Annotated in this window: 45 protein-coding genes, 1 tRNA gene and 1 riboswitch (1 of these 47 running past the window's edge); of the genes, 26 read left to right on the plus strand and 20 right to left on the minus strand. The window is 59.5% G+C overall.

What is annotated here, in order from left to right; genetic code table 11:
- The first annotated feature begins 45 nt into the window (after positions 1 to 45).
- Positions 46 to 122 (plus strand) — tRNA-Met (locus F3J08_RS09390).
- Between the two features lie 103 nt (positions 123 to 225).
- Here F3J08_RS09390 and F3J08_RS09395 read toward each other — a convergent pair.
- Positions 226 to 1,041: a glycosyltransferase family 32 protein gene (locus F3J08_RS09395; RefSeq protein WP_166929555.1), complete on the minus strand. Its 816-nt coding sequence runs from the start codon at positions 1,039 to 1,041 to the stop codon at positions 226 to 228.
- A 188-nt stretch (positions 1,042 to 1,229) separates the two neighbouring features.
- On the minus strand, positions 1,230 to 1,925 hold the full coding sequence (locus F3J08_RS09400) for a YetF domain-containing protein (RefSeq protein WP_166929557.1): 696 nt from the start codon (positions 1,923 to 1,925) through the stop codon (positions 1,230 to 1,232).
- Between the two features lie 256 nt (positions 1,926 to 2,181).
- Between F3J08_RS09400 and F3J08_RS09405 the strand changes: the two genes are divergently transcribed.
- The 7 genes from F3J08_RS09405 (at position 2,182) to F3J08_RS09435 (ending at position 10,593) form a co-directional block, all read left to right on the plus strand.
- Entirely contained in the window at positions 2,182 to 3,024 is an 843-nt protein-coding gene (locus F3J08_RS09405; RefSeq protein WP_166929559.1) for an ImuA family protein, read from the plus strand.
- Positions 2,915 to 4,474 carry a DNA polymerase Y family protein gene (locus F3J08_RS09410; RefSeq protein ID WP_166929560.1) on the plus strand — a complete coding sequence of 520 codons (1,560 nt, stop codon included), beginning with the start codon at positions 2,915 to 2,917 and terminating at the stop codon, positions 4,472 to 4,474. The genes F3J08_RS09405 and F3J08_RS09410 overlap by 110 nt, the downstream gene beginning before the upstream one ends.
- Entirely contained in the window at positions 4,474 to 4,737 is a 264-nt protein-coding gene (locus F3J08_RS09415; RefSeq protein ID WP_166929562.1) for a hypothetical protein, read from the plus strand. Before F3J08_RS09410 ends, F3J08_RS09415 begins: the two co-directional genes overlap by 1 nt.
- The gene (locus F3J08_RS09420; protein WP_166929563.1) at positions 4,734 to 7,889 is read left to right on the plus strand and encodes an error-prone DNA polymerase; all 3,156 of its coding nucleotides are present in this window, start codon (positions 4,734 to 4,736) and stop codon (positions 7,887 to 7,889) included. Before F3J08_RS09415 ends, F3J08_RS09420 begins: the two co-directional genes overlap by 4 nt.
- Before the next feature lie 93 nt (positions 7,890 to 7,982).
- Positions 7,983 to 8,324, plus strand: coding sequence for a TfoX/Sxy family protein (locus F3J08_RS09425; protein WP_166929564.1), 342 nt, complete (start codon positions 7,983 to 7,985; stop codon positions 8,322 to 8,324).
- A gap of 259 nt (positions 8,325 to 8,583) precedes the next feature.
- Complete coding sequence (locus F3J08_RS09430) at positions 8,584 to 9,474, plus strand: peptidylprolyl isomerase (RefSeq protein WP_166929783.1); 891 nt, start codon at positions 8,584 to 8,586, stop codon at positions 9,472 to 9,474.
- A gap of 432 nt (positions 9,475 to 9,906) precedes the next feature.
- Positions 9,907 to 10,593: a hypothetical protein gene (locus F3J08_RS09435; RefSeq protein ID WP_122038967.1), complete on the plus strand. Its 687-nt coding sequence runs from the start codon at positions 9,907 to 9,909 to the stop codon at positions 10,591 to 10,593.
- 121 nt (positions 10,594 to 10,714) lie between these two features.
- Here the strand turns inward: F3J08_RS09435 and mmsB are convergent, their stop codons facing one another.
- The 3 genes from mmsB to chvE are packed head-to-tail and all read right to left on the minus strand — an operon-like array spanning position 10,715 to position 14,659.
- The gene (gene mmsB, locus F3J08_RS09440; RefSeq protein ID WP_122038966.1) at positions 10,715 to 11,971 is read right to left on the minus strand and encodes a multiple monosaccharide ABC transporter permease; all 1,257 of its coding nucleotides are present in this window, start codon (positions 11,969 to 11,971) and stop codon (positions 10,715 to 10,717) included.
- Positions 11,972 to 11,976: 5 nt separating this feature from the next.
- Positions 11,977 to 13,575: a multiple monosaccharide ABC transporter ATP-binding protein gene (gene mmsA, locus F3J08_RS09445; protein ID WP_122038965.1), complete on the minus strand. Its 1,599-nt coding sequence runs from the start codon at positions 13,573 to 13,575 to the stop codon at positions 11,977 to 11,979.
- Positions 13,576 to 13,579: 4 nt separating this feature from the next.
- The gene (chvE, locus tag F3J08_RS09450; RefSeq protein ID WP_122038964.1) at positions 13,580 to 14,659 is read right to left on the minus strand and encodes a multiple monosaccharide ABC transporter substrate-binding protein; all 1,080 of its coding nucleotides are present in this window, start codon (positions 14,657 to 14,659) and stop codon (positions 13,580 to 13,582) included.
- A gap of 737 nt (positions 14,660 to 15,396) precedes the next feature.
- Between chvE and F3J08_RS09455 the strand changes: the two genes are divergently transcribed.
- Positions 15,397 to 16,899, plus strand: a complete 1,503-nt coding sequence (locus tag F3J08_RS09455) for a Hint domain-containing protein (protein WP_166929566.1) — start codon at positions 15,397 to 15,399, stop codon at positions 16,897 to 16,899.
- Positions 16,900 to 17,353: 454 nt separating this feature from the next.
- On the opposite strand, the gene F3J08_RS09460 is transcribed toward F3J08_RS09455, so the two are convergent.
- The 3 genes from F3J08_RS09460 to F3J08_RS09470 all read right to left on the minus strand — a co-directional run bounded on the left by F3J08_RS09460 (position 17,354) and on the right by F3J08_RS09470 (position 20,400).
- Positions 17,354 to 18,121, minus strand: coding sequence for a DUF3313 family protein (locus tag F3J08_RS09460; RefSeq protein ID WP_240149260.1), 768 nt, complete (start codon positions 18,119 to 18,121; stop codon positions 17,354 to 17,356).
- A gap of 141 nt (positions 18,122 to 18,262) precedes the next feature.
- The gene (locus F3J08_RS09465) at positions 18,263 to 19,690 is read right to left on the minus strand and encodes a HAMP domain-containing sensor histidine kinase (RefSeq protein WP_166929568.1); all 1,428 of its coding nucleotides are present in this window, start codon (positions 19,688 to 19,690) and stop codon (positions 18,263 to 18,265) included.
- Complete coding sequence (locus F3J08_RS09470) at positions 19,687 to 20,400, minus strand: response regulator (protein ID WP_205206889.1); 714 nt, start codon at positions 20,398 to 20,400, stop codon at positions 19,687 to 19,689. Before F3J08_RS09470 ends, F3J08_RS09465 begins: the two co-directional genes overlap by 4 nt.
- Before the next feature lie 154 nt (positions 20,401 to 20,554).
- A riboswitch (cobalamin riboswitch) is annotated at positions 20,555 to 20,760 on the plus strand.
- Here F3J08_RS09470 and F3J08_RS09475 point away from each other — a divergent pair.
- The 9 genes from F3J08_RS09475 (at position 20,724) to F3J08_RS09515 (ending at position 34,006) form a co-directional block, all read left to right on the plus strand.
- Complete coding sequence (locus tag F3J08_RS09475) at positions 20,724 to 20,918, plus strand: hypothetical protein (protein WP_166929570.1); 195 nt, start codon at positions 20,724 to 20,726, stop codon at positions 20,916 to 20,918. (Overlaps the previous riboswitch by 37 nt.)
- On the plus strand, positions 20,903 to 21,319 hold the full coding sequence (locus F3J08_RS09480; RefSeq protein ID WP_166929571.1) for a DUF1636 domain-containing protein: 417 nt from the start codon (positions 20,903 to 20,905) through the stop codon (positions 21,317 to 21,319). The genes F3J08_RS09475 and F3J08_RS09480 overlap by 16 nt, the downstream gene beginning before the upstream one ends.
- Positions 21,316 to 22,329: a cobalamin biosynthesis protein CobW gene (cobW, locus tag F3J08_RS09485; protein ID WP_166929573.1), complete on the plus strand. Its 1,014-nt coding sequence runs from the start codon at positions 21,316 to 21,318 to the stop codon at positions 22,327 to 22,329. Before F3J08_RS09480 ends, cobW begins: the two co-directional genes overlap by 4 nt.
- Before the next feature lie 3 nt (positions 22,330 to 22,332).
- Positions 22,333 to 25,680, plus strand: coding sequence for a cobaltochelatase subunit CobN (gene cobN / locus F3J08_RS09490; protein ID WP_166929574.1), 3,348 nt, complete (start codon positions 22,333 to 22,335; stop codon positions 25,678 to 25,680).
- A 90-nt stretch (positions 25,681 to 25,770) separates the two neighbouring features.
- Positions 25,771 to 27,090, plus strand: coding sequence for a cobyrinate a,c-diamide synthase (locus F3J08_RS09495; protein ID WP_166929576.1), 1,320 nt, complete (start codon positions 25,771 to 25,773; stop codon positions 27,088 to 27,090).
- A 14-nt stretch (positions 27,091 to 27,104) separates the two neighbouring features.
- On the plus strand, positions 27,105 to 27,743 hold the full coding sequence (locus F3J08_RS09500; RefSeq protein WP_166929577.1) for a histidine phosphatase family protein: 639 nt from the start codon (positions 27,105 to 27,107) through the stop codon (positions 27,741 to 27,743).
- Between the two features lie 136 nt (positions 27,744 to 27,879).
- Positions 27,880 to 30,330, plus strand: coding sequence for a TonB-dependent receptor (locus F3J08_RS09505; protein ID WP_166929785.1), 2,451 nt, complete (start codon positions 27,880 to 27,882; stop codon positions 30,328 to 30,330).
- 205 nt (positions 30,331 to 30,535) lie between these two features.
- Positions 30,536 to 32,062 (plus strand): carbohydrate porin, encoded by a 1,527-nt coding sequence (locus F3J08_RS09510; RefSeq protein ID WP_240149262.1) that lies wholly within the window; start codon positions 30,536 to 30,538, stop codon positions 32,060 to 32,062.
- Positions 32,063 to 32,104: 42 nt separating this feature from the next.
- A complete protein-coding gene (locus F3J08_RS09515; RefSeq protein WP_240149263.1) occupies positions 32,105 to 34,006 on the plus strand; it encodes a glycoside hydrolase family 15 protein in 1,902 nt (633 codons plus the stop codon).
- 141 nt (positions 34,007 to 34,147) lie between these two features.
- On the opposite strand, the gene F3J08_RS09520 is transcribed toward F3J08_RS09515, so the two are convergent.
- From F3J08_RS09520 to F3J08_RS09535, 4 genes are all read right to left on the minus strand, one after another.
- On the minus strand, positions 34,148 to 35,143 hold the full coding sequence (locus F3J08_RS09520) for an LLM class flavin-dependent oxidoreductase (protein ID WP_166929579.1): 996 nt from the start codon (positions 35,141 to 35,143) through the stop codon (positions 34,148 to 34,150).
- 118 nt (positions 35,144 to 35,261) lie between these two features.
- On the minus strand, positions 35,262 to 36,698 hold the full coding sequence (locus F3J08_RS09525) for a chloride channel protein (RefSeq protein ID WP_062164013.1): 1,437 nt from the start codon (positions 36,696 to 36,698) through the stop codon (positions 35,262 to 35,264).
- Positions 36,699 to 36,838: 140 nt separating this feature from the next.
- Complete coding sequence (locus F3J08_RS09530) at positions 36,839 to 37,738, minus strand: cation diffusion facilitator family transporter (RefSeq protein WP_166929580.1); 900 nt, start codon at positions 37,736 to 37,738, stop codon at positions 36,839 to 36,841.
- Entirely contained in the window at positions 37,732 to 38,619 is an 888-nt protein-coding gene (locus F3J08_RS09535) for a cation diffusion facilitator family transporter (RefSeq protein ID WP_370458706.1), read from the minus strand. Before F3J08_RS09535 ends, F3J08_RS09530 begins: the two co-directional genes overlap by 7 nt.
- A 42-nt stretch (positions 38,620 to 38,661) precedes the next feature.
- On the opposite strand from F3J08_RS09535, the gene F3J08_RS17550 reads away from it, so the two are divergent.
- From F3J08_RS17550 to F3J08_RS09555, 5 genes are all read left to right on the plus strand, one after another.
- Positions 38,662 to 38,910: a hypothetical protein gene (locus F3J08_RS17550; RefSeq protein ID WP_370458707.1), complete on the plus strand. Its 249-nt coding sequence runs from the start codon at positions 38,662 to 38,664 to the stop codon at positions 38,908 to 38,910.
- 632 nt (positions 38,911 to 39,542) lie between these two features.
- Positions 39,543 to 41,231, plus strand: a complete 1,689-nt coding sequence (locus tag F3J08_RS09540; RefSeq protein ID WP_370458708.1) for a M20/M25/M40 family metallo-hydrolase — start codon at positions 39,543 to 39,545, stop codon at positions 41,229 to 41,231.
- Positions 41,232 to 41,436: 205 nt separating this feature from the next.
- Positions 41,437 to 43,059 (plus strand): NAD(P)/FAD-dependent oxidoreductase, encoded by a 1,623-nt coding sequence (locus F3J08_RS09545; RefSeq protein ID WP_166929583.1) that lies wholly within the window; start codon positions 41,437 to 41,439, stop codon positions 43,057 to 43,059.
- Between the two features lie 181 nt (positions 43,060 to 43,240).
- Entirely contained in the window at positions 43,241 to 44,119 is an 879-nt protein-coding gene (locus F3J08_RS09550; RefSeq protein WP_166929585.1) for an SDR family oxidoreductase, read from the plus strand.
- Between the two features lie 497 nt (positions 44,120 to 44,616).
- Positions 44,617 to 46,710 carry a Hint domain-containing protein gene (locus tag F3J08_RS09555; RefSeq protein ID WP_166929587.1) on the plus strand — a complete coding sequence of 698 codons (2,094 nt, stop codon included), beginning with the start codon at positions 44,617 to 44,619 and terminating at the stop codon, positions 46,708 to 46,710.
- 9 nt (positions 46,711 to 46,719) lie between these two features.
- Here F3J08_RS09555 and cyoD read toward each other — a convergent pair whose 3' ends face one another.
- The 4 genes from cyoD to F3J08_RS17395 are packed head-to-tail and all read right to left on the minus strand — an operon-like array spanning position 46,720 to position 50,720.
- A complete protein-coding gene (gene cyoD, locus F3J08_RS09560; protein ID WP_166929589.1) occupies positions 46,720 to 47,037 on the minus strand; it encodes a cytochrome o ubiquinol oxidase subunit IV in 318 nt (105 codons plus the stop codon).
- Positions 47,034 to 47,687 carry a cytochrome (ubi)quinol oxidase subunit III gene (locus F3J08_RS09565; RefSeq protein ID WP_122038951.1) on the minus strand — a complete coding sequence of 218 codons (654 nt, stop codon included), beginning with the start codon at positions 47,685 to 47,687 and terminating at the stop codon, positions 47,034 to 47,036. Before F3J08_RS09565 ends, cyoD begins: the two co-directional genes overlap by 4 nt.
- Positions 47,687 to 49,732, minus strand: a complete 2,046-nt coding sequence (locus F3J08_RS09570; RefSeq protein WP_370458709.1) for a cbb3-type cytochrome c oxidase subunit I — start codon at positions 49,730 to 49,732, stop codon at positions 47,687 to 47,689. The genes F3J08_RS09565 and F3J08_RS09570 overlap by 1 nt, the downstream gene beginning before the upstream one ends.
- A 55-nt stretch (positions 49,733 to 49,787) precedes the next feature.
- Positions 49,788 to 50,720, minus strand: a complete 933-nt coding sequence (locus tag F3J08_RS17395) for a ubiquinol oxidase subunit II (protein ID WP_166929592.1) — start codon at positions 50,718 to 50,720, stop codon at positions 49,788 to 49,790.
- Positions 50,721 to 50,964: 244 nt separating this feature from the next.
- On the opposite strand from F3J08_RS17395, the gene F3J08_RS09580 reads away from it, so the two are divergent.
- Together F3J08_RS09580 and cls are read left to right on the plus strand one after the other, a co-directional pair.
- A complete protein-coding gene (locus F3J08_RS09580) occupies positions 50,965 to 51,477 on the plus strand; it encodes a hypothetical protein (protein ID WP_166929594.1) in 513 nt (170 codons plus the stop codon).
- Between the two features lie 118 nt (positions 51,478 to 51,595).
- On the plus strand, positions 51,596 to 53,044 hold the full coding sequence (gene cls, locus F3J08_RS09585) for a cardiolipin synthase (protein WP_166929596.1): 1,449 nt from the start codon (positions 51,596 to 51,598) through the stop codon (positions 53,042 to 53,044).
- A 47-nt stretch (positions 53,045 to 53,091) separates the two neighbouring features.
- On the opposite strand, the gene F3J08_RS09590 is transcribed toward cls, so the two are convergent.
- The 4 genes from F3J08_RS09590 to F3J08_RS09605 all read right to left on the minus strand — a co-directional run bounded on the left by F3J08_RS09590 (position 53,092) and on the right by F3J08_RS09605 (position 57,157).
- The gene (locus F3J08_RS09590; protein ID WP_166929598.1) at positions 53,092 to 53,895 is read right to left on the minus strand and encodes an aminotransferase class IV; all 804 of its coding nucleotides are present in this window, start codon (positions 53,893 to 53,895) and stop codon (positions 53,092 to 53,094) included.
- Entirely contained in the window at positions 53,892 to 55,169 is a 1,278-nt protein-coding gene (locus tag F3J08_RS09595) for an anthranilate synthase component I family protein (RefSeq protein ID WP_166929600.1), read from the minus strand. Before F3J08_RS09595 ends, F3J08_RS09590 begins: the two co-directional genes overlap by 4 nt.
- A 181-nt stretch (positions 55,170 to 55,350) precedes the next feature.
- On the minus strand, positions 55,351 to 56,304 hold the full coding sequence (locus F3J08_RS09600) for a metallophosphoesterase (protein WP_166929602.1): 954 nt from the start codon (positions 56,302 to 56,304) through the stop codon (positions 55,351 to 55,353).
- A 166-nt stretch (positions 56,305 to 56,470) separates the two neighbouring features.
- A complete protein-coding gene (locus F3J08_RS09605; RefSeq protein WP_166929604.1) occupies positions 56,471 to 57,157 on the minus strand; it encodes a TetR/AcrR family transcriptional regulator in 687 nt (228 codons plus the stop codon).
- Positions 57,158 to 57,207: 50 nt separating this feature from the next.
- Between F3J08_RS09605 and F3J08_RS09610 the strand changes: the two genes are divergently transcribed.
- Positions 57,208 to 57,671, plus strand: the 5' portion of a protein-coding gene (locus F3J08_RS09610; protein WP_205206891.1) for an FAD-dependent monooxygenase. It continues 1,126 nt past the right edge of the window; 464 of the gene's 1,590 nt are visible here — the first part of the coding sequence; its start codon is at positions 57,208 to 57,210; its stop codon lies beyond the right edge, outside the window.

Consider the following 57,671-nt stretch of genomic DNA (forward strand, 5'->3'; position numbering starts at 1 on the left):
TCGCCGCCAGGTCCCCTGATCCACCCCACAAAAACACCCCACCCTCGCGGGGTGGAGCAGCCCGGTAGCTCGTCAGGCTCATAACCTGAAGGCCGCAGGTTCAAATCCTGCCCCCGCAACCAAAATACCCCCCCAATACACAATCCAGACACAGCGTAGCTCTCTCACAGAGAATACGCGTTTATACGCGCGTCTGAATGTCAGGCAGGGCACAAAGCCTATCACTCAGCTCGGGACAGCCCTGCGCCAGTTGCCAAGGCGTGTCTTCTTGTAGTCCATATCAATCACATCAAAAGCTTCTGCAATTGCGTTGTGATGCCTGAACGCAAGACCACCATGGCCGCCAGCAACGGGCTGATCATTCACAATCCGCGATAGCCAACGCATGGAAGCGATCGTCGTGACACCAGGCCCTGTCTCAACCCAAATATTTTCGAAATCGCCGACCTGACAGTATCGTGTCAGGTTTGCGAAGATCCCTTCCAGAATGGCGCCAATTACGGGGTGGTTCGGTTGTGTCATGATGAAGTCGTTATCGACACACCAGGGTGACCCAAACGAATAGGTCAGCAGGCAGGAAAAATCCGCCCCTGCCGCAATGCGTGTAACCGGTGCATGCGAACATGTGTCGACATCCATGTAGATGCCCCCATGTTTGTACAGAGCAGCAATACGCCAGAAATCGGCACGCATGGCTGGATGAAAGCAGCAATCAAAAAGTCTGAGGCCCTCATTGCCATGTTCCTGATACATGAAGGCGCGTGCTGAGGCATCGCAAACCAGTTCGTGCTGGCACTCAGGGTTCATGGCTATGGTTGTTGCGATGCTGCGCCGTACATCCTCGGGTGGATTTGCAGCATGCCAATACTGGATAATCCGGTACGGGATGGATGAAGGTAACCCGTTATCCTGCCCTGGTGGAACGACCTTGAGCCAGTGACTGTCGACCCCCTCTGCCAGAAGGTCGAAACAGGCCATGCGATCCCCTTTGGTAACACGATGCAAGGCAGGAGGCAGTGATGTTACGTCGCCCAGTTTCATGTCCTGAAATGTCATCAGCCCCCTGTGCAAGGCATGTCATCCAATGCTGCCTTGCCCCTCATAACCACGATCGGGGTTATGGACGCCCGATTACTTTCATCGTTCTGCGTGCATATAAGGCCAAATTCAAATCTCTTTTTCGCGTCTTGTTCGGTTGGCTTGCATGGTGTGGTCTTGTACGAGGCCAATCAGGTAGTGCTGTTCAGACTGTCGGTGGTTTGAAGATCCGTGTGAACGATGCCATCCGTTGTCACCACCAGCAGGTGATCACCAACCCACTCTGCCAGGAAGATCTTTTCGAGATCAGCCAGTCCGCGGCGGGAAAGTATTGCCATAAGCCATTCTTTCGAGTGCTTAAGCGCTTCCAGTTCCTTCTCCAGAATTTCACCGCGATGAACCAGGAACTGCGCGGGCTTCTTGGTTTCCTCCTTCATGATGACGCTGACATGGCCGGTTGTCTCGATCTGGGCAAAATCGATATCATCGAAGCTGAAGATGTTCTGCATCCGCAGAGCCGTTGCTACATCCTTGAGGTCGATACGGCTCGCGTTCTCATTGAAGTTCTCGATGAGAAAGACGCCATTACGGATCAGGGTGATCGGTTCGCCTATCGTACGCTTTCTCAGATCAGGGATTTTGCGTGAAAGATAGTTGAAAAGCGCCATGAGCAGGATGCACAGGATGAGCAGGGCGATATAATGCAGGATAGGTAGTTTGTCGTTGTAGAGAATACCTCCAACAACGCCACCCAGTATGAAGTTACCAACCAGATCGACCGCCGACATCATGGCAATCTGATTGCGCCCGGTGACATTCAGATAGGTGATGATAAGGGAAAACCCGATCACGAGCTTGAGGATAACCCAAAGATAGACAGTGATCACGCGACTCCGGTCCTTTGTTAGCTGCTTGAGATCTTCAAGAATTTTGGCCGGAGCGAGTTGCTCCAATATTGTTACATTAAAAAAAATTGCGCTCAAAGCGCGACCGTTTTTGCCTGCGGTAGTCAAATCCCTGATTTAAAAAAATAACCTGTTTCTTGATCGGCCGGTTCAGCCCGTCACCAGCTGCCAGTTTAGCAACCAATCCCGTTGTTCTTCATTTGTTCTCATGTTAGGGGCGCAATGAAGGAGGGCTGTCATGAGAGAGAACGCAGGGTTGGCTATGTTGCGCGACAGTATCGTGCAGATTGAGCAGCGTTATCAGAGCGGGTTTGCAGCGCTTTACCTACAGACGGGCATGGCTGCCGTTGACGAGGCGCTCAAGGGTGGGCTGCGTCGAGGGGCTGTGCATGAGTTTCTGGGGGAGGGGCCTGATCAGGTGCTTTGCGCCCGCCCGACGCGTTTCATAGCGCAGACTCTGGCGCGGAGTACGGGGCCAGTCATCTGGCTTGTGCCTGCCTTCTCCGAGAAAAACCCCATCGAGCATCGCGGAGCAGCGCAGGGAAGGGCTGATGGCTCCGGTTGTGCCTCCGTGCCGGTCCTGGCGGGGCTGCGTGATGCCGGGCTGGATGGCGCGCGGCTGCTCTGTGTTGAGGTCGAAGCTGCGCGCCTGGTTGGTACGATGGAAGATGTGCTGCGCACCAGAGGGGTGACAGCCGTTGTGGCTGACCTGCCTGAACCGTTATCCCTTACAGCCTCGCGTCGCCTGCATCTGGCGGCAGAAAAGACGATGGTCACCGGGTTTGTCGTGCATCGTCATGCACAGCCTCTTTCGCCCAATTCCTGCTGGACGCGCTGGCGCATCGGCCCTGCGCGTGCCGATGCGGTCAGGGTGGGGCTGCGCTCTTTTCCCTCTGCTTCGGGGGGGCTGTCCCTTTCCCTTTTGCGACGTCGTGGGGGTGATGCCCTGTTCTGGAGGGTCGGTACAGACCATGATGCGTCGGCTTCTTTCCCTGTGGCTGCCCCACTGGCACACGACACTCTGGCACAAGAGGCATCCCGAAGCCGACCCCGCCAGACCTCTGGCCCTTTATGGTCGTGAGGGCCAGAGCCGGAAAATCATGGCGGTCAATCAACCGGCCCGGGATTGCGGGGTGGAGAAAGGTCAGTTTCTGGCCATGGCACGCAGTCTTGTGCCGGATCTGGCCGCGCATCCCGTTACGCCCGCAGCCGATGCGCGCGCCTTGCACAGGCTGGCATCATGGTGCCGATGCTTCTCCCCTCTTGTCGCTGTCGATCCGCCAGATGGCCTGTGGATCGACAGCACGGGATGCGCCCATCTTTTCGGGGGTGAGGTCGCCATGCTGGAAACCGTAAGGGACAGGCTGATGGCGCAGGGGCATGCCATTCGTGCGGCTTTGGCGGATACGGCTGGAGCGGCCCATGCTCTGGCACGTTTCGGCGCAAAGGATCTGCTTTGTATCCCCTCTGGCAGCGTGGCTGCAGCACTCGATACCTTGCCCGTCGCTGCCTTGCGGCTTGATGACGAGGAACAGTCGCGGCTTGGTCTTCTGGGAATTGGTCGCGTGGCGGATCTGCGTGCCGTGCCACGTGCTGCGCTGACGCGCCGCTTCGGCAAGGCGGTGCTGTGTCGTCTTGATCAGGCGCTTGGCCACCAGAAAGAAGCTCTGGATTTCGATCAGCCTGCAACAGCCCTGAGCGTGAAGCGCCATCTGATGGAACCAATCGGCACGGCCGAAAGCATCGCGCAGGTCATGGACGTCCTGTGTCAGGATATCGCGACCCTTTTGCAGAAGGGGGGCCTTGGCGCGCGCCGGGTCGATCTGCTTTGCCATCGCGTGGATGACGTGGTTCAGGCAGTGCGGGTGGGAACGGCTGAGCCTGTTAACGAGGCCATGCGCCTGTCCCGCCTGCTTCAGGAGCGTATCGAGACAATCGATCCAGGGTTTGGCATCGAAGTCATGAGCCTGCATGTCGGTCACGCCCAACCCCGTTCGCCGGTGACAGAGGAAGCCATGTTACCGGAGTCCTCCACAGGAGCGGGCGGGCTTCTTCAGGCAGGTCATCCCTCCGCGGGAGAGTCGCTGGTGGTTCTGGCAGAACGACTGCGCAACAAGCCGGGTTTGCGGGCGATCTATCATCTGGCGGAAACCGACTCACCCTTCCCCGAGATGGCCCAGACACAGAGCCTTGCGCCTGTTCCATCATTGGAAGGCGTTTCGCGGCGCTCACATTGGCCGCGACCAACCCGGCTTTTTGCACCGCCACGCGCTATCGCCGCGCCAGAATTGACGGACCACGACGCGCCTCAGGGCTTTGTCTGGCAAGGGCAAAAACTGCGTGTTTGCGGGGCTGATGGGCCGGAGCGGCTACACGGTGCCTGGTGGCAGCATCCCGCGCAGGCAGGGGCCATACGCGATTACTGGATTGTGGAAACCGAGCAAGGCGATCGCTTCTGGCTGTTTCGTCGGGGTGATGGTCAGCATCCCTGGTCGGGTGACGGGGCGTGGTTCGTCCACGGGCTGTTCTGATGACACAGGATTTTGCCTCTCCTCCGGTCATGCGCCCTGCCGAGCCCCGCGAGATTGCGGAAGCTTTGACCCATGCCCTGCGTTTTGACGGGCGTCGGCGTGTTCATGATGCAGATGAACTGATGGCGACCCTCGTGGCCGAGCGGCTGGTGGCGCATCTGGCGCGCTGCGGTTTTGTGCTCATGAAACGTGCCGATGCCGTGGCGCATGATACGAGTGGGCATCATCATCCCAATGACAGGGCAAGAGGCGAGGGGGCATGACCACGCCGCTTCATGTCACGTCCTATTATTCCTTTCTGCGTGGCGTAAGTGCGCCGCATGACCTGTTTTCTGTCGCCCAGGCCCAGGGGCACAGGGCGCTCGCTTTGACCGACCGCCATTCGGTGGCCGGCATGGTGCGCGCCCATGATGCCGCGCGTCAGAGCGGTGTAAGGCTGTTGCCCGGCTGTCGGCTCGATCTGCTCGATGGGTCAACTCTTCTGGCCTATCCGGTTGATCGTGCGGGGTGGGGGGCGCTTTGCCGCCTGTTGACGCTTGGGCACCGCCGGGGTGCGCGGGACGTCTTTTCGCTCGACTGGGGAGATCTGCTCCAGGGGGCACGGGGGCTTGTTCTGGTTCTTCTGCCCGATCAGCCCGATGCCCAGGCACAGCAGCAGTTCCAGCATCTGGCCCGGATCGGTGCAGCCAATAGCCAGCCAGTCTATTGCGGGCTTTCGCATCGCAATGCCCCGGGTGATCTGCTGCGCCTGCGGACGCTGGAGACACTGGCCGCCTCCTGTGGCGTAGCCACCGTGGTGACGGGCGATGTGCTTTATCACGAGGCGCGCTGCCATGTGTTGCAGGATGTCGTAACTGCCATTCGTGAGAACTGCACACTCGATACGCTGGGGGAGCGGCGTGAAAATCATGGTGACAGGGCCCTCAAGACGCCCGGTGCTGTGGCGCAGCTTTATGAGGCTTTTCCCGAGGCACTGGCCCGCGTGGCCGAGATCGAAGCGCATTGCCGCTTTTCGATGGATGATCTTTGCTACCAGTATCCGCAGGAGACTGACCGGCCGGATGAAACGCCGCAGCAGACCCTTGCCCGTCTGGTGCAGGAGGCCCTGCCAAGGCGTTATCCGGCCGGTGTGACGGATGCGGTCAGGCAACAGATCGCCCATGAACTCGCCTTGATCGGCTCGCTTGATTACGCGCCCTATTTTCTGACCGTGCACAGCATCGTGCATCAGGCGCGTGCGCTCGATATTGTCTGTCAGGGGCGCGGCTCTGCCGCCAATTCCGCCATCTGCTATGTGCTGGGTATCACGGCGATAGACCCCGTGCGTTCCGGTCTTCTGTTCGAGCGGTTCATTTCCGCAGAGCGTCGCGAGCCCCCCGATATCGATGTTGATTTCGAAAGCGACCGGCGCGAGGAAATCATTCAGTGGATCTATCGCCGCTACGGTCGCAGCCATGCAGCGTTGTGTGCCACGCTCATGCGCTATCGCCCCAAGGGGGCCTTGCGCGAGACGGGCAAGGTGCTGGGGTTGAGCGAGGATCTGCTGGGCCTGCTCTCGAAATATCTTGCCTCGTCACTGGGGGATCCGGAACAGCTCAAGGTGCGTGCGGCGGAGCTGAACCTCAATCTGTCAGATCGACGCCTGGCGCTGACCCTGCGTGTGGCTGCTGAGCTGGTGGGCATACCACGCCAGCTTGGCACCCATCCGGGTGGCTTTGTGCTGACCCGTGACCGGCTGGATGAACTCGTGCCCATTCAGCCTGCTGCAATGGAGGATCGGCAGATCATCGTCTGGGACAAGGACGATATCGACATTCTCAAGTTCATGAAGGTCGATGTATTGGGCCTGGGCATGCTGGGATGTCTGCGCCGGGGGTTCGAGCTTCTGGCTGAGCATCGCATCCGCCAGCTCGATATGGGCTCGGTACCGCCTGAAGATGACGCGACCTACGCCATGATCCGCCGTGCCGACACACTGGGCACATTCCAGATTGAGAGCCGCGCCCAGATGTCCATGCTGCCGCGCCTCAAACCCAGAACGTTCTATGATCTCGTCATTCAGGTGGCCATTGTGCGCCCGGGTCCCATCCAGGGTGATATGGTCCATCCCTATCTGCGACGGCGCGAAGGGATCGAACTGCCGGATTACCCGCAGCCGGAACTCAGACAGATTCTTGGCAAGACCCTGGGTGTCCCCCTGTTTCAGGAGCAGGCCATGCAGGTGGCCATCAAATGCGCTGGCTTTACGCCCGGTGAGGCCGATCAGCTGCGCCGCTCCATGGCGACGTTCAAGTTCACTGGCGGGGTCTCGCATTTCAGAACGAAGCTGATCGAGGGCATGGTTGCCAATCATTATGATCGCGCATTTGCCGAACGCACCTTCCGCCAGCTTGAAGGCTTCGGGTCCTATGGCTTTCCTGAAAGCCATGCGGCGAGTTTTGCTCTTGTGGCTTATGTCTCGAATTATCTGAAATGCCACCATCCCGATGTGTTTTGTGCGGCCCTGCTCAATTCACAGCCTATGGGATTTTATGCCCCGGCTCAGGTGGTGCGTGACGCGCGCGAACATGGCGTGACCGTGCACGCTATCGATATCAATGCCTCGAGTTGGGATTGCGTGCTTGAGCCTGACCGGGGCAAGCGGACACTGGCCGTGCGTCTTGGTTTCCGCTTTGTGAAGGGCCTGTCGAACGATCACGCGGCCAAACTGATCGCCCATCGCTTTCCGGCCTATGAGTCGCTCGATGATGTTTGGCGTCGTGCTACCATTCCTGTCTCGGCGCTTGAGGCGCTGGCGGCAGCAGATGTCTTTCGCAGCCTCGATCTTGATCGGCGTGCCGCACTCTGGGCCATCAAGGGGCTGGCGGATACGGTTCTGCCGCTTTTTGCCGCGGCCGATCGCAAGCTCAATCGCCCTGGCCCCGAAGTGATCGAGCCTGATTACGCCCCCCGCCCCATGAGTGAGGGCCGCGAGGTCGTGGAAGATTACAACACGCTCGGCCTGACCTTGCGCCAGCACCCGCTGTCGTTTCTGCGTCCGCAACTGGCTGAGCGAGGCATGGTGACCTGTGCCGATCTGCGCCGGTTGCGCGATGGCAGCCGCGTGGTGGTACCGGGGCTGGTTCTGATGCGTCAGCGCCCGGGCACGGCCCATGGCGTGATGTTCATGACGCTGGAGGATGAAACCGGCACAGCCAATATCATCATCTGGAAAGACCGCGCCGAAGCCCAGCGTCGCATTGTGATTGGTGTCAACGCTGTGGCCTGCCATGGAACGCTCCAGCGTGAAGGAGAGGTCATTCACGTGGTGATGCAGCGTCTGGAGGATATTACGAATATGATGCGTTCTATTGCCGTGTCCGAGGCAGAGGAGGGGGCGGTAGCACCTAGATTGAAGGCGCGGGATTTTCACTGAGATAGAGACTTGTTTCTTTCTTTTGGAAAGAGACAAGCAATATTCTGGTATTGTTTTTATATTCAAACATAGATTTAGGGTCTGGGTAAGATAATGAATTATGATCCTGCTGTTTTGCGGCAAATCCTGACAATACCGGAATTGGCGGAATTCGATCTGACCTTCAAGCCCATGTTCGGCGGGATCATGGGATATGCCGGAGGGAAGGTCTTTGCTTCCCTCTCCAATGTCGGCCTGGCCCTCAAGATGAGCGGTAAGGACCGCGAGGCCCTTCTCGCTCTCCCCGGTGCCTGTGCGCTGCGCTATGAACCGGAAAGCGCCCCCAGCAAGACCTATGTGGTTGTGCCAGAGGCGTTGCACACGCGCCCTGATGAGCTGAAAATCTGGGTAGCGCGCTCTGTTGCGGCGCTTCCCGCGGCAAAGCCACGTCGTTAGAAAAAAGGACAGGGCAATCGTATTCCCGCCGTAGAAGCGGGTGGTGACTTGTCTGGCTCAGGATAAAAATTGCCGCCTTCCCGCAGGAGGGGTGAGCATCCTGGCCGCTGATCGGTCGTGCTGGGAGGTTGTAGGGCTTACCTATGCTCGCCATGATTATGAACTCTCTGACGCAGCCTCGCGTCTGGTTGTTGCAGAGCCTGTGTCACCGTCTCAGAAAAGACTGTGCAAAATCGTAACGGAAGGGCACTCTGGGTTGATGCGCTGTTTCATCCCTCTGACTGCTCTGCTCTTTCCCTCTCTGGCAGTGGCGGCTGCTGCGATGCCAAGTCCTGCCGAGATTGTCGATGCCGCGCCGGCCACAGCATGGCGCACCGTGGCACCAGAGCAGTTGCTCATCATGAAGCTGGCCGATGGGGACCGCGTGGTTATCGAGCTGGCATCGGATTTCGCACCGGTCCATGTGGCCAATGTCGTGCGGCTTGCCCGGTCCCATCAGTGGGATGGCGGTGCGATTACCCGAGTGCAGGATAATTATGTCGTGCAATGGCGTGTGCATGACGAGGCGTCCCCTCTACCCGAGGGGTTCGTGGCTCATCCGCCTGCTGAATATGAGCGGCCTCTTAAAGGGCTGGACTACACACCACTTCCTTACCCTGACCCCTATGCAGCAGAGTCCGGCATAGCATCGGGCTGGCTCGTCGGTCGCGAGGGCGCGCAGATCTGGCCAGCGCAATGCTATGGTGTGGTCGGTGTCGGGCGGGACATGCCGCCAGATACGGGGGACGGGCGTGAACTCTATGTAGTCAATGCCGAGGCGCCGCGTCAGCTCGATCGCAATCTGGCTGTCGTCGGGCGCGTCCTGCAAGGCATGGAGCATCTGAGCGCCTTGCCAAGAGGTACGGGGAAACTTGGTTTTTATACCGATCCGCACCAGAATGTGCCGATCGCAAGCATGACGCTGGCTGCGGACCTTCCCTCTGGGGAGCGCCCGGTCTTTCAGGTAATGCGTATCGAAAGCAGAAGCTTTTCACGCTATCTTGCCGCACGCGCTGCCCGTCAGGATCCTTTCTTTGTGCGGCCTGCGCATGGAGTAGCCTTATGCAACGTGCCGATCCCTGCTCGGGAAAAAACCGCAAATCATTTGTGACCTGGCACCTGATCGCAGGCTGACAATCGATCAAGGCCTGGTCACTCGCTCATACCAGGCTGCGCGGGTCATTTTCATGGAGCCATGCCATGCAGATGGCGAGGCGCCAAATTATCATTATAGCCGACGCTCCAACACTGGAGCGTCGCCGAAGTAGTATCTTCCCGTAGTATCTTGCCGGGTGCTCTACCAAGCGGAGAAGAGGGCGAAGCCCTGAACGGTCGATCCGGGTGCAACAGCGACCCGAAGCCGTCGATCAGGCTGTGTCTAAAATGTCTTGATGCAGCCCCATTTCCGTTATAGCGCCATTAATTCCTTTTTCGTATCGATGCGTCTCGTTAATGTTTCTCTCTCTTCCGTTATTGTTGGCGGAGGGAACGGCAGAGGCGCATTAACGTGTCATTCAGATTTCAAGCAGCATCCTTGTTCTTCATGGCCCTTTCAGGTTTGGCGGCAGGGCAGGCTTTGGCTTCCCCATTGCCCGATGGGTATCAACCGACTGTTTCGGCACGCGTCGGTACGCTTGGTATCGGTCCCGAGGTCAGTATCCGTATTCCCAATTCACATTGGGGATTTCGTGGAAACATGAATTTCTTCACCTATAACGATTCTTCTATTTATCATCATCGCTTCACAAACAATAATCCTGCAACCGGCTATGATCTTGATGCGCAGTTCGGCGGGTCGTTCAGGTTTTTCAATGGCGGGCTGACCACCGATTTCTATCCTCTCGGTTCCGGTCTGCGCGTTTCGCTTGGTGTTTATGGTGTGGGTAACCGCGTCACGGCGCGCGCAACACCGACGGGCGACGCCCGCATAGGGCGTCGTATTTATGACGTGCAGGATGCCGGTAGCGTTTCGCTCAAGGCAATTCCCAATCAGGTCGCACCTTATATAGGGTTCGGTTACGCTGGTCGTATTGTGAGCAATATCGTCTTTTCGGTTGATGCCGGTATTCTGGCCGAAGGTAACCCCAAGGTTTCCATGACAACCGAAGGGCCGGCTGCTTCCCTGCCTTCATTCACAGACAGTGTTGAACGGGAGCGACGCCGTATCCAGCACGATGTCAATATTCCGGTCTATCCGGTTCTGGAGCTGGGCCTGGGCTATCGTTTCTAGAGTTCAGGAAGAGCCCCAAACCCGGCCTTGCCAGTCTTATGAGCGACTGACCGTCAAGGCATGGTTTGTGGCGGTTACGTGACTAGGGCCGGTGGAATGGCTCCGATGGCCCGGTCAGTTTCTATGCCCTGCGCTGGTTGTAGACATCAACACAAACGGCACCGAGTAGCACCAGTCCCTTGAGCACCTGCTGGTAGTCGATCCCGATACCCAGGATCGACATGCCATTATTCATGAGACCCATGATCATGGCACCGATCACGGCGCCTCCAACGCGCCCGACACCACCATAAGCCGAGGCCCCGCCGATGAAGCAGGCGGCAATCACGTCAAGCTCGAAGCCAAGTCCAGCCTTGGGTGTGGCGGTGTTGAGCCTTGCAGCAAAAATCAGGCCGCCAAGGGCAGCCAGTACGCCCATATTCACGAAGGTGAGGAAGGTGAGGCGCTCGGTGCGTATGCCCGAAAGCGCTGCAGCGCGTACATTGCCACCCACCGCATAGATCTGCCGTCCCAGCGTGGTACGGCTGGTCATGAAGCTGTAGAGCGCAATCAGCATGGCCATGATGATCAGAACATTGGGCAGGCCACGATAGCTGGAAATCAGGGTTGCGAGATAAACGATGATCCCGAAAACGGCGATGTTCTTGCCGATGAAGAGCGGCATGGGCTCGACATCAATGTCGTTGCGCTGATAGCGCGCCCGCGCCCGGACCGAGCCAAACACCATGGCCGCCGCCACGATGACGCCCAGAATGAGCGAGGTCGGATTGTAATGCCCGATTTTAGGCAGAAACTCGGGAATGAAGCCGGAAGAAAGCTTCTGGAAAACGGTCGAGAAAGGCCCGAGGGACTGGCCGCCCAGCAGGGCCAGAGCCAACCCCTTGAACACCAGCATCCCTGCCAGGGTCACGATGAAGGACGGGATCTTGAAATAGGCAATCCAGTAGCCCTGTGCCGCACCGATCAGCGCGCCAGTGGCGAGACAGGTCAGTGTCGTCACGACGACGTTGCAGTGCCATTGCACCATCAACACCGCTGCCACGGCCCCCGTAAAACCGGCCACCGAGCCGACCGACAGATCGATATGGCCCGAAATGATCACCAGCAACATGCCCAGCGCCATGATGACGATGTAACTGTTCTGAAGCACCAGATTGGTCAGGTTGAGCGGACGAAGCAGGGTCCCGTTGGTCACGATCTCGAAAAACAGTCCGATCGCGACCAGCGAGATGAACATGCCGTATTCGCGCAGATTGTTGCGAATAAACCGCCCCATCGCGCTATTGCCCAGCTTGTGGCCGCCCGGTGCACCACCGGTGGGGCTGGTGTCGCCAGCAGGGGAGAGCGGATTGCCGGGAAGAAGAATATGTTCGCTCATGGTTGTTACGTTCCCGCAGCGAGAGAGGAAACAGCGAGATTGACTGTTTCGCCTGGAATGGTGGCAATCGGCATGGATTCAGATGTGCTGCGCACGATGGCGCGCATGATTTTTTCCTGACTGGCTTCCTCGCGGGTGAACTCACCTACGAAACGCCCTTCATTCATCACGCAGATACGGTCGCATATGCCGAGCAGTTCGGGCATCTCGGATGAAATGACCACGCAGCCCCGGCCGCTATCAGCCATCTGCTGGATCAGGGCATAAATTTCGTATTTGGCCCCGACATCGATGCCACGCGTGGGCTCATCCAGAATGAGCACATCAGGGTTGGTAAACAGCCATTTGGACAGCACCACTTTCTGCTGGTTGCCGCCCGAGAGCTTGCCCGCCATCTGCTGCACATCGGGCGAGCGTATGCGCATCTTGTTGCGATAATCCTGCGCGATACGCAGCTCGGCAATGTCATCAATGACGCCATGATGAGCGATGCCGCGCAGTTCGGCCAGGGAGATGTTGTGGCGTATCTCGTTGCTCAGATGCAGCCCGAGTTCCTTGCGATCCTCGGTGACATAGGCGAGCCCGGCCGCAATGGCGCGGCTTACAGTAGAGACATCGACCGCCTTGCCGCGCATGGTGACATCACCCGATATGCGCGTGCCGAAGGAGCGTCCGAACAGGCTCATGGCAAATTCCGTGCGCCCCGCACCCATGAGGCCTGCAATGCCCACAATCTCGCCTGCGCGAACGTGGAAATCGACATGGCGTATCACCTGACGGTCGGGGTGGAGGGGGTGCCAGGCCGACCAGTCGTGAACCTCCATCAGCATTTCGCCAATATGCGGCGTATGCGGTGGGTAGCGATGCTCCAGATCGCGATTGACCATGAGACGGATGATCTCGTCTTCATCTGCGGGGCCGTTGCGGCAGTCGATTGTGCCGACACTGCGCCCGTCGCGCAGCACGGTGATACGATCAGCCACACGTGAGATCTCATTCAGCTTGTGCGAAATAAGAATGGACGACAGCCCCTCTGCCTTGAAAGCAAGGAGCAGATCGAGCAGGGCAGCACTGTCGCGTTCGTTCAGGCTGGCTGTTGGCTCATCCAGAATGAGCAGGCGCACCTTTTTCGAGAGCGCCTTGGCAATCTCGACGAGTTGCTGCTTGGCCACGCCCAGATGCGTGACGAGTGTTTCGGGTGCATCCGTCAGCCCGACCTGACGCATCAGATCACGCGCCCGCACACGCGCCACGTCGCGGTCGATCACGCCGAAGCGCCCCGGCGGGTGGGTAATGAAGATGTTTTCCTGCACCGAAAGCAGCGGAATAAGCGCCAGTTCCTGATGGATGATGATAATGCCAAGCGCCTCGGAGCCGTTGATATCGGCAAAGCGGCGCTCTTCACCATCGAACACGATCTGCCCGTCATAGCTCCCGGCGGGGTATACCCCGCTCAGGATTTTCATCAGGGTCGATTTGCCTGCGCCATTTTCGCCGCAGAGCGCATGAATTTCGCCAGGCTCGACCGAAAAACTGACATCGCTCAGGGCCTTTACGGGACCGAAACGCTTGGCGATGTTCCGCATTTCAAGAATGGGGCTCATGGCGCTACTCGATCTGGCTTGCGGTGTAATAGCCGCTGTCAATCAGGGTCGGACGGATGTTGGCTTTGGTGACCACGACGGGCGTCAGCAGATAGGCGGGCACGATCTTGACACCGTTGTTGTAGCTCTTGGTGTCGTTCACAGGCACAGTCTTGCCGGCCAGCATGGCATCGACCATATCGGCCGTCACGCCGGCGAGCTTGCGCGTATCCTTGAAGATGGAGGAATACTGGTCACCCGCGAGGATGGATTTGACGGAAGGAATTTCGCAGTCCTGCCCGCTGACATAGGCCATCCGCGTGTCGCCACTGCCATAGCCTACGCCCTTGAGCGAGGAGATGATGCCAATGGAGATGCCGTCATAGGGCGACAGCACGGCGTCGAGATGACGGTCGGTGTAATAGGCGCTCAGCAGGTTATCCATGCGCGACTGCGCTGTAGCGCCATCCCAGCGCAGGGTGGAAACCTTGTCCATCGTCTTCTGGCCGGACGGAATGACCAACTTGCCACTATCCAGATAGGGCTTGAGCACCGACATGGCGCCATTGAAGAAGAAATAGGCATTGTTGTCGTCCGGTGAGCCACCGAAAAGCTCGATATTGAAAGGCCCCTTCGCGTCGGGTAGCCCGAGTGCCTTTACCAGAGAACCTGCCTGGAGCACGCCCACCTGAAAATTATCGAAGGTGGCGTAGTTGCTCACATCGGGTGAATTGCGGATCAGGCGGTCATAGGCAATGACCTTCACACCGCGCTGTGCGGCCTTGTGGAGCGTGTCGGATAACGTGGTGCCGTCGATGGCAGCGATCACCAGAACCTTGTCACCCTTGGCGACCATGTTCTCGATCTGCGAGACCTGGTTGGGCACGTCATCATCGGCATATTGCAAATCGGTATGATAGCCGCGCGATTGCAGGGTTTTGACGATGTTGTTGCCATCCGCAATCCAGCGCGCGGACGACTTGGTAGGCATGGCAATGCCGACAGTGGGCTTGTCGTCGGCATTGGCGCTCCCCAGACCGGCCGGGCCAAAAAGCGCGGTGGTGACGAGGGCAAGAGAGGCAAGACCGGTACTGATTCTGCTCATGACGTGACGTCCAAAATTCCGGTCACAAGCCGCGCTGGGCATGATGCGGGCTGCGACAGAGATAACGGCGGGAGAGAGAGGTCGAGATTTTATGAAAGGATGCGTCGGAAAGCTCTCGCGCTCCCCTAGGGCAGATTGAGAAGCAAACCGACGCTTGAGAGAAAATCCGGCAGGGAGGGCGATCCCTGTATGCAAAAAGCTTTCTGCAGAAGTAACTATGTTACGCCTCACAAAACGAAAGATCGTAACATGAAACGAGTTAACCATATCATTTTGACGTTATAAATAACATTTTTAACGTTTCACGGTAACGTGACAATGATGGACACTTATGGCTCTCGGTGCGCCCAGCGTGCCAGATGTCTGATCCCGGAAGTGCCAATGGACATGCAGAAGCCGGGTCTTTCGCATGCGCAGGGAAGGAGCGCCAGATAAGGTTAGGTGTCTCTGCTCATGTAGCGCACCAAAATAATTGTCTGACGAAATGTTTTGTTGGTTAATAAAAAATATGACAAATACGAACTGATAAAGTAATGGATAGCCCCATCCAGGGAATTCTGATCGACAATTAGTTATTTAAATGCAAATCATCATAAATATAGTCATCTAATAAATTAAATCTTTATAAACACTTCAATGAATAAATATGAATTGTTGAAATAAGCATTGTGATTTTATATGAATAAAATCCGATCCTATTTATCCAATCGACGCGAAGATCGAAAGATATCCGATTCATGCAGACATCCAGTGACAGCCAGTTTGATGGTAGCCAGACCTACGCTATCGATGGGGGTGTTTTTTCGATCAACACCTCTGATCTCCCACGCAGCCAATCATTTTATCAATATGAACTGGATATTGGCGCCAAGGGTGGAACGGTTGATGTCAACGTCAACGCCCTGACAGCGCCGGGCCAATACTGGGTAATCTACGTCAATTTGCCACCAGGTAGTACCGGAGTGGATTTCTACTTCCGTGTCGTCAACAATGCGAATGATTCAATATGGGTATCAACAAGTTACGATCGTCAGGATAATACAACAAGTATGTATTTCAGTACCAAGAACATGTCGGGTGAGCCGTCCTATATTGAATTGGTACTCCCCGGACGGCCCTTCAGCAATTCCTACGGCCCCAACGGTTTTCTGCCCCCCGGAACGGAAATGTACAGTGTGGGTCCGGCCTATTGCTTCCTTGAAGGTGCGCTGATCGAAACCGATTGCGGTGAAGTGCGTGTTGAAGAACTCACCCCCGGTCAGAACGTCATGACCTATGACGCGCAGGGCGCGCGACTGGGTTGGCGTACCATAACATGGACAGGGCATAATACGGGCCAGGTCGGGCATACCGGGCATGATGATGTTGATCACAGACCAATCTGCATTCTCGAAAATGCGTTTGGCTGGGGCATGCCCCATACGACCCTGTCTGTGACACCTGAACATTGTTTCCTGATCGATGGCGTGCTGCTTCCGGCCAGAATGCTGGTCAATCACCGGTCTGTTTTCTATCTGACCGATCTGACGCGCTATCCCTATTTTCATTTCAAGACCGAAGGTCATGCCATTGTCAGGGCGAATGGTATCCTGACCGAAACCTTGCGTGATGACGTGCGCCAGTTTGTGCGTCGCAGTGCCGGGGGGAATGCCGAGGGGGCAGGGCTGAACGCTTCGGCCGAGGCGGCGTTTGCGGCACCTCTATGTACGGATCACGGGTTGGCCCATACCATTCATACCCGCCTGAATGAGCAGGCTACGGCTATGGGTTTGCAGGCGCAGACCCATATGAGAGTGCTTGAGCATGATGCCGGCCTTCATCTGGTTCTGGCGGATGGACGTCGCCTGGACCCGATCCGCCTCAATCAGCGCTGGGCGGTGTTCTCCCTGCCCGCGGGGCAGAATGCCGTGCAGATCGTTTCACGTCATGCGCGCCCTTGTGACACCCATGGCCCCTATCTGGATGACAGGCGTGACCTTGGGGTGCGCGTGGGCGAGGTCACCCTGTTCGGGTCTGACATAACGCGCTCTGTCACAGCCCATCTCGACGGTCATGCTGTTGCAGGCTGGCATGATGAGGGTGCAGGCGCGCAGTCGCGCTGGACGAATGGCCGGGCTTTGCTTCCCCTCGGTGAGGCGCTGGGAACACAGGCTCTTATGACGATCGAAGTGCTGGAGACGGCGCTGTATTTCCAGGATTATTCGACAGGGACGGTCGCCAGCGAACAGGTCGCAGCCTGACGTGGATCCGGATGGGGCAGAAGGCAGAATCTTCTGCCTTTTGCCTGCCTGTCCTGCACGACATGGGCGGCATCAGGTATCATGTTTTCGTGCCGCATGATCTCGGTGCAAAAGGCAGTCCACCTGTTGCTTCAGTGAGGCTGATCGTTCCCTGTTTCGCCATGGGGCAGAAAGCCGACAGGGCGATCGAGACAGGCGGGATGGCCAGACTGGACCCCGCGGGACACCATGAAAAATCGTCGACAGGATATGCTCGGTCAGGGTGAGCACGTCCCGGTTGATGATAAGGCCGAGCAGGGGCCAATGTCGTCTGACGGCAAGGCGTAACGGGTGCATGAGAAAACACTCCTCGTCTCATCGAGACATATGATGGGGGGGATGAGGGTGCGCGGGTCTCAATGCCGAACCGCCCCCCCTGCGCTCTGGATAATGGGCTTGTGGGAGGCATCGGCAATCAGCCGGAGAGCGGTCGGGTGATGAGGCCCGATCTGTGCATCTCCTCATCCATCAGATTCGCTGCGAGATGGAAGGCGCGCCGGGCATGGGCGTAGGGCAGCCATTGCCCCATCATGTTCCACGGCATGCCGTTATTATAGGTCGCGATGGCCATAAGCGTGCTTCCGTTGCTTGCATCGATGGCCAGAAGTTCCTCGCTGGCGCCCCCCGGTGCTGGTGGGGGAATGGGCGGCAAGCCGCCTCCTGCCGCGCCAGCCGCAAATCCGGCGATGATGGGCAAGGCATTGTAGTACCATTGGCTGCGACGCAGATTTGTGATGGCCGCTCTGATGCGGATTGTTCCGGGGGGCAGGGTGGCAAGGCCGGTCTCGTTCAGGATCACCAGATCCTTGCCCAGTGTCTTGTGCAATTCATCCTCGAACGCCCGTATCACGCGTTGCTGGGCTTGCGGGGAGAGATGGGCTGCCTTGCTCGTCGGGCGCCATTGCACTGGCTCGATCACTGCATAACGGTAGATGATTCCGGCCGGTGCCTTGGGAGCAAAAACCAGATCATCACCGTGATTGTCAGGATGGGCCATGAGCCCATAGGTCTCGGGCGCAATGAAGCCGGTCTTCGTCGTTCCCTGTCCGGCGCAGGCGCTCAGCGCCATCATGCTGGTTATCAGGACGGGATACAGAAATCCGGGGTTCATCCGCCGTGGTGAGGCGGGTTTGCAGGCCAGAGAACGGGTGAGGGAACGAATGGCGTAAGGCAGGCGAAACATGGTCAGGTGCGTCTCCCGGGCAGGAAAGGCGGCGCAATCTCCTGACAGACAGGGGACGGGCCGGGTGATTTCCCTTTTTCTGCCGGTCGCGTCTTTCTGCGTTATGTCCCGTCTGTGGCCATGTGGAAATATTGGCGTCTTTCAGTCGGAAGCGGGCAACAGGACACGCACACGCAATCCGCCTTCCGCCCGGTTCTCGATGATGATATCGCCGCCCAGACCGCGCATGACGGTACGGGCCGATGTGAGGCCAAGTCCAACCCCGCCAGTCTGCCGGTTGCGCGATTTGTCCAGCCGGAAATACGGCTCGAACACGGCATCGAGCGCATCGGGTGGAATCCCTGGACCATGATCGAGAATGGTGACGACCCAGCCCGTCGCCCGGATCCCTGCGGATGAAGCGCCTGTCATATCGGCTGGCGCGAGGATAATCTGCGGCGGCGTTGCATATTTGATCGCGTTCTCGACCAGATTGGTGAAAACGCGCTTCATGGCATTGACCGGACCGCGATATCCCACCCGGCCCGGATTGTCGTAACGCACATCATGCCCCTGATCGCAGAAATCATAGGCGACGGTTTCAAGCAGCCCGGAAAGATCGAAAGCCGTCTGTGTTTCATGGGAGGCATCGTCGCGGAAGAACGACAAGGCGCCATCGATCATGGCCTGCATCTCGTCAACATCGCGAAACAGCAGTTTCTGTTGCGTCGGGCAATCAATGAACTCTCCGCGTAGCCTGATACGCGTGAGCGGCGTGCGCAGATCATGCGAAATGGCAGCAAGCATCGTGGTGCGATCGAGGATGAATTTCGCGATACGCGCCTGCATGGCGTTGATCGTCACCGCTACCTGACGGATCTCTCTGGGCCCCGCTTCGCTGACACGTGCATAGTTTGGCTGCGCATCGAGCCGGCGGACTTCGTGGGCCAGATATTCGATCGGGCGTGAAAGCTGGCGTGAGGCGATGAGTGACACCGCGATGATCCAGACAAACAGCATTATGCCTTCCAGCATGAGGCGCTGAAAGGCGTAAAGCCCCCAGAAACGCTGAAGGGCAACACAAAGCACCCAACTGCCGTCATCGAGCTGGATCCCGACGAAATATGCGTCGTGATACAGCGAACGGTCATAGGGCAGGCCGGGTAGGGTAGAGACAGGGTTATCTTCCTGGAACACTGCGATGGCAGGAGGCCTTTGCCCCAGAAACGGGCTCAGGAAATGCCAGCTCTCCTCAATCTCGCTGCGACGGTAATGCCCTGCGGCCAGAGCCTTCGCGAGCGGCGAGGCTTCCGGGTACCACCCGAAATGGATCTGTCTGGTCTGTGCCGCCGCCAGCAGTGTTTCCCTGTCCGTGGCGGGGGCGACCCGCACCATGCGAAGCACAGCCCCAACCTCTCTCACCATACCGGTGGCCTCGATATCAGGCTTGCTCCACTGGCCGCCAAATTCGACAAAGATCGCGAGCAACAGCAGCGTTATCCCGGCGGCAAGGGCCACTGTGACAATCAGGCGGCGGGAGATGGTGTCCTGTGTGAAAGCGCGATCGGGAGGGAGCCTCGCCCATCTCATCGTTTCACCGCAGCGGTGAACATATAGCCGCCATTGCGCACGGTGCGTATCAGGGTCGGATTTCTGGGATCGTCCTCCAGCTTGGCGCGCAGGCGGCTGACCTGCACGTCGATACTGCGATCGAAGGCAGCATGGTCGGGGCCGCGAGCCATATCCATCAGCTGGTCCCGCGTGAGAACGCGTTGCGGATGTTCGACAAAAGTCAGCAGCAGATCGAATTCACCCCTCGAGAGCGGGACGAGCGACTGGTCCTGCGCGCGTAGTTCGCGACGGGCAACATCCAGAACCCAGCGACCGAAACGAAGGACAGGGCGCAGCGACGGGGTTGTCTCGCCCGGCGTGGCAGCACGACGCAGGACCGCCTTGACCCGGGCCAGAAGCTCGCGCTGGTCAAATGGCTTTGTCAGGTAATCATCGGCCCCAATCTCGAGCCCCACAATACGGTCAGTCAGATCGGCCATGGCAGAAAGCATGATGACCGGGATGCGGGATCGGGCACGCAGGCGCTGGCACAGGCTGAACCCGTCCTCATTGCGGAGCATGATATCGAGAATCACCAGATCGACCGGTTGCCTGTCCAGAATGGCAAACATGGTCTCGCCCGTTTCGGCCGTGGAGACCTGATAGTGATGCTTTTGCAGAAAGCTGCCGAGAAGGGTCAGGATATCCTGGTCATCATCGACAACAAGAAGATGAGGCATTGGGGTCATCCCTCGGTCGTATCACGTAGGCTCGCCCGTATGATGTCAGCAACGGACATGATGTTTCAAGTTGCAAACAATCGGATGGAGCGATGCTCCGGGTCACAGGTGAAAGGCGAGCGCACCCTGTCCTCTCGGAACTTTGCATCTCCTTCGGCAAAGCTGCTAGGAAATGAGCGACGGTGCCTCGCAAGGGGTGAAAAGGGAAGCAGGTTCGTGCCATGTGCATCAGTCCTGCGCTGCCCCCGCAACTGTAGGTGGTATGTCATTGCCGTCGCAGCCCACTGGTGACCATGCCGGGAAGGGGGCGGCAATGCCGGGCAACCGGGACCATGAGCCAGGAGACCTGCCGTCGCGTCACCGATTTCACGATCCGGCGGGGTGCCCGGAGCGCGACAGACCATGAACCCGCCCCCGTCATCGAGGGGCGGCTCATGGCAGGCCGGGATATCCCGGCAATCATCCTTGTGCCCTGTTGCGCCCGTTTTGCGGGTCTGGTCCGGGATTGTTCATGGCCGAACCGATAACATCTTGCGATACGCCTCCCGTCATTCATGTCTGCCTCACCTGCAGGGACGGGGGTGAGGCACTGCACGAGGCCCTCTTGCAGCAGGCGACCACCGCCGGTGTGCGTGTCGAGGGGGTCGAATGCCTTGCGGCGTGCCAGCGGGGCTGCACCGCCACCCTGTCCATGCCCGGCAAATGGTCCTGGCTTCTGGGAGGGTTGAGGCCCGAACTGGCGGAGGATCTGATGGTCTATGCCAAGGCCTATGAACACTCGCGCTCAGGAACGGTCATGCCCTCAAAGCGTCCTGAAAGCCTGCGCGATATTATTCTGGGGCGTTTCCCTGGCCAGTTGTCGCCGTCAGGCGAATCTCTTCAACCTGCTGCACCTGCCCAACCTGCCGCATCTGAAAGACTGTCATGAGCAAGATTCCTGTTACCATCATCACCGGCTTTCTCGGCGCGGGCAAAACCACCCTGCTGCGTCACCTGATCGAGAAATCGGATGGCCGCCGCATCGCGATCGTGGTCAATGAATTCGGGTCTCTGGGCATTGATGGCGAGACCCTGCGCGGGTGCAGTATTCCGAACTGCCCTGAGGAAGACATCGTCGAGCTGACCAATGGCTGCCTGTGCTGCACCGTGGCGGATGATTTCATCCCCACCATGGAAGCCCTTCTTGATCGCCCGACCTCGCCCGATCACATTGTCATCGAGACCTCGGGTCTTGCCTTGCCCAAGCCGCTGCTCAAGGCGTTCGGCTGGCCGAGCGTGCGCACGCGCATGACGGTGGATGGCGTGATTACCGTGGTAGATGCGCCGGCAGTGGCCGATGGCCGCTTTGCCGATGACCCGGCGGCCGTGGCGAAGCAGCGTGAGGAAGATGAATCGCTCGACCACGACAACCCGCTGGAAGAAGTTTACGAGGATCAGCTGGATTCAGCCGATCTGGTCATTCTCAACAAGACGGATCTGCTGGATGACGCCGCCCTCACTGCGGTCGAGGCCGGTCTTGCTGCACGCAAGCGTCGGGTGCGCGTGATTCGTGCCCGTGAAGGGCGCGTCGATCCGGCTGTGCTGCTCGGCCTTGCCGCTGCGGCAGAGGACGATCTGGCAGCACGCCCCTCGCATCATGACGGGGCGGATGAGCATGAGCATGACGATTTCACGAGTTTCGTGCTGAGCATGCCCGAACAGGCCAGTGCCGAAGCCTTTATCGCCAGACTTGAGAAGGTGGCGCGTGAGCATGATGTGCTGCGTATGAAAGGCTTTGCCCGCGTGGCAGGCAAGAGCCTTCGTCTGGGCGTGCAGGCGGTGGGCGCGCGCATCCGACATGCCTATGAGCAGGGCGAGGCGCCAGAGGGCAGGCTGGTTGTGATCGGTTTGCAGGGGCTTGACCCCGCGGCTGTGCAGCGCAGCTTCGACGCAGGCTGAGCCATGCATATTCTCTTTCGGGAAACGCATGATCTGGATGGGCAGGCCGTGGCCGAGGACCTCGCCCACGCGCCAGCCGATCTTGTCCTGCTGTCGTTTTCCGAGAGTGACCTGTTGGGCCTGCGCGATGTGCACAGGGCATCAGACCCCAGTTTGCAGGTCGCCACCCTGTCGCGCCTGCGTCATCCCCTGTCGGTGGATCTTTATCTGGAGCAGACGATTGCCCATGCACGTTGTGTGGTGGTGCGCTTGCTCGGGGGCACCGAATACTGGCGTTACGGCGTGGATGAACTCAGGCTCGTCTGTCGGGAAAAGGCCATTCCACTGGCCTTCATCACCGGCGAGGCCACGCCGAATACCGCACTCGAAAGCCTCTCAAGCATCGCGCCCGCCCAATGGGCCCGGCTCGACAGCCTGTTTCGCGAGGGCGGAACACGCAATCTGCGCTGTGCGCTCACCCTTATGGGGGCTATTGCCGGATTACATGCAGATGACGGGGCCGAGGCCGAAAAGCTGCCTGAGGCCGGAATTTACCGTCGCCTGAACACGGACGTCTCCAGTCGGGCTCTGGTCGTGTTCTACCGCGCCCACCTCCTTTCTGCCGATCTCGATGGGATCGATGCGCTGGCAGAGGCGATCGCAGCTGCCGGATGCGGGGTCGATCTGGTGTATGTCTCGTCCCTCCGCGCGGCCAAAGTCGTGCCTTTTCTCGACCGGTGGCTAGTGGACGAGCCTCCCGACATCATTCTGAATGCCACGTTCTTCGCCTCTCGTGGGGATGATGGCGAGGCATCGGTTCTAGAAGCAGCGGGTGTGCCCATCGTCCAGCTGCTCCAGCCGGGCACGACGCTTGAAGGGTGGCGCAAGGCCGCCCGGGGGCTGTCACCGTCCGATCTTGCCATGCAGATCGTCCTGCCCGAATTTGACGGTCGTCTTTCAGGGGCACCCATATCGTTTCGCGATGAGGCACCGCCCGGCCTGCCAGCCCGGCGCGTAGCTTATGCCCCCGGTATCGCGCAAATTGTGCGCCAGATGCAGGGCTGGTTGCGTCTGGCAGCCGAAACGCCGGGCGAGCGGCGTCTGGCGCTGGTTCTCTCCGATTATCCCGGTGCCGAAGGGCAGGCTGCCCACGCTGTTGGGCTGGACAGTTTTGCCAGTGTCGAGGCCATCGCCACCATGCTGGCCAGTGCGGGATACGACGTGCCATCTCTCGTCGCATCAGAGCTGCCGGACAGATTGTGCCGCGCCGCACCCACTCTCATCATGAGTGCCGACGCCTATCGAGCGGCTTTCGACACCCTGCCTGAGTCGTTCCGGCAAAAAGTCATTGCAACATGGGGGATGCCCTCTCAGCCGGTCAGTGTGCGCTTTTTGCGCGTCGGCGCTCTTATTCTCGCCCTTCAGCCCGGTCGGGGTCAGGAGTCTGACCGCAAGGCGCAGTATCACGACCCCGATATTGCGCCCTGCCATGCCTATATCGGCTTCTATCTCTGGCTGCGCCGGATAGGCGATATCAGTGCAATGATACATCTGGGCACACACGGCACGCTGGAATGGTTGCCCGGCAAGGCTGTGGCGCTCTCACCTGAATGTGCCCCCGCTGTGCTGCTGGACGGGGTGCCGGTCATCTACCCTTTCATTGTCAACAACCCCGGTGAAGCCGCTGCGGCCAAAAGGCGTCTCGGTGCGGTGATGATCGGTCACATGACCCCGCCCGTGCAGCGTGCAGGGCTCGACAGCGCCATGGAGTCCCTCGAACGCCTGATCGACGAATATGCCGAGGCAGACGGGCTGGACAAGCGACGCGGCACCATGCTGCGCCGTCAGATTCTCGATCGGGCTGCCGATCTGGGCGTGCTGGCCGAGAGCCATTCAGGCGCTACCGGCCGGGAAGGGGGCGATGGGCGCAATGCACGCGTAGGGACGCCCAGGGATGATCCGGCGGATGAGGCTGAGGCGCTGGCGCGGCTCGACGCCTATCTCTGCGACGTCAAGGACCTCCAGATACGTGATGGCCTGCATGTTTTCGGCTGTACGCCGCCCCGCCATGATGCGCTGGTCGCGATGCTGTCCGAAACAGCCCATGTCCCCCCCGAGGCAGTACGGGCGCGTCTTGATGCCTGTCCTGAGGCCGAGCGTCTGGCTCTTCTGGCGGCGCTCGACGGTCGTTTCATCCCTCCCGGCCCCTCGGGCGCGCCGACACGCGGGCGTCTGGATGTGCTGCCGACGGGCCGCAACCTGACAACGACCGACCCGCGTATGGTGCCCACTCGGGCCGCCCTGCTTCTGGCCCATCGCACGGTCGAGCTTCTGCTGGCACGGCATATCCAGGAGGAAGGCGAAAACCTGCGTCATCTCGTGCTCGATCTGTGGGGCAGCGCCACGCTGCGCACGGGGGGAGAGGATATGGCGCTGGCTTTCCTGCTCATGGGCGTGCAGCCCCGGTGGGATGCCACAAGTGGCAGGCTTTGCGGCTTTGAGATCGTGCCGCTCACCGTGCTTGACCGGCCCCGTGTGGATGTCACTTTGCGTATATCGGGGCTGTTTCGCGATGCGTTTCCGGGGCTGATCGATCTGTTCGATCAGGCCTCACGCGCCGTAGCCGCGCGTGCAGAAGACGCGGAGTGGAACCCGCTCACTCTGGACCCTGACAGCTCGCGCATATTCGGTGCGGCACCGGGGGCCTATGGCACAGGACTCGAGGCGTCACTGAGCCAGGGGGGCTGGAAGGACAGGGACGAGCTTGGCCGTCGCTATCTTGAAGGGTCACAATGGAGCTATGGCGGCGGTCGGGAAGGCGTCAGGGCCGGGGCGGAGCTTGCCAGTCGTCTCGGTCGGGCAGAGGTCGTGCTGCACATGCAGGACCATGCCGAGACGGATCTGCTCGAAAGTGTCGATATGGCAGCGCATGAAGGCGGGCTTGGTGCCGCAGCGTCCAGCCTTGGGAATTCACCGATCCTGCTTCATGGCGATACCAGCCAGCCCGATACGCCCCGGCTGCGCGATGTGGCGCAGGAAGTGGCGCGTGTGACGCGGGGCAGACTGGCCAATCCGCGCTGGATTGCGGGCATGATGCGCCATGGCTATCGGGGTGCTTCGGAAATGGCGCGTGGTGTCGCAGCGCTTCAGGGCTGGGCGGCAACACTGCCCACACGGCTGGACCGACAGATCGATCTTGCCTTCTCGGCTTTGCTGGAAAACGAGGAATGCGCCGCGTTTCTGGAGGCCCATAATCCGGAGGCGCTGTCAGACATGAAGCACCGTTTTGCCGATCTGCTCGATCGCGATCTGTGGCGGCCGCGCAGCAACGCGGTGGCGAGAGTGCTGGTGAGCAACGATGAGCCGGTCTGATCTGCGAAGAGGGCAATCCAGATCCAGCACATGTGCGGTTCTGACGAGGAAGGCTATGCTCTTGAATGCATCCATCATGAGGGAGCGCCTATGACCCGTATGCTGATGGTGGCAGCCCCGCGCTCCGGTTCGGGCAAGACCACGCTCACCTTGTCGCTCATCGCCGCCTTCCGGCGTAGGGGGCTGACGGTACGGGCGCTCAAGACAGGCCCCGACTATATCGATCCCGCGTTTCATCAGGAGGCATCAGGGGCACCCTGCGCCAATCTCGATAGCTGGGCGATGACACGAAGCCAGATGGCAGCGGGATTGGCCCAGGCGGCGGAAGAGGCGGATCTGGTCATCGTGGAATCGTCCATGGGGCTGTTTGATGGTCTCCCCCTTCAGGACGGCGCACGTGGGGCCGCCTCCGATATCGCCTCACTTTTCGCCATGCCGGTCCTGCTGGTGCTCGATGCGAGCGGGCAGGGACAGACCGTGGGTGCCATTGCACAGGGTATGACGGGGTGGATGCCTGATGTGCGCATTGCCGGCACCGTTCTGAACAATATTGCTTCGGACCGTCATGAAAGGCTCTGTCGCGCCGCCTTGCGGCATCCTCCTATGGGCGTGTTCCGGCGCGACAGGGGTATCGTGCTTCCGGAGCGCCATCTGGGTCTGGTGCAGGCGCGCGAGCGCGGCGATCTGGCTGGTTTTTTTGCGGCTCTGGCAGACAAGGCCGAGGCCGAGCTGGATCTTGACGCCATATTGGCCATGGCAGAGGCGTATCGCCCGGCTGCGCCGCAGGACAGGGCTACGCTCAGGCCCCCGGGGCAGGTGATCGCTCTGGCTGATGATGCCGCCTTTTCCTTCCTTTACGCCCATCATGCCCGGACATGGCGTGAGGCCGGGGCGGAAATCCTGCCCTTTTCGCCCTTAGCCGATGAAGCGCCACCAGAGCATGCGGATTGCTGCTGGCTGCCCGGTGGTTATCCGGAATTGCATGCCGCTGCACTGGCAGCAGCCAGCCGCTTCAGGGCAGGCATGACGCGTTTTGTGGAGACACGACCGGTCCATGGCGAGTGCGGCGGGTATATGGTGCTGGGCGCGGGTCTCGAGGATGCATCGGGTACGACCCATCCTATGCTGGGGCTGTTATCGCACCGGACCTCCTTCGCACGCCGCAGGATGGTGCTCGGCTATCGTGAAGCGCGGCTGTGCCATGATGGCGTGCTCGGCGCGGCCGGACAGGTGCTGCGTGGGCATGAATTCCATTATGCGAGCGTCACGGATCGCGGCTCGGACGAGGCTTTTGTGACGCTGCGTGATGGTGAGGGGCAGGATCTGGGCGAGGCGGGAAGCCGACGTGGTCTGGTTTCGGGTACGTTCTTTCACATGCTGTCTGGTCCCAGACCGCCTTCAGACACGTGACACCGGCTTTTTCCATGCTGCTGGCGCGCCACCCTGCGGTGCAGGTGGCGGCGGGGCTGTGTTACGGGCGGCTGGATGTTGATCTGGCCACGGGTTGGCAGGACTGTGTCGCTGGCTGGAGACGTATCTGGTGCGACGGAACGGTCGTGCGATCCTCCGGCACGATGGGGGCTCCTTTGCCCTCCGAAATCCGGGTGTTTCATGCGCCCGCATCACGTTGCGCGCTCTCTGCTCAGTTGCTGGTCGAGGTATCCGGACAGGGTGCTCATGCAGGACAAAGGCCGATGGCGTGTGAGAGCGATTCCCGTCTGGCCGAGCTGGATTTTGGCACCTGGGAAAACCGTCTGTGGTCAGACGTGCCCCGCGATGCGCTGGATGAATGGGCGGCCAACCCGATGGGGTATGCGCCGGGTGGGGGCGAAACCGTGCAGGCCCTGTCGCACCGTGTGACGGGTTTCTGGCAGGAGCGCATGGCGGCGGCGCAGGATTGTTGCATCGTCACACATGGTGGCCCGTTGCGCGTGATGCTGGCGCTGGCGGAGCGCCGCCCTTTCGAGGTGTCAGACCCGGCCCCTGCACAGGGTGCGGCGATTCTGTTGCATTTTTTCAACAATCCCGGTGGGTTTGTTGCGCAAAAGTCGCCGATCCGTTGACAAACTGCAACGGACGAATGAGGAGTGGGGCAATCCTGAATCAACGGTAAGGTTTGTCATGCTGTTACGCTCCCATACCCTCCTGCCATCAGTTGCGCGCAAGGGGGTGTTTTTCCTCATTGCCTCGACGTGTCTGATGTCCTGCGGGGGTGAGGCGCTGGCGCAAACAGCCTCTGCAGATCCCGCAAGCAGCATTGCGGCCCCCGCCAAACCGGCGGCCAGCCATGCCGGCAAGAAAAACGCGCTGCGCACGCGCCAGTCTGCGCCGGTTCACGCTGGCGATGCCGATGGTGGCAGTGAGGCCATCGTGGTGACGGGCACGCGCGAAATCGGCAAGAAGGCGCGTGATTCCATCGCGCCGCTCGATATCGTGTCGCACAAACAGATTGCCGCCACCGGGCAGGGCACGCTGCGCGATGCGCTTTCGCTTCTTCTGCCGTCGCTCACCACCCCGACCGCCGGTTTCGATGCGGGTGCGATGACGGACACGATCAGCCTTCGTGGCCTGAACCCCAACGAGACGCTCGTACTTGTTGATGGCAAGCGCCGTCACAACACGGCCAATATCTATTCCAACCCTGGCCCGCAGCAGGGCTCGACGGCATCTGACATCGACATGATCCCGATGTCGGCGATCGACCATGTGGAAGTGCTGCGTGATGGTGCCTCCGCCCAGTACGGCTCGGATGCCGTGGCAGGGGTGGTGAACATCATCCTGAAGAAGCAGGCGCGTGGCTTTCATGCCCAGAACATTACCGGCATCACGTCAGAGGGCGATGGCTTCCAGCAGGGTGTCTATCTCGATGGTGGGGCCGGTCTGGGCTCGCGCGGCTTCGTGCATGTCAGCGGGGATTTCGTCCATCAGGATCACACCTATCGCAGCGCTGCCGATAACCGCACCGGTACCTATCAGAACAATATCCTGAGCCAGCCGGAGCAGACGCGCGAGAGCGTTTCCGTCAATGCAGGCTATGATCTGACGGACAACATCCAGCTTTACGCGCTCGGCACCTATGCCCATCGCTATGCGCAATCCTACCAGAACTACCGTCTGGCCTCATCGCTCAATGCCTATCCCGCCTACAAGGCGATCTACCCCTGGGGCTATTCGCCGGTCGAGACGCTCAACGAAAACGACTATGAACTCAAGGCTGGCATCAAGGGTGATTTCCGTGGCTGGCACTGGGACGTGTCGAGCGTCTATGGCCGCGATTACGACGATATTGGGCTGATCAACTCGGTCAATCTCTCGACCAACAAGGCGACTGGCGCCACGCCGACCTCATTCAATGTCCAGGGTTTCAACAACCAGCAATGGACGAATGATTTCGATTTCAGCCGCAAATTCACGTTCAGTGGCTGGCCGCACAGCGTGAACTTCGCCGGTGGCGCGTCCTATCGCTATGAAGGCTATTCCGTGGGAACGGGATCGCCGGGGTCGCTCTATGGTAACGGCTCCGACGCTCTGGCAGGTACCAATCCGGGCAATGCGGGCAATTACAGCCGCGATGTCGCGGCGGGCTATCTCGATATCTCGACCTATCTCGCCAAGGGACTGCAACTCGACCTGGCCGGGCGTTACGAGCACTATACCGATGTGGGCAACACCCAGAACGGCAAGGTCTCGCTGCGTTATGACATCACGCGCCGTATCGCGCTGCGCGGCACGATCAGCAATGGCTTTCATGCGCCGACACTGGCCCAGAAATACTACTCGGCCCTCAATATCTCGCCGACTGCAGCGCGTGGCCTGATCGGTGCGGGCTCACCCGGTGCGCTGGCCAATGGCTCGTCTGGCCTGAAGCCGGAGCGTTCGACCAATGCCGAGGGTGGGTTTATCGTCGAGCCGATCCGCAATCTGCATGTCACGACCGATATCTACCAGATCAACATGCGCGACCGGATCATGCCGGGGGGCAATATCTCTGGTGCAACGGCCATCAGCGCCATGCAGATGAACGGCTTTGCGCTGCCCGCAGATATCAGCACATGGAACCAGAGTGCGATCACGGCCAACTGGTTTGCCAATGTGGCCAGCACCCGCACGCAGGGTCTTGATATCACGGTCACCTATCTGACGAAGCTCGGCGCCTATGGTCGTATCGACTGGGATGCCGCCATCAACCTCAACCGCACGCGTCTGTCGCATCAGGCGAGCAACCCCGTCACGGGCGCGCCGCTGCTCAATGCAGCGTCGATTGCCTATCTGACGACGGCCTATCCGCGCAGCAAGATCATCTTTGGTGGCAACTGGACACACGCCAAGTGGATCGTCGGCCTGCACGAGATCCGCTGGGGCCAGACAACCAACCAGCTGACCTATTATGCGCCGGGACCTTATCAGTTCAGCACGACGCATTTTCTGGAGTACCAGAACAAGCCGAAATGGACGACCAATCTGGATGTGTCCTACCGCATTACCCCGCGCTGGACGGCCACGATCGGCGGCAACAACATTTTCTCGGCCTATCCGACGCGCGTACCTGACGGAAACCGCTATCTCGGTGCCCCGCAATATTACATGAGCACGTCGCAGCTCGGCATTAACGGCGGCTACTACTATTTCCGCGTGAATTACGATCTCTGAATCGGCGATTAACGCGACGGCCCCTCTGCTGCGACCGGCAATCCCGGTCCAGCAATGATTTGTCATGAGGGCTTTGCATCAGATTTAACGGTGTTTTTTCCCCGTCAGTGGTGGTCTGCTCACGAAACCGGCATAAAATGACGACTCTCAGGGTCCAAAAAACCTGTCAGTTTTCTTAAAAGACGGTCATCTGTTCACAGGGAGCTTGAGCCAGACATTGTCTTCTACCGTCCTGCGCTTCTTTTCCGCCTGCCTTGCCGTTTCCTGCCTGACCTCCGTGGCTCACGCGCAGCAGTCAACAACGGCCATAGCATCCGCACAGACCGGCCCCGCCGTGGCAGCGAACGCCGTTCCTGCACCCGCCGGGCTCGGTGCGGTCAATGCGGGGCAGCAGCCCTCTGCCCTGACCCAGACATCGCTGTCGGAGTTGCACAAGGACACGACGGTCGCCCCCCTGCCCAAGCCGGAGGCAATTTTCGTCAATCCTCTGGGCATCAATGCCTGGCTGCGTGAACGCGGCATTGCGATCCTGCTCGACAATACGAATGAAATGTCAGGCATGCTCAATGCCCCGACAAAAGGCCTCGGTCTGCGCCAAGGCGCCAGCAATGCCGGTCAGTATTCGATGGAAAACGATATCGACTGGGAGCGTCTGGCAGGCTGGACCGGCTTCTCCACCCATGACGTGATTGTCGGGCGTTACGGTATTCCGGCCAGCCGCATGTTCGGAGACAATCTGAACCCCAGTCAGGAAATCTATGGCGGCGGTGGTAACGTATTCGTCCACCTTGTTTACGCCTATGGCGAAGAGACCATGTTCAACGACCGCTTCGATGTCGCAGCGGGGCGCATGTCCTTCCTGTCAGATTTCTCGGCAAACCCGCTCTACTGCAACTTCATGAACAACGCGTTCTGCGGCAATCCGAAAGCGTCGAGCGATAACACGGCCCATGCCTCTTATCCCGACGCCAACTGGGCAGCCCGCTTCCGCCTGAGACCGACCGACAACACGATCTTCCAGTTCGGTGTCTATTTCACCCAGACACAGGCCATCTATGGCAATGCCCAGATGCGCACGGGCTTCAAGTTCAACGGGGCCACGATCGATGGTGAGGCCATGCCGGTCGAGTTCATCTGGGAGCCGCGTTTCGGCCATGACCATTCCCTGCCGGGCCATTACAAGGCGGGCTTCGCTTATGACACGGCAGACCACAAGGACAATTACTACGACGGCAACGGCAATCCCTTCGCCCTGAGCGGGCTCAAGCCACGCGATGTGCATGGTGCCTGGGCCGCCTGGGGGCTGGTTGACCAGATGGTCTATCATCATCCCGGTCAGGCCCCTGATGCCGGTGTGACCCTGATCGGGGCCGCCTATTTCAACAAGGCCCAGACACAGACGCGTGCCGATCAGCTTTCGTTCGGTGTGCTGGATCGCGGTTTCTGGAAGTCGCGCCCGCTCGATGCGGTCGGTGTGAATTTTTCATGGACACATGTGTCGGACGATCTGACGCGCTCCCAGCGTCTGTACGCAGCGCAGGGCCTGCCTTTGCCCAATGGTTCGCTGTTCCCGCAGACCAGCGCGTATGTGGTGGAAGCGATGTATCAGATCCATGTGCTGCGCGGTGTCACCTTCGCGCCTGACTTCCAGTATTATTTCAATCCGGGTGCCCAAAAACAGCTGCGCGATCAGGCCATGTTGGGCTTCAAGAGCCACATAGAAATCTTCTGAAAAATACCGGGGGGCAACCTTGCCCCTCTCTCGATTGTTGCAATGGCCCGACGAGACTGCCTGGCCATCGCCACGGCCTGTCAGCTCAGCATGATCGAGAGAGAAGCGCCCATGACGCACGACCTTCCCGCACTGGCCAGGGAGCTCTCTCCCGCAGGGCCCCTCGACGGGTTCTGGCCAATCGAGGATTATGCAGCCCTTGGCGACGGCCGTTGTGTGGCGCTGCTGGCGCCGGATGGCAGTGTGGACTGGCTCTGCGTTCCCAATATCGACTCACCGCCGATGTTCGATCGTCTCCTTCATCGTGCGGGCGGCTTCTTCCAGATACGCCCTGTCGGCGCCTACAAGGCCACGCGGCGCTATCGTGAGGACAGCAATGTTCTCGAAACCCTGATCGAAACCGAGACGGGCTCGGCCAGGCTTACAGAATCGCTCAACAGTACCTTCGCCGGGCGTCTGCCCTGGACCGAATTTGCACGGCGTATCGAGGGTTTGACGGGGCGCATGACGTTCATCGTGCGTTTCAGGCTCGGCACGCGCTGTGGCACTGTCGCGCCCTGGATCCAGACCACACAGAACGGCAATATCTTCCATGTGGGGTCCGTGCTCGCCCATATGGTGCACACGCCCAACATGCGCATCCTCCGCGAAGAGGACGAGGCCATCGAGGCCGAGATCGTGGTGGATGAGAAAACCCATGCCCTCGTGGCGCTGGTCGCAACCGAAAACGAGCCTCTTGCCGTACCGAGCGTCGAGGAGATCGACGGGCGTATCGAGACCAGTGATGAGGCGTGGCGTAGCTGGGCCAACACGCTCCATTATGACGGCCCCTATCGTGAGCAGGTTCGGCGCAGTGCGCTGGCACTCAAACTGCTGCTTTATTCATCGAGCGGGGCTATTGCGGCGGCAGCCACCACCTCGCTGCCCGAACGGCTGAAGGACGGCAAGAACTGGGATTACCGTTACGCCTGGATACGCGATGCCGCCTATGTGGCGAATGCGTTCCTGCGGCTTGGCGCAGTAGCCGAGGTCAAGGCCGCACTGGCCTGGCTTGTGCATCACCTCGGCGAGTCAGGCCCGATGGTGATGTATGGCCTCTCTGGGCAGAGTGTCGATGACGAGATTGTCTATGATGAGGTTGAGGGCTATCGCGGCATCAAGCCTGTCGTGAGCGGCAACCGCGCGGCGGGTCAGCATCAGCATGGGATCTACGGCGATATTTTCGAGACGGCAGCGCTGTTTGTCTCACGTGGCAACCTACTCGACCAGAAGACCGCCGTGCTTCTGGCCGATCTTGCCGATCGCTGCGCCGATCACTGGCGCCAGAAAGACGCCGGGATTTGGGAGCTGACCGAGGACCAGCACTATACCATGTCCAAGATCAGCTGCTGGCAGGCACTGGATCGCGCATGCCAGATGGCCGAGCGTGGGCATCTTTCCAAGGACCGCGCGCCGCGCTGGGCGCGTGAGAAAGACCGTATTCTGGAATGGATCGACCGTGAGTGCTGGTGCGACAGGCGCAAGGCTTATCTGTTCTACCCTGGATCGGACGGTCTGGACGCATCGATCGCGCTTGCCGTGCCCTTTGGTCTGGACAGGCGTGATCGTATGCTCTCGACCTTGCGTGCGATACGAGAGGAGCTTGGCCACGGGCCATTCCTGTTCCGCTATACCGGCATGCGTGAGGAGGAGGGCGCTTTTCTGGCCTGTAGCTGCTGGATGGTCGAGGCGCTGTATCTTCTGGGGGAGAAAGATGAGGCCGAAACGCTTTACGCCAGCTTCCTCGAACGCCTGCCAAGCAATACCGGCATCATGGCCGAGATGATCAATCCCGAGACGGGAATGTATCTGGGCAACACGCCGCAGGGGCTGAGCCATCTCGGCGTCATCCACGCAGCCTGTGCGCTTGCAGGCAACAGGATGAAGGCTTTTGATTTGTCCTGAGGCGGGCACTTCAAAGATTGGATGGGCCGTTCACGCTCCGATTGAGGTTGCACGGCTCACTCTCACGGCCTTGCATCCTGTTGGTCCGTTACCGGGCCTTGGTGCGGGAGAGAGATAGGACTGCCCGCGTGCAGGGGAGAATCAGCCGCGCCCCGTAAGTCTCCACGCCTCGCGGGCGAGTGTCAGTGCGTGCAGACGGGCTGTGGGGGCATAGATTGGCGCGCTGATCATCAGTTCATCGGGCGCATGGCGGGACATGAATTGCTCCATACCCTCAGCCACCTGCTCGCCTGTGCCAATCAGGCTGGTGCCCTGCATCGTATCGAGCTGTGCACTGACCTCTCGAGGCCAAGGGAGATCTTCTGGCAGGACAGGGGGCAGGATGCGTCCGGGTTTTCCCTGACGCAGGGCTGCGACGAACAGGCGCCGTGACGTGGCAAGGTAATCGGCTTCTTTTGCCGTATCGGCCGCAATCACGTTGACCGCAAGCATTACATAGGGTGCGGCCAGATGGGCCGAAGGCTGGAAGTCGCGACGATAAAGCGCGATCGCCTGCTCCATCATCTGCGGTGCAAAATGCGATGCAAAGGCGAAGGGCAGCCCCAGCGCCGCCGCAAGCTGCGCCGAGAACAGAGATGACCCCAGCAGCCAGACCGGCACATTTGCTCCGGCGCCCGGCGTGGCCACCACACCATTGGCGCTGCCTGCTGGCGAGAGATAGGCCATGAGCTCGAGCACATCATCAGGGAAGCGTTCGGCGTGGTCGATGTGACGCCTCAGCGCACGCATGGTGCGCTGATCGGAACCCGGTGCCCGGCCAAGCCCCAGATCGATGCGTCCGGGAAAAAGCGCTTCAAGCGTGCCGAACTGCTCGGCAATGACGAGCGGCGCGTGGTTGGGCAGCATGATGCCTCCCGCCCCGATACGCATTGTCTGCGTGGCTGCGGCCAGATGGCCGATCACAACGCTTGTGGCCGCTGAGGCAATGCCGGGCATGGCGTGATGCTCGGCCACCCAGTAGCGATGAAAGCCAAGGGCCTCCGCATGAACTGCCTGATTGCGGGACTCCAGAAGAGCATCCTGAACCGTGCCGTCTTCGCGAATGAAGGAGAGATCGAGTACTGAGAGCGGTGCCATGATCCCGATATGGGATGCTGCCTGGCGCTCTGAAAGCCCCCGGAGCGATCCGGGGGTGCAGCCTCGCGGCGTATCAGATCAATCGCGGGGCGCGTAACCGTCGGGCTCTGGCCTCGGATCAGGCCTCGTGGGGCTTGTCGCCCGGTTTCCGGTCGCTTTCCTCGACCAGAGTCTCGATGGCAGGGCTGGGGTTGGGGCTGCTACGCGTATAGATCGGGGCAGGGGCGGCGCTATGCGCTGCCTCCATGAAGCGGTCGGCCAGCGCGCCATAAAGCGCGTGCTTGCAGATCATGCGCGAGACACCGAAAGCGAGAAAGGACGTGGCCATCAGGGCAAGCGTCACCTGCTGGTTGTCGCACATTTCCATGACAATGACCGTCGCTGTCAGCGGGGCCTGCACCACGGCAGAGAAATAGGCCACCGTACCCAGCAGCACCACGGCGCCGGCTGTTGTATGGGGCAGATATTGCGCGATCCAGCCGCCGATTCCGGCACCGACGGACAGGGAAGGGGCAAAGAGGCCGCCCGGAATACCCGAGCAATAGGAGACGACGGTCGCGATGAATTTCAGCACGAAGAACGACGCCGGATAATGCTCCGAGCCGTCAATGATGGCGCGGGCCTGGGTATAGCCTGTGCCGTAGGTCGCGCCGTGCGATACCAGCCCAAGCAGTGCCAGAACCAGACCGCACAACGCCGCGAAGGCAACTGGTCGTGCCTTGATCAGCGCCCCGATGCGCCCGGGCAGTCCTTTGGAGAAGCGGATGAGCAGCGCCGAGAATGTTCCGCCCGCAATCCCCCCTACGATGCCGCAGGTCAGCACCGCAATCCAGGCTGTGCCAATAGGGACATCGACATCCGTATGCCCGAAGTACGAGTAATTGCCCACGAGAGCGATGGCCGTCACACCGGAGAGCACGACACCGGTCAGCATGGTGCCCGATGTTTTCTGCTCGAAGGAGTGCGAGAGTTCCTCAATGGCAAAAACGATTCCGGCCAGAGGCGTATTGAAGGCAGCCGAGACGCCTGCGGCACCGCCAGCAAGAATGGCACCGCGACGGGCGGCCACGTTCGAGATGCCAAGCAACCGCGAAAAGCCGTGCATGATCGCGGCACCAACCTGCACCGTAGGGCCCTCGCGGCCGATGGATGCGCCAACGAGCAGGCCAAAACAGGTGAGGATGATCTTGGCGAAGGCGATGCGCAGCGAGAGAACACGATTAACGATCGAGAAATTCTCGATATGCAGTGTGGCGATGGTCTGAGGGATGCCGCTGCCTTGCGCGCCTGCGAAAAAGCGACGGGTGAGCCAGGTTGAGAGAGCCAGACCTGCGGGCACGACCACCAGCATGACATAGGGATCCCAGTGCAGCAGACGGCCTCGGGCGCGGGCGGCCCAGTCCGCCGTACCCGCGAAAGCGACAGCCACAACACCAACCAGAATGGCGCCAAGCCAGTAGGTAAGGGTGCGTCGCCACTGCGTGGTGGTTCGGCGCGCAGAGCGGCGCAGATGCAGAATCCGGTTCTTTTGCCGCAAAGCGGTGCTGGGGCGCATAGGTTCTCGCCTGACTGAAAGTCGGGAGGCCCCGACCGATGAGGAACGCTCCTGCCAGCACCCCGGGCAACTGGTCAAGAAACTCTTGTCACGAAAAAACGTAACGGGCGTCGCCTTTTCCGGTTCGCCCGTCTTTCGTTTCAGGCCAGCACCGGGATACCGGTCTGCTTGGCCTTTTCTTCAGGCTCGACATGGATATGGATAAGGGCGCGTCCGATATGACGGCGCAAGGCGTGTTCGACCCGGTCGCAGATGTCATGCGAGTCCGATACGGTCATGGTGCCAGGCACCACCAGATGAAATTCGATGAAGCTGACACTGCCTGCGGTACGCACCCGGATGTCATGGGCCTCGATCGCACCGCTGGCATGTTCAGAGATGACTGCGCGGATCATCTGGAGCGTGTCCGTGTCTGGCGCTTCGTCCATCAGCCCGGCGATGGATTGTTTCATCATGTCGAATCCGACGCGCAGTACGTTCACGGCCACAAGAGCTGAGAGAATAGCATCGAGACGCGTGTAGCCGGTAAGCGGAATGAGCGCGATGCCGATCACCAGGACCACTGTAGTCCAGACATCGGAAATGACATGGCGGCCATTGGCGGTAAGGGCAGGCGAGCGGCGCATGCGGCCCTGACGCACCAGAACGAGCCCCCAGACCAGATTGACCACACCGCCAAGCGCGTTGAACACGATGCCACGCCACGGGGCGAGATCATGATTGGGCGCCCACCAGCTCTGCCATGCGACCCAGGCGATCCCTATGGCGGTGAGCACCACCAGAACAGCCTCGCTGACGGCAGAGAGATATTCGGCCTTGTCATGCCCGTAGGTATGGTTCTCATCGGCTGGACGCTGCGCCACTTTCAGTGCCCACAGAGCCCCCAGAGCGGCAGCGACATTGATGATCGTTTCAAGCGCGTCCGATAGCAGGGCAGAACTGCCACTGACCCGCCAGGCCATGTATTTCAGCCCCAGGGCAACGAGGCTTACGAGCAGCGAGAACCAGCCAAAAACGATTTTTTCGGGCTGCTTCAGCATGAAACGGCACCCTGACAGGCAGGATTATCGCCGCATGTCGTCCCGTGATCATGAGGGCTACAGGGAAAAGGTGACCCGGCTGCCTCAATCTGGAAGGTTGCATGGCCGATCCTGAAGCGCCTGGCGAGCATGGTGGTCGCCTCCCGCAGGATACCGGCCTGCCTCGTGGCGTCGGCATTGCTGACAAGATGAACGGTCAATGCGGTTTCAGTCGTGCTGAGCGACCAGACATGCAGGTGATGGAGGCCCTCAACATCAGGCAGCGCCAGCAGGCCGGCTTCGACCTCATCCAGACGGATCTGCTCGGGCACGCCATCGAGTGCCATATCGAGTGAGGCGCGCAGGAGGGACCACGTACCGATGATGATGGACACACAGACCAGCAGGCTCACGATGGGGTCGAGAATGGCCCATCCGGTCATCATGATGATGAAACCTGTGACGACCACAGCAAAGGACATGAGCGCGTCGGCGGCCATATGCAGGAAGGCCCCGCGCAGATTGAGGTCATCCTTGCCGCCCCGCATGAAAAGCAGGGCTGTCGCGCCATTGACCAGAATCCCCCCGAACGCCACCAGCATGACAACGCGTCCGGCAACCTCCCCCGGTGCGACAAGCCGCGTGATGGCTTCCCAGATAATGCCGCCGGTTACCAGCAGCAGCAGTACCGCATTGCCTAGGGCCGAGAGGATGGTGGAGCGCTTGAGCCCATAGGTAAAGCGCGTGGTCGGCGCACGCCGGGCCAGACTGTGGGCAAGCCATGCCGCCCCGAGCCCAAGCACATCGGATAGATTGTGCCCGGCATCCGAAAGGAGCGAGAGGGAATGAGCCAGTAATCCCCATATAGTCTCGGCAACGATATAGGCAATATTCAGCGCCATCCCCAGAAGGAACGCGCCGCCATAACTTGCGGGCTCATGAACATGGTGATGCCCCCCATGCCCATGCCCATGCCCATGCCCATGCCCATGCCCATGCCCATGCCCATGTGCTTCGTGATCGTCATGACCGTGTTCATGCCCATCTATGTCATGCCCGTGGGAATGATGATCATGGTGGTGGGCATGGTCGCAGGCGTGTTCGGCCATGAAATTGCCTTCGGTAAATATTGCCAGAGAGATTGTGCGGGACAGGGATCATATAGGGCATCGACACGACAGCCGCCAAGATGAACCGGCGTCACACATGCAGAATGACGGAGGGTGGTCGGGCTGAATGATTTTGGTCAAAAAGTTAACGTAATTATAAATTGGTTACTGAGAAACACTTAGTCAAACTGTAATGAATCAATCGCACGGCGATATATATCCAATTTATTTCTGATAAAGGAACAGAATGGGATGGGGTTGATTTCTGCCGTTATTCCCCCTGGAAAGGGTTTGTCATCAAATCATTCAATTTCGTTATTGAATTATCGGCCTCGGTGGAGTGGTATACGCAGCATGGAGTTGGGCTACTGCCCGTTAATGATTTTTTAACGTTATTGGGTATTCTGGTGAAGGTTCCTTGGCTTTTTCAAGCTTGCGCCTCAGGCTTTCATTTTGCCGCAAGGGGCGCCTGCACCCTACGTGATTCGAAAAGGTCGTTCGTCGTAAGGATGCGCGAACGCACTGTGATATCCGGATTTTCAGATTTGCCTCTGGTTGAACGTCTCTGCCCGCAAAGGTGCGATTTACCCAAGGCAGGAGGTGCGCAGCGCAGGCACGGCAGCGGACCAGAGGCTCGCTACGATGGCGTCGCCCTGTCGCGTTGGGCGCAATCAGGTGATCGAGACGTTGTCGCGTCCCGCAAAAGCAAGGAAAACATGATGCGATCGCTACGTCAGTCCGCTGCAGCTCTCGTTGCCGGAACCGTTCTGGCCGCAATGCCAGCTCTTGCGGCTGAACCGCTGGTCTATGCCCCGATGGAGCCGGGTCGTATGTCGGACGTGATCCGTACGCTGGCTTCCGATCCCTATGAAGGACGAGCGCCCGGCACGATGGGGGCGATACGGACGGTCAATTATATCGTCTCCCAGTTTCAGGCGATCGGTCTGGAACCTGCGGGTGATAATGGAAGCTGGACCCAGGAAGTTCCGATGATCCATACGCGGATCGCGCCCGATTCCGTGGTTCATTTTCAGACCGGTGGGGCGGGAGGGATCGATTTCCATCAATCGGAACAGATCTATCTCACTACAGGGACGCCCGCTTCACAGATACGCATTACGGAAGCGCCGCTCGTTTTTGTCGGCTATGGTGTTACGGCACCTGCCCGAGACTGGGACGATTTCAAGAATGTGGATCTCAAGGGCAAGATTGCGGTCATCCTGATCAATGATCCTGACTTCAAGGCTGCTGCCGATGAGCCCGTGAAGGGTCGCTTCGGTGGTCGGACCATGACCTATTATGGCCGCTGGACCTATAAATATGAAGAGGCGGCCCGCAGGGGCGCCGTTGGCGCGCTGATCGTTCATGATACAGAGGCAGCTTCCTATCCATGGAGCACGGTCATTGCGGCAGGAGGGGAGGCCTTTGATCTCGAACGCAAGGGCAAGCCAGAATCGCTTATCGTCAAAGGCTGGCTGGAGGGGCAGGCCGCCCATGACCTGTTTGCTCGTGCGGGTCTCGATCTGGACAAGCTGAGCGTGCAGGCACGTCGCGCCGATTTCACGCCTGTCACCCTGCCGGGTGTCACCATGACCACGACGCTGGATGTCACCACGTCGCATCTGCAAAGCCGGAATGTTCTGGCCAAGCTCCCGGGCAGCACTCATCCTGACGAGACGATTGTTTATGGGGCGCATTGGGATGCGTTCGGCAAAAGCCGCGGCCCCAATGGCGAGGCCTTGATACGGCGCGGTGCCATTGACGACGCTTCGGGCATTGCGGCGGTCATGGAAATTGCCCGTGCCTTCAAATCCGGCCCTCAGCCGGAGCGGACGATTCTCTTCAGCGCCTGGACGGCTGAGGAGCGTGGGCTTCTGGGGTCGACCTGGTATGTAGAGCATCCCCTGATCTCTCTGCCCAAGACGGTTGCGAATTTCACAATCGACGTGCTGCAGATGGGAGGTCTCTCGCGCAATGCCTTCCTCGTAGGGGCCGGGCAGGACAGTCTGCAGGATGACTTCGCGACGATCGCTTCCGCACAGGGGCGTGTGACCGTCAACGAAGCCCTGCCTGAACGCGGGGCCTTCTATCGCGCCGATCATCTGCCTTTTGCCCGTGCCGGTGTGCCAGTGCTGCCGATCATGGATCTGGCTGGATATCCGGATCTCGTAAACGGTGGTGTCCCAGCGGGCCGCAAATGGCTCGAGGGCTATATGGCCTGCTATCATCAGCCCTGCGATGCCTGGAGCGCCAGCTGGGATCTGCGCGGGGCGGCTGAGGACGCCGCGGCGCTTTACGAAGTGGGCAGAAGTCTGGCCTTTTCGCGCATGTGGCCAAGCTGGAAGCAGGGTTCGGAATTCAAGGCGATCCGTGAACACACGGAGTCGCAGCGCCCCGCACTCTGACGGGTATGGGGTGGAGGCCGGGAATGGCCTCAGCCCTGCCTGCCTCAGGGCTATCAGCAATGCAGTGGGCACGTATCCCGATGGCGACAACATAAGGCTGCATTGTGCAGAGGAGGCCTCGTCCTGCCGGTGTAACCTGTCAGATCGAGGCAGATCGCGCTATTCTTCTTGACAAGATACGCCCAGTTCGTGACTTGCAGCCCACATGATCCGGCTAACAGAACTCAGGCTCCCTCTCGACCATTCAGACGATGCCCTGCGCGAGGCCATTCTTCAGCGTCTCGGCGTGCCATCCGAGGCATTGACCGCGTTCACTATTGCGCGGCGTGGCTATGACGCCCGCAAGCGTGGGCGCATCATGCTGATCTACAGCGTCGATTGCGCGGTCAGGGATGAAGACGTCGTTCTTGCAGCCCATGAAGACACGGTCTCGGTCATGCCGACGCCAGAGATAAGCTACAAGGCGCTTTCGGCTGAACCAGGTCCTCTTCGTCCCGTGGTAATCGGCGCCGGGCCATGCGGTGTGATGGCAGCGCTGGTTCTGGCGCAGGCCGGTCTCAAGCCCATCGTTATCGAGCGCGGGAAGATCGTGCGTGAGCGCACGGTGGATACGTTTGCCCTTTGGCGTCGCTCTGAACTGACTCCTGAAAGCAATGTGCAGTTCGGCGAAGGTGGGGCAGGGACTTTCTCGGATGGCAAGCTGTACAGCGGCGTGAGTGATCCTCGCCATCTGGGCCGCAAGGTGATGGAAGAGTTCGTCAAGGCAGGCGCACCGGAGGAAATCCTTTACGTTTCCAAACCTCATATCGGAACATTCCGGCTGGTCTCGATGGTGGAGCATATCCGTGCCGAGATCGAGCGTCTGGGGGGCGAGTATCGTTTTGGTGTGCGTGTCGATGGTCTGCGTACCGAGGGCGAACCACGACGCCTGACGGGGCTCGTTCTTTCCGATGGCAGCACGCTCGATACCGACCGCGCCATTCTGGCGGTTGGTCACAGCGCGCGCGATACGTTCGAGATGCTGCGGGATGCGGGCGTGCCCATGGTGCCCAAGCCGTTCTCCATCGGGGTGCGTATCGAGCATCCGCAATCGCTGATCGATTGCGCACGCTTTGGCGATCAGGGTGGCCACCCGCTTTTGGGTGCGGCCGACTACAAGCTTGTGCATCATGCAAAAAACGGTCGGGCGGTTTATTCCTTCTGCATGTGCCCTGGTGGCACGGTTGTCGCCGCTACCTCCGAACCGGGACAGGTCGTGACAAATGGCATGAGCCAGTATTCGCGCGCCGAGCGCAACGCCAATGCCGGTATTGTGGTGGATGTCTCGCCCGAGCGTGACTATCCGGGGGATGTGCTGGGCGGCGTTGCGTTCCAGCGTCACTGGGAGCGGGCTGCCTTTGTCGCGGGTGGCGGGGATTATCGCGCACCCGCCCAGCGCGTTGAGGATTTTCTGGCCAATCGCCCCTCGACCCATCTGGGTGAGGTCGTGCCCTCCTACAAGCCGGGTGTAACACCAACGGATCTATCGCTTTGCCTGCCAGATTTCGCGGTCGAGGCCATTCGCGAGGCGCTGCCGGCTTTCGAGCGCAAGCTCAAGGGGTTCTCGATGGGCGATGCCGTGCTGACCGGGGTGGAAACACGTACCTCGTCGCCCATCCGGATGCCGCGTGACGAAACGGGGCAGAGCCTTGGGTTGGTCGGTCTTTTCCCGGCGGGTGAGGGCGCAGGCTATGCCGGGGGTATTCTTTCGGCGGGTATCGATGGCATACGCGCCGCCGAATGGGTGATCGGGGATCATTGGGGCGCTCAGGCCAGTGCCGAGGGCTGAGTCTCGGCGGCGGCATATTCGCTCATATGAAGGGGTAGCATCTGTTCTGCATGGGGCGGGGTAATTTCACTGTGCCCGCGGTCCGGCCCACGAGTTGCATGGCAGCGCGATAATAAATAGGCAGAACCGCGTCGTTTGGCCGCCGTTGCAGGCTCATCATCTTTCGAGAAGTTGAGCCATCATGACCCTTATCGATCCCCGCACGCGTTATCCCCGCCCTCCTTTCGAGGTGCAACCGCAGGAGTTTCCGGGTGTCTCCGCCCGAATGACGCCCGAGCCCGATTATGGTGATGAGAGCTATCAGGGCAGTAATCGCCTGAGCGGTCTTGTCGCCCTGATCACAGGGGGTGATTCCGGCATCGGGCGCGCTGTGGCTGTCGCCTACGCAAAAGAAGGGGCAGACATCGCCCTGTCTTATCTCGAGGCCGAACAGCAGGACGCTCAGGATATTGCGCGATCGGTGGAGAAGGCCGGTCGTCGTTGCCTCCTCCTGCCCGGCGATATCCGCGAGAAATCCCATTGCGAGCATCTGGTGAGCCAGACGGTCGAGGCCTTCGGTGGGCTCGATATTCTGGTCAATAACGCCGCTTTCCAGCATCCAAGAGAAAATTTTCTGGATATCGAGGATGAGGAATGGCGCCGCCATTTCGACACCAATATCCATGCGATGTTCTACATCACGAAGGCAGCCCTGCCGCATCTGAAGCCGGGGGCCTCGATCATCAATACCTCATCGGTGAACACACGCACGCCGATGCCCATTCTTATTCCCTATTCCATGACCAAGGCGGCGATTGCCAATTTCACCGTTGGGCTTGCCGGAAGCCTGGTCGAGAAGGGTATCCGCGTAAACGCAGTACTCCCCGGCCCGATCTGGACACCGTTCATGGCAACCGGGATGCCGCCCGAACAGCATAAGGATTTCGGCTCGCAGGCCCCCATGGGGCGTCCTGGCCAGCCAGCTGAACTGGCGGGAGCCTATGTCTATCTGGCAGACCCGAACAACAGCTACACGACAGGGGCCTTGCTGCCAGTGCATGGCGGCATGCCGCAACTCTGAAGCTTGCTGGTTTTTTTGGTTTCAAGCGATGCCCGAAACGAAACAGGATTCGTTTCGGGCATTTTCTTTCGAGTTCAGACGGATGCATAACCTAATACATGGACTCATATTTTCTGCATTTCGGAAATGAACGTTCTTGTTTTTCGTATATACCAATACTTTCATATACAACTATATTATTATCGTGATATTTTGTGTAATGTTATATTGATGATTTCCGGAAATGGAAATGAAATATCACATATCGAACACTATTAGAATTAGTAATATCGTTGATAGACGTGGATTTATGAGTTATTCCCAAATCCACATAATGGAACTTTAGTTAACTTCATCGTTACAACAGGAAAATGTGATCATCATTTCCTGTTTCTAATTAGCAAATCTATCAAAGTGTGAATAGAAAGACCCAGCTCTTGCCGCGGGAACTTGATCTTGTGATCGGGAACCCAGGCACAATGAGCGTTAATGCCTAGAGCGCTTGAAGGAGCTTCAGAATGGCCACGAACATCACAGGCACTTGGTCAGCAGTCCTTGATGCAAAAGGTCAGACTATCTTCCAGAGTGGTGCTACGACTTACAATGGCCCCGTCCAGCTTGTCGGTGGGGCAACCCTTTATGTGCTGAGTGGCGCGACGGCCTCGGGTGTCACCAATTCCGGAAACATACCCACGGTTATTGTGTCTTCTGGCGGCGTTCTTCTCAGCTCGACCATTACGAACGGCTACGTTTCGGCTCTGCAAGGCGCTACGACGAGCGCAAGCGTATTCAATTCCGATCCCGCTTATTATTTCAGCGGGGCCAAGTCGATTGACGATACATTCTATGCAGGACCCGGCTATGGAGCCGACACGGCTTTCTTCAGCGCAGGCTCTGTCGTGAGCAATGCCACGACGTCGGCTGGTGGCCCGATGGTTTTTTATTCAGGGGCGACCGTCAATGGCGTGATCGTTTCATCCGGGGGGACCGCTACCTTCAGTTCCGGGGCGGTTGTGACTGATCTTAATATTCAGCCAGGTGGCTCGGCTTTCATCAGTACGGTCGTTGGCAAGCCCGTCAATTCAGCACCCGTCATACCGACAAGCGGTGCGACTTTGGTCACGGGGGTATGGTCCGCAGTCTGGAATGGAACCAAAACGGTTTATACCAACGCGGCTGGTACAAGAACAGTTGATGGTCCCATCCGGATGAATGGGGGCACACTTTACGTTACGGCGAGCGCAACGGTCTCAGGCCTTCTGGCAGACAGCGGGCTGCCAACAGTTTCTGTGCTGAGCGGTGGTCTCCTGCTCAATTCCGAAATCAGGAATGGCTACGTTTATGTTAACGGGGGAGGTGTCACGAGTGGCAACCTGCTGAACTCGAACCCGGTTTACTTCAGTTCGGGTGCAAGTTCGGTCCGGGACACTTTTCTCAACAGTGGATACGGTGTCGACAGCGCTTATGCGCTGAGCGGGGCAACCATCATTAGTCCTCAGCTCTCTGACGGTGGACCTATGGTGATCAGTAGCGGCGCAACAGTCATCGATCCGGTCATCACATCTGGGGGCGGGCTGTCGATCTACGGCGGTTCAGCAACCACGTGCTTCCTTGCGGGCGCCTTGATTGAAACGCCCGAGGGGCGGCATGCAATCGAAACCCTCGCGGTCGGTCAGGAAATCACAGTGTATCGAGACAATGTGGCCTGCGCTGAGAGGATCTCCCGTCTCTTCAAGGCTCGAGCGGTGGTTCAGCCCCTGCGCGATGACGATCGGGCTGGTTATCCGGTCCGTGTCTGTGCCGGGAGCCTGGGTTTGCGTCTGCCTGATCAGGATCTTCTTGTAACGAGTGAGCATTGTTTTTATTTCGACGGGGGCTTCGTTCCTGTACGAATGCTCGTTAATGGAAAGTCAATCCATTATGAATACGAGATGGAGACTTATGAATATTACCATATTGAATTAGAGAATCATGGTATAATACGCGCGAACAATGTGCTTACCGAAAGCTTTCTTGACACGGTTACACCGCTGAACGAGGGAGCCGGCCATGGGCAGCCTCGCTATCGGAGCTGGGCGTCTCATGGTGCCGCCCCATTGCGGGTTGATCGCGATTTCGTCGAGCCGATCTTCAACGCCATTCTTGGGCGATGCCACGCAGAGCATAAAACGCCCGAAGAAATGGAGTTTGATCATGGTCTGTATCTGGTGACAGATAGCGGCTGGCGTATCGATCAAAGACGTCGCTCGGGTGACCGGGTCGTGTTTACACTCCCCCCTGGCGTTGAGCGCGTTCGCCTTGTTTCACACAGCGCAAGACCATTCGATACGCTGGGCCCCTTTGTCGATGATCGTCGCGAGCTCGGCGTACTGGTCGGTGACATCACGCTTTATCGCCCGGATGGCACGCATGCCATACGGACCCATCTGGAACGGGAAACTTTGCCGGGATGGGACGGGGAAAAAGGAGGAGATTGTCGCTGGACCCTGGGTCACGCCACCTTGCCACTCGACTTGCCCGCACAGGACGATCCTGCGCTGCTCAGCGTACGCATCGTCGCCGCCGGACCGTATTGCGAAAGGCATACCGTCCGTAACTCACGGGCTGCCTGACTGGACGCCCTAACCCATCATATGGCGCTGGTTGCCGAGCACCCATAGCGTTCCACCCACCATCAGGATGACGATCAGCAGCGAAAACAGGACCAGCTGCAGGTCGTCACGATGGGAGCGTGACAGGTCGATGTGCAGGAAGAACCGGAAATGCACCACGACCTGAGCAAGCCCCAGCAGGGCGATGATCCAGATCAGGCTCGGGCGCGGTAACAGCCCCAGCATGACACCTACAAAAGGTATGGCGGAGAGGAGTAGTGCAAGCACCAGGCCGATGATGTAGCCGTGCAGTTCCTGACGGCGCTCCTGCGCATGACGATCGCTCATGACAGGGCTCCCAGCAGATAGACGATCGAGAAAATCCCGATCCAGACAATATCGAGAAAATGCCAGAACAGGGCCAGGCGCATGAAGCGTGTCTGCACCAGCGGATCGAGGCCGAATTTCGCGACCTGCGCAAACATGATCAGCATCCAGATGCAGCCACTCGTGACATGCAGGCCATGCGTGCCGATCAGCGCCCAGCTTGCCGAGAGCCAGCCGGATCGCGACGGAACACCGCCTTTTTGCGCCATGCTCAGAAAGTCATGCAGCTCAAGCGACAGGAACACGATGCCCAGCGCCAGGGTGATTGCAAACCAGAATAGTGTCTTGCCCGTCGAGCGGTCATAACGCATGGCCAGCGTTGCAAGACCGCAAGTGAAGCTGCTCAGAAGGAGTGCCACGGTCTCCCACGCTGCGGAGGAGAGATCGAACAGCTCATGCGGGCCGGGCCCTCCGGCGAGAGAATGCCCCATCGTCGCATAGGTGGCGAAGAGCATCGAAAAGATGATGAGGTCGCTCATCAGAAAGACCCAGAACCCGAACAGAGCTTCCTCGGCCTGGGAGCGCACAGCTTCCTGGTGTGATTCCGGTGCTGAATGGCTCAGACGGATACCGATATGGCTCGGCCCTTTGCCGTGAACATCCGCCGCCATCAGACAGGCTCCCTGACCAGACCGCGATTGGCGGTCGTAAACATGGCATCATTGGAAATGGCCGGGCTTTCGCGCAGGGTCAGCAGCCAGCGTTCCTCGGTCGCCCGTATTTCCGCAGCCGGGATCACATAGGACGTATTGCGGTTGAAACTGCGTACGATAATCGCCCCGAAAAACACCGCTGCGCCTAGGAGGACCGCCCACCAGATGTGCCAGACAAGCGCAAAGCCGAACACGCCGCTGGCCACGCAGCAGACAAACCCGACCGGCGTGCTCGAAGGCAGTTCGATATCGTAATAATGCTCCGGTGCGCGCCACGCCGTATGCTGCTTCTTCGCCTGATGAAAGGCATCGACACTGTCGATCTGGGGAATAAGCGCAAAGTTGTATTCGGGTGGCGGTGCCGCCACCGACCATTCCAGGGTGCGACCATTCCATGGATCGCCGGCCGGCACGGCGAGGCGCTGGCGATCACGGATGCTGGTCCAGAGCTGAATGACCATGCTGGCCAGCGCACACAGGACAAGCAATGCGCCGCAAAGCGCGACCCAGAGATAAGGGCGGTAAACTGCCTCAAAAAACTCCTGGCTCCGTCGCGGCATGCCAAGCGCGCCTACAATATAGAGCGGCATGAAAGCCAGAATGAAGCCGCCAACCCAGCAACCAAAAATTACCCGGCCCCAACCTTCATGCAACCGGAACCCGAATGCCTTGGGGAACCAGTAGTGATAGGCGCTCAACATGCCAAAAAGCAGGCCGGGAATGAGCATGTTGTGAAAATGCGCTACGAGAAACAGGGTGTTGTGCACCTGATAATCGAAGCCCGGATTGGCAAGCATGACACCGGTTGCACCACCGACCACAAACAGTACCATGAAGGCGCAGGCATAGAGCATGGGGACGCTGGTCCTTATGCGCCCGCGCATCATGGTCAGCAGCCAGTCATACACCTTCACCCCGGTGGGGATGGCAATCAGCATGGTGGCAATGCCGAATACCGCATTGACGTTCCCATCCTGCCCCATGGTGAAGAAATGGTGCAGCCATACCGTGAAGGACAGAACGGCAATGGAGATCGTGGCCCAGACCAGCGAGGTGTAACCGTACAGGCGCTTGTTGGAGAACGTCGCGATGGTTTCGGAATAGACACCAAAGGCGGGCAGAATGAGGATATAGACCTCGGGGTGACCGAACAGCCAGAACATGTTGATGTAGTTCATCATGTTGCCGCCAAGCTCGTTCGTGAAAAAATGCATGCCCAGATAGCGATCCATCGCCAGCATGAGTGTCGCGACCGTAAGCGGCGGCATGGCAAAGATCATCAGGATCGAGATGCACAGCGCCGTCCAGGCAAAAAGCGGCATACGGAACAGGGTCATGCCCGGCGCACGCTTTTTGTAGATCGTGACGGCGAAATTGATGCCGGTCATCGTATTGCCAATGGAGCTGAGCGTGAGCGCCCATATCCAGTAATCAACCCCCACGCCGGGGCTGAATGACAGCTCCGTATAAGGGGGATAACCGGTCCAGCCTCCTGTCGAGAACTTGCCCACGCAGAGCGAAACCATCATCAGCACCGCACCTGCGCTGGTCAGGCCCAGACTGATGGAGTTCATGGCGGGGAAGGAGACATCCCGCGCGCCGATCTGGAGTGGCATGGCGAAGTTGTACACGCCAATCAGGAACGGCATGGCCATGAAGAAAATCATGATCGTGCCATGCGTGGTGAAAAGTTGGGCGAAATGTTCCGGCGGAATGAAGCCGGGGTTGTTGTAGGCTACGGCCTGCTGTGAACGCATGACAGCGGCCTCGACCACTGCGCGGGCCAGCATGACGAATGAGACCACCACATACATGATGCCGATGCGCTTGTGGTCCACGCTTGTCAGCCATTCGGTCCAGAGCGCCTTCCAGCCTTTCAGCCAGGTGACAAAGACCAGCACGGCCAAAGCCCCCAGCACCACCACCGACGCGGCAACCGTTGCGATTGCGCTATAAAACGGCAGGGCGTCATAGCCGAGCTCACCAAAAAGAAAATGGCGCAAAAGCGGGTCTCCGGTCATGGGGGCGTTGCACGGACAACGGCGGGATCACGGCAGTTCAGCCGTGATCATGGGGCATGGAGTCGTCGTAGCGGCTGACGATGTCATGAAAGAAGGTGTCGGGTACGGCCGAAAAGCTGGCCATGGTGGCATTGGAATCATGCAGCAGCGTCTGCGCTGTCTTGCGGCCGTTTTCCTGCTTGCGCACGGCGTCATAGGTCTGGGTATCGAGATGCAGGGTGCTCTGGCCGGCCTGCGTCAGAAACTGCTCGAACTGGTCGGGCGGCACCACATCGACGGCGAATTTCTGATCCTGAAAGCCCATGCCGTTGAACTGGGTGTTTTCCCCCAGATACCGGCCCTGTCGGTCGGCCAGCAGATGAAGCCGGGTGACCATGCCCGCCATGGCATAGATCTGGCTACCCAGAGACGGGATGAGGAACGACTGCATGGTGGCATCGGAGGTGAGGTGAAAGACGATTTCCCGCCCTTTGGGCAGCACCAGATGGTCAAGGCTCGCGACATGCGCATCGGGATAAATAAAGAGCCATTTCCAGTTCAGGGCCACCACATCCACGCTGAGCGGAGCACCGTCGGTGATTGGCTGCTCCGGGCTGTAACGACGCTCTGGCCCCCATACGAGCAGGGAGAAAGCAATCACAACAACAGCAGGAAAGCCCCAGACGAGAAATTCGAGGGGCAGGGCGAAATCCCAGTCCGGTCGGAAGGTCGCTCGTCTGTTCTCAGCCCGGTAGTGCCACAGGCAAAACGGCACGCCGATCAGCACGGGCAGAATGACCAGAATCAGGCCTGCAACCAGAAGCTCGAACCAGTGTCGCTGCAATGCTGCAATAGGGCCTGCGGGGGCGAGGAATGAGATATGGTCTGTCTGACATCCGCCGAGCAGGAGGAGCGGCAGTGCCATGGCTGTCAGGGCAAGGACACGTCGGCCAGGGCGCAGGGCCGACCTGTTCGGGGCGAGGCGTGGCACGTGGGGCGTGTTCCATGGCAAGGGTTCAGGCTGATAACTCTGAATCGTGATCAGTGTTTCCCTCTTTTCTCCTTAAAATGTCTTTTCATGTCTGATGTTTTCGCCCCCTGAGGCGTTGGAACGCCTGCCGGTTGGGCGATAGGCAGGCTGTTCTTTCGGCGCTACACTGGGCCTCAGGCAACTGCGCGGTGGCTGAGGCGTCTGAACAGCAAGCCTGAGCGAACAAAAAAAGGAGGCGAAGGTCATGACCCCACGTTCTTTTGCGGCTTTTGCCGCGTCACTCCCTCTGTGTTTCCTCGCCACAACCGCTCATGCATTGCCCGGTATGGCGACATCCGCCCTGCCGCAGGAAAAGCCAGCCGACGCCGCCACGACTGACTCCACCATCTCCTTCAGTCTGAAAGAAATCGGGGGTGGTCTGGGGTACGAATGGGGCAAGGGAACCCTCCACCACAATGGCAGGGATTATGCCTTCGAGATCGGCGGGGGCGGGATCGCGTCGCTAGGCTATATCACCGTCAAAGGCACCGGCACGGTCAACGATCTGGCTCGCCTTGATCAGTTCGATGGCACGTACTGGACGGTCAAGGCAGATGCCGCCATCGGCTCCGGTGTCGGGGCTGCGGTGCTCGAGAACCAGTATGGCGTCAAACTCAACCTGACCATGAGCATCAAGGGTGCCCATGTTGGGGCCTCTGTGATGCGTCTGCGCTTCAGGATCCTGCCGGACAAGACCGAAAAGCTGGCGGCCCAGTAAGAACCGCGCCAGGCGCCGAACCGGGGTAGAGGGCGGGCTTCCCGGTTCGCAGGACCTGAACCGTTGCCTTGTTCCCATCTCTTGACCCCCTCAGCAATCGAGATTTTTGCGGATGGAAATGACCGGCTGGCGCCTGACTGGCGCAGCGTTGAGCTTCATCGTTCAGATGATCTTTATCGGGCGCGCCCTGATGCGCCCGCATCGTCAGCCTGCCTCACGAGTTGCCTGGGTCGCGATCATTGCGGCGCTGCCCATTCTGGGTACGCTCGCCTATCTGATGCTGGGCGAGACCAATATGGGCAGTAGGCTGGTGAGCCGCATCACCGAAGCCCGCAAGACGCTCCGTATTCCCGGCAAGACCAGCGAAGCCCTGATCGATGCTGAAGAGAAATATCATCTGCCGCCGCGCCTTGCGCCGCTCTTCAGGGTCGGCCAGTCAGCGAGCGGTTACCCGCCCGAGGGGGGAAACAAGGCGCGCCTGCTGCCAGACTCCAACAGTGCCATAGACGCGATGGTGCATGACATCGATGCGGCCCGTGATCATGTTCATATCTGCTTCTATATCTGGCTGACCGATCATAACGGTACCAAGATCATCGATGCGATCTGTCGTGCCGCCTCGCGCGGTGTGACCTGCCGTGTGATGGCTGATGATCTTGGCTCGCGCCGTCTGATCCATAACGAGGCATGGGTACGCATGAAGCAGGCCGGTGCGCATCTGGTGCGTGCCATGCCCCTTGGCAACATCGTGACCTGGCCCCTCCATGGCCGCATGGACATGCGCAATCACCGCAAGATCGTGGTGATCGATAACCGGGTCACCTATTGCGGCAGCCAGAACTGCGCCGATCCGGAATTTCGTGTGAAGGCGAAATTTGCGCCCTGGGTCGATCTGATGACGCGGTTCGAAGGTCCGGTCGTGCTGCAGAACCAGCATCTCTTTGCGACGGACTGGATGGCGCATACGGATGAGGATCTCGGTTCGCTTCTGGCCTCTGCCCCCCTGATCGAGGGTGAGGGGTTTGTGGCGCAGGTGATCGGCACGAGTGCCGCCCTGCGCTATGCGGCCATGCCCGAGATATTTGTCTCGCTCATGAACGCTGCGGCAGATGAGCTGACCATCACGACGCCCTATTACGTGCCCGACGAACCCATTCAGGCCGCGCTCTGCGCTTCGGCCCGACGGGGTGTGAAGGTGACCATGACAGTACCGACGCGAAACGATTCATGGATCGTCGCCGGTGCAAGCCGCAGCTATTACAAGGAGCTGCTTGAGGCTGGGGTGCGTATCTTCGAATATCCGCTCGGTCTGCTTCATACCAAGGCCCTGACGCTCGATGGCGCCATGGCGCTCATTGGCTCGGCCAATCTCGACCGACGCAGTTTCGACCTCAATTTCGAGAATAACATCCTGCTGGCCGACCCTGATTTCACCCGCCAGATACGCGAGCGTCAGCAAAGCTATCTGGATGCTGCGGTCGAAATCACGCTGGACGATGTATGTGCCTGGCCGTGGTACCGGCAGCTCTGGCACAACACCCTCGCGATGATTGGCCCGGTTCTTTAAGAGACTGCGTTACTCGGGCAAACGCCTCGCTCCGAGGCGTTTACCGGTCAATCTGTAAAGAGCGCCGCGTTAAGTCGCGCTGTCCAGTCCGGGCGCAGCGGCAGTGCGTGGCCTTTGATGGATTTCACCTCTCGGATGGACAGGCTGCTGACCAGCCATGCCGCTTCGGCGCCCATGAGGGATGCGGTTGTCAGGCGGAATTCGTGGCACAAGCCAGCTGCTATCAGAGCCGCGCGTACCGTGCCGGGCAGGGCGCCATCCATCAGGGGCGGCGTGAGCAGGCGCTCGTCTTGCAGGACGATCAGGCTGGCCGCGCTCGCTTCGGCAATGTGCAGATCATCCGATGACAGGAGGAGGGCATCGTCAGCGCCGGCCTCCTGCGCTTCGATGCGAGAGAGGATCTGCGGCAGGTAGTTGAGATGTTTGACACGCGAGAGCGGCGAGGCCCCGTCGCGCCGATAGCGGCTGATATGAAGGGCGCAGGGCGGCAGCGCCGCCGCACGCGGCGCCTGGGTGATCAACAGGGTCGGTTGCGGGTTGGCAGGCGGTATGATGCCGCGTGGTCCGGCACCCCGTGTCAGGGTAAGACGTAGGGCTCCCTCTGTTTCACCATTGGCCGCGATCAGGCTGGACAGTGCATGGCGAATTTCGGGTTCACCTGGCATTGGCAGATGAAGTAACGCAGCCCCTTCTGCCAGACGCGACAGATGCGCGTGCAGGCGAAGCACCCGGCCCTGATGCAGGTTCATGGTTTCGAACAGCCCGTCACCCAGCGTGAAGCCCCGGTCGGCAGGGTCGATGCAAAGCTGTGCCACGGGGCACAGACGCCCGTTCAGCCAGGCCTGTTTCATGCGCCGAAAAGCCCGAGCAGGGGAGCTGCCTTAAGGCAGAGCTCGTCATATTCCCGTTCCGGATCCGACAGGGTGGTGATGCCGCATCCGGCACCGAGGCTTATGGTATCGGGTTTGAGCACGAGGCTGCGAATGATCACGTTGCTGTCGAGCGCACCATCGGCCCCGATGCGAAACAGCGTTCCACAATAGGCGCCACGGGCAGCGTGTTCCGTCTGGTCAATCACCTTGAGCGCATGGTGCTTGGGGGCTCCCGTGACCGAACCGGGGGGAAGCGTGGCACGCAGCAGATCGAGTGCCGTCATATCCGGTGCCAGACGTGCCGTGACCGAGGAGACGAGATGATGCACATGGGCAAAGCGCTCGACCTCGCACAGCACGGGCACATCCACGGAACCGATCTGTGACACACGCCCGATATCATTACGCATCAGATCGGTGATCATCAGGTTCTCGGCATATTCCTTTTCGTCATGGGCCAGAGCGTCGGCAATGGCGGCATCTTCCGCCGCATCGCGACCGGGGGCTGCGGTACCCTTGATCGGACGGGTTTCGATACGGCCCTCACGGTCCATGCTCAGAAAGCGCTCGACCGAGGCGCTGAGCAGCGAGAAGCCGGGCAGGGTGAACAGCGCTCCGAATGGCGCGGGAGAGGCCCGCCTCAGCTTGCGATAGACAGCCCCTGCGGCAAGCGGGGAAGCGCATCGTGCGCGAAACTGTGTGGTGAGGTTGGCCTGAAAAAGCTCTCCGCGATTGATGCGCGCGATGATCCGGCGCACGCCTTCGCAATAGGTTTCGCGGTCGGCATCGGCCACGAAGTCGAGTTTCGGCAGGGGCACGGGCGGTGTCGAACACTGGGGCAGGGGGACTGGCATGGCCGCATCGCAATAGCTGCTCCACCAGAGTCGTTTTTCCTGACGATCAAAGACGAATGCGCCCTCATAGAGCGCTGCGCTGACACCGGGGATGAAGGGTTTATGACGCGAGACAATATTTTCGAGCGCGAGCCCGGCCTCATAGCTCGCCAGACCAATAATACCGCCTGAAAAAGGCAGGGTGCCCAGCGGCGGGACAGAGGGAAGCAGCGCATCGAGCTTCGCCCAAGCTGCACTGTCATCTGTGGTGAGCGTCGTGACAGGCCGGCAGCAGAAAAAGCTCCAGCGGCTGCGTGCGCCTGCGGGACCGCCGCTATCGAGCATGACCGCCCAGGCCTCATCGCCATAACGGGCGATGAATGAGTCGGGCGAGCGCCAGGGGAGTTCCTGCTCCAGCATCACATGAATCCCTGCGGATGCCGTCTCGCAAAGGGAGAAGCACCAGGGACACAGGACGGGTGGGTGAAATGCCGCATCAATCGGCCTTACCGCGCCTGAATGGTCCCGTCCAGAAATTGGGCAGAACCATGCTGGTGCGGCTGGTTCCTCAAAACCGAGGCTGGCCGATGCAGCAGATTGATCAGGTGTTTTTCGGGTCGATGGTCCTGAAACCATAAGTGACATAATCGGGGATGACGCGGCCCTTCTCGACACGCACCACCAGATAGCCTTCTGGCGTGCCAAGGCGTGTCCCGTGCCACCAGTTACCCGAGACGGCGCCGCCCGTGATATAGGGGACGCCATGCCATGTGACGGTTTCGAGCACATGGGTGTGACCCTGAAACACGCCGATCACGTTGTAATGGTCAAAAAGCTCCAGCACCTGCCACGCATTCCTGACGCGTGTGCCCTGATGGGCCGGGGCCTTGCCCGGTGGCGGGGCGTAATCCTCGACGGCGGTGACGAGCGGAATATGGGTGGACACGATAACCGGCATACCCGCTGGCATGGCCGCGAGATCGCGGCTGAGCCAGTCGATCTGCGCCTGATCGATAAACCCCTCATAGGAACGGTCAGCCGTGATGCCGATCGAGTCCAGCACTACAAAATGCACACCCTTGTGGTTGAAGGCGTAGTAGGGCGCGCCAAAATTATCGGTGTAGTATTTCTTGCCATAGAGCGGGTCGCTCGGCTCGATGCCGCTCTTGGTATAGATGCCCATCACGTCGTGATTGCCCATCGTATTATAAACTTGATGGCCCAGTGTGTCGGCCGTCTGCTTGTACAGATCCATCAGGCTCAGGGCGCGTGACTTGGGTACCCCAAGGGCATCGAAAACGTGGTCGCCGCCTTGCAGGGTAAAATCGGCATTGGCGCTGCGCACCTGACGAAAACAGTCGAGACAACCCTTCGAGGCATCGAGCTCAGGCTGGATATGCGTGTCGGTCAGGAACACGAACGAGAAATCATCATGCCCGAGCATGGTCGGGCGCTGCGGTGCGAGCGCCAGTGCGCGATCCGTCAGGCCGATAGTTCCCGCTGCAAGGCCGGTCAGGGCGGCGGAACGGAGAAACCGGCGTCTGGGTAGCAGCATTGAAAGCCCCTTGCACAATCAGGATGAGGCGCGTGACAGGATGCAGCGAAGCGAAATCTGACGCGCACGGGATAACAGACCGGCAGCCATAGCCCGCCATGCAAGGGGGCAGGGTTAAGTTTTGGTGACAGTGTGGCCGATCCTTGCGTGTTGAACGGGCACGGTTTCAGTCAGGTGCCCCCGTCTTTCCGGCGCGTGGCGAAACCTGGTTCGTCTGGGGCGAGGTGTCGATCTGGCGCAGGGCATAGAGCGCCGAGACGGTGCTGGTATCGGCGAGTGACAGGAACAGGTTCTGGGCTGATCGGCTGTCGTTTTCGCGCCGATAGAGACGCTGCGCCTCGATGAAGGCTGTCGTCCAGCCTGTGACAAGGAGCGCCGCAGCCAGATGCAATGAAGGGTCATCGGGAGGGCAGGGCAGGGCAGCAGATAATGCCTCGCGCAGGTCATCCGTCATGATATCGCGCAGGGCGCGTGCGCGTGATTTCAGGGTTTCGCTGGCTGTCAGCGTGTCGATGAAGCCCTGGGTCTGGGGGGCAAAGCGCAGAAAAGGCGCGTTTTTCGAGACCATCTCATGAGCCAGCTGGCGCAGCACATCGAGGGGGTGGCCTGAAAGCGGCCCCGTGAGCGCATTGCGTATGATCTGCCTGATTTCGTCTTCACGATCGAAAAACAGATCTTCCTTGCGGGCGAAATGATTGAAAACCGTCATCCGGCCCACATCCGCAGCCTCGGCAATGGCATCGATCGTCACGTGATCGAAGCCATGAGTGGCGAAGAGCGCCGTGGCGATATCGGAGATGCGCTGACGCGTGGCCTGACGTTTTCGGCCTTGCCGAGTGATGGTTGTTGACATGCCGCTCTCATACCAGAAAACTATACCCGGTACAATTATGGATTCGGTCTATGGAACATGTCGATGTTGTCATTGTGGGCGCTGGGCCTGTGGGGTTGCTCCTGGCCATCGAGCTTTCGGTAGCAGGGGTCGGTTGCGTGGTGCTCGAGGCCCGTGACACTGCCGAGGACGTGCAGAAGGCCTTGTCCATCGGTCCGCTAGGCGCCGAAGCCCTGATGCGACGAGGGATGAGTCAGGCGCTCGATGCGGCGGAGGCGCAGACGAAGGCCTTGGTTACCCCTTTCCTTGCCGAAAACCGCGGTGGCTGGGCGCAGGGCGCTTTCTCCCGCGAGGATAGAGATGCGCCTGCGGACATGCGGCCTCACAAGAAGCGGTTTGCCGGGCATTTCGGCAGCATCCCGCTGCCTGCCCAGCCTGTCGATGCACGTCGCCCGACACGGCTGATTGACCAATGCTATCTGCAACAGGCGCTCGAAGCCGAGGCGTCTTCCCGCGGCATTGTCATTCGCCGTGG

Source organism: Asaia sp. As-1742, from assembly GCF_011753235.1.
In the GTDB taxonomy this organism is placed as follows: domain Bacteria; phylum Pseudomonadota; class Alphaproteobacteria; order Acetobacterales; family Acetobacteraceae; genus Asaia; species Asaia bogorensis_B.

What these genes read in the sequence shown, in the direction of transcription:
- F3J08_RS09540 (WP_370458708.1), top strand. Translation starts at nt 39,543, where the DNA reads ATGATGCGATCGCTACGTCAGTCCGCTGCAGCTCTCGTTGCCGGAACC.
- chvE (WP_122038964.1), bottom strand. Translation starts at nt 14,659, where the DNA reads ATGAGCAGAATCAGTACCGGTCTTGCCTCTCTTGCCCTCGTCACCACC.
- F3J08_RS09565 (WP_122038951.1), bottom strand. Translation starts at nt 47,687, where the DNA reads ATGGCGGCGGATGTTCACGGCAAAGGGCCGAGCCATATCGGTATCCGT.
- F3J08_RS09480 (WP_166929571.1), top strand. Translation starts at nt 20,903, where the DNA reads ATGGCCGAACCGATAACATCTTGCGATACGCCTCCCGTCATTCATGTC.
- F3J08_RS09455 (WP_166929566.1), top strand. Translation starts at nt 15,397, where the DNA reads ATGCAGACATCCAGTGACAGCCAGTTTGATGGTAGCCAGACCTACGCT.
- cyoD (WP_166929589.1), bottom strand. Translation starts at nt 47,037, where the DNA reads ATGAGCGATCGTCATGCGCAGGAGCGCCGTCAGGAACTGCACGGCTAC.
- F3J08_RS09430 (WP_166929783.1), top strand. Translation starts at nt 8,584, where the DNA reads ATGCGCTGTTTCATCCCTCTGACTGCTCTGCTCTTTCCCTCTCTGGCA.
- F3J08_RS09500 (WP_166929577.1), top strand. Translation starts at nt 27,105, where the DNA reads ATGCTGCTGGCGCGCCACCCTGCGGTGCAGGTGGCGGCGGGGCTGTGT.
- F3J08_RS09555 (WP_166929587.1), top strand. Translation starts at nt 44,617, where the DNA reads ATGGCCACGAACATCACAGGCACTTGGTCAGCAGTCCTTGATGCAAAA.
- F3J08_RS09425 (WP_166929564.1), top strand. Translation starts at nt 7,983, where the DNA reads ATGAATTATGATCCTGCTGTTTTGCGGCAAATCCTGACAATACCGGAA.
- F3J08_RS09535 (WP_370458706.1), bottom strand. Translation starts at nt 38,619, where the DNA reads ATGGCGCTGAATATTGCCTATATCGTTGCCGAGACTATATGGGGATTA.
- cobW (WP_166929573.1), top strand. Translation starts at nt 21,316, where the DNA reads ATGAGCAAGATTCCTGTTACCATCATCACCGGCTTTCTCGGCGCGGGC.
- cls (WP_166929596.1), top strand. Translation starts at nt 51,596, where the DNA reads ATGACCGGCTGGCGCCTGACTGGCGCAGCGTTGAGCTTCATCGTTCAG.
- F3J08_RS09465 (WP_166929568.1), bottom strand. Translation starts at nt 19,690, where the DNA reads ATGAGATGGGCGAGGCTCCCTCCCGATCGCGCTTTCACACAGGACACC.
- F3J08_RS09410 (WP_166929560.1), top strand. Translation starts at nt 2,915, where the DNA reads ATGATGCGTCGGCTTCTTTCCCTGTGGCTGCCCCACTGGCACACGACA.
- F3J08_RS09530 (WP_166929580.1), bottom strand. Translation starts at nt 37,738, where the DNA reads ATGCTGAAGCAGCCCGAAAAAATCGTTTTTGGCTGGTTCTCGCTGCTC.
- F3J08_RS09470 (WP_205206889.1), bottom strand. Translation starts at nt 20,400, where the DNA reads ATGACCCCAATGCCTCATCTTCTTGTTGTCGATGATGACCAGGATATC.
- F3J08_RS09550 (WP_166929585.1), top strand. Translation starts at nt 43,241, where the DNA reads ATGACCCTTATCGATCCCCGCACGCGTTATCCCCGCCCTCCTTTCGAG.
- F3J08_RS09515 (WP_240149263.1), top strand. Translation starts at nt 32,105, where the DNA reads ATGGCCCGACGAGACTGCCTGGCCATCGCCACGGCCTGTCAGCTCAGC.
- F3J08_RS09545 (WP_166929583.1), top strand. Translation starts at nt 41,437, where the DNA reads ATGATCCGGCTAACAGAACTCAGGCTCCCTCTCGACCATTCAGACGAT.
- F3J08_RS09595 (WP_166929600.1), bottom strand. Translation starts at nt 55,169, where the DNA reads ATGCTGGAGCAGGAACTCCCCTGGCGCTCGCCCGACTCATTCATCGCC.
- F3J08_RS09435 (WP_122038967.1), top strand. Translation starts at nt 9,907, where the DNA reads ATGGCCCTTTCAGGTTTGGCGGCAGGGCAGGCTTTGGCTTCCCCATTG.
- F3J08_RS09580 (WP_166929594.1), top strand. Translation starts at nt 50,965, where the DNA reads ATGACCCCACGTTCTTTTGCGGCTTTTGCCGCGTCACTCCCTCTGTGT.
- mmsB (WP_122038966.1), bottom strand. Translation starts at nt 11,971, where the DNA reads ATGAGCGAACATATTCTTCTTCCCGGCAATCCGCTCTCCCCTGCTGGC.
- F3J08_RS17550 (WP_370458707.1), top strand. Translation starts at nt 38,662, where the DNA reads ATGGTGATGCCCCCCATGCCCATGCCCATGCCCATGCCCATGCCCATG.
- F3J08_RS09495 (WP_166929576.1), top strand. Translation starts at nt 25,771, where the DNA reads ATGACCCGTATGCTGATGGTGGCAGCCCCGCGCTCCGGTTCGGGCAAG.
- mmsA (WP_122038965.1), bottom strand. Translation starts at nt 13,575, where the DNA reads ATGAGCCCCATTCTTGAAATGCGGAACATCGCCAAGCGTTTCGGTCCC.
- F3J08_RS09405 (WP_166929559.1), top strand. Translation starts at nt 2,182, where the DNA reads ATGAGAGAGAACGCAGGGTTGGCTATGTTGCGCGACAGTATCGTGCAG.
- F3J08_RS09520 (WP_166929579.1), bottom strand. Translation starts at nt 35,143, where the DNA reads ATGGCACCGCTCTCAGTACTCGATCTCTCCTTCATTCGCGAAGACGGC.
- F3J08_RS09605 (WP_166929604.1), bottom strand. Translation starts at nt 57,157, where the DNA reads ATGTCAACAACCATCACTCGGCAAGGCCGAAAACGTCAGGCCACGCGT.
- F3J08_RS09590 (WP_166929598.1), bottom strand. Translation starts at nt 53,895, where the DNA reads ATGAAACAGGCCTGGCTGAACGGGCGTCTGTGCCCCGTGGCACAGCTT.
- F3J08_RS09525 (WP_062164013.1), bottom strand. Translation starts at nt 36,698, where the DNA reads ATGCGCCCCAGCACCGCTTTGCGGCAAAAGAACCGGATTCTGCATCTG.
- F3J08_RS09415 (WP_166929562.1), top strand. Translation starts at nt 4,474, where the DNA reads ATGACACAGGATTTTGCCTCTCCTCCGGTCATGCGCCCTGCCGAGCCC.
- cobN (WP_166929574.1), top strand. Translation starts at nt 22,333, where the DNA reads ATGCATATTCTCTTTCGGGAAACGCATGATCTGGATGGGCAGGCCGTG.
- F3J08_RS09475 (WP_166929570.1), top strand. Translation starts at nt 20,724, where the DNA reads ATGAGCCAGGAGACCTGCCGTCGCGTCACCGATTTCACGATCCGGCGG.
- F3J08_RS09420 (WP_166929563.1), top strand. Translation starts at nt 4,734, where the DNA reads ATGACCACGCCGCTTCATGTCACGTCCTATTATTCCTTTCTGCGTGGC.
- F3J08_RS09505 (WP_166929785.1), top strand. Translation starts at nt 27,880, where the DNA reads ATGTCCTGCGGGGGTGAGGCGCTGGCGCAAACAGCCTCTGCAGATCCC.
- F3J08_RS09600 (WP_166929602.1), bottom strand. Translation starts at nt 56,304, where the DNA reads ATGCTGCTACCCAGACGCCGGTTTCTCCGTTCCGCCGCCCTGACCGGC.
- F3J08_RS09395 (WP_166929555.1), bottom strand. Translation starts at nt 1,041, where the DNA reads ATGAAACTGGGCGACGTAACATCACTGCCTCCTGCCTTGCATCGTGTT.
- F3J08_RS09460 (WP_240149260.1), bottom strand. Translation starts at nt 18,121, where the DNA reads ATGTTTCGCCTGCCTTACGCCATTCGTTCCCTCACCCGTTCTCTGGCC.